This window comes from Streptomyces rhizoryzae, assembly GCF_023155275.1.
Lineage (GTDB): Bacteria > Actinomycetota > Actinomycetes > Streptomycetales > Streptomycetaceae > Streptomyces > Streptomyces rhizoryzae.
In genome coordinates this window covers 1-57,671 of the sequence record NZ_JALMUV010000012.1, presented here as the reverse complement: position 1 = coordinate 57,671, position 57,671 = coordinate 1, and the positions used below count along the sequence as shown (strand labels likewise).

Here is a 57,671-nt window from a genome sequence, read left to right as displayed (position 1 = left end):
GAGGTAGGACAGCTGGCTGGTGATCTTCTGTGCGCTCGCCGGGTCGTCCCACAGGGACGGCGCCGCGGCCTGCTCCTCGAGCACGGCGACATCTGCCCTCATCTTGTCGAGGTCCAGGACGGCCTCGATCGACCCCATGGTCGAGGAGAGGGACTTCAGCTCTTCGGATACATCGACGACTGCCACGCACCCAGCCTAACGGCTGACACCGACAATCTGTCCCGGCGCGTCCCCGGTCCGGCGGGCCCGGGCCGGCCCCGGCGGGTCCGCCGGGGCCCGCGCCGCGCCGTCGGACCCGCGCCCGCCCAGGTCAGGGCGTCATCGGCGGCTGCTCGGAGCGGTGCACACCGGGCGTGGCGTCGCCCGCCTCGCCGTCGCCGCCGGACGCCAGCCAGCCGCCGACCGCCGCCGCCACGACGACCAGGGCGGCGGCCAGCCCCACCTTGATCCGGCGGCGGCGCACCGCCTCCGGGGCGGAGCGGTGCCGGGCCGAGCCCGCCCGGCGCTCGCCCGCGGCCCGCGGGGTGCGGGCGGTGCCGTGCGCGCCGCCGGCCAGTTCGTCGGGGCCGGGGACCCGCATGCTGGTGTGCGTCTCCCGGTTGGAGTCCGGTGTGGCGCCCTGGACCAGGGGGACCGCGCCGCGCGGCGGCCCCTCGGGCTCGGCCGCCGGGTAGCGGGCCTCCTGGCGGGCGCCGGGCGCGCCGCCCTCCGGGTCGTCGGCGGTCGGCTCGTCGTCCGGCTCGTCGATGTCCAGCGGCGGCAGCCCGGCCAGACCGGGCAGCAGCTCGCGCAGCCGGGCGGCCAGCTCCGGGGCGCGCAGCCGGGAGGCGGGCGCCTTGGCCAGGCACTGGAGCAGCAGCTGCCACAGCTCGTCCGGGATGCCGGGCAGCGGCGCCACGCTCTCGGTGACGTGGCGGCGCAGCACCGCGCCGGGGTGGCCACCCCCGAAGGGCGTGAAACCGGCGAGCATCTCGTACAGGACGGTCGCCAGCGCGTAGACGTCCACCGAGGCGCGCGGCGGCAGGCCCTCGATGATCTCCGGGGCGAGGTAGTCGGGGGTGCCGATGACCTTGGTCGCCCGGGTGCGGCGCGGGGAGTCCACCAGGCGCGCGATGCCGAAGTCGGTGAGCAGCGCGGGGTGCGCGCCACCGGGGCCGAGCGGGCCCTGCATGTCCAGCAGGACGTTCTCCGGCTTGACGTCGCGGTGCACGATCCGGGCGGCGTGCGCGGCGGCCAGGCCGTCGGCGACGTCGGCGGCGATCGCCACGGCGGCCTCCGGGGCCAGCCGCCGCTCCCGCTCCAGGCGGGTGCGCAGGTCGGTGCCGCGGACCAGGTCCATCACCAGCGCCAGGTCCGCGCCGTCCACGACGAGGTCGCGGACGCCGACCACCCGCGGGTGGGCCAGGCTCAGCAGCGCCGCCCGCTCCTGGACGAAACGGCCGACGAGCTCCTGGTCGGAGGCGAGATCCTCACGCAACAGCTTGATGGCCACGGCCCCTTCGGGACCCTCGCCCAGCCATACCGTGCCGGCACTGCCGCGCCCCAGGATCTGGTGGGCGGTGTACCGGCTGCCGATCTTCCGTGCCAAGACTGCTCCGACGTGTCGGGCCCCCGAGCGTCCTGCGGGGGCTGAGGTTGGCGTCAAAGCTACGCGGGCGCCACGGGGTTCAGTGCCCCCAATGGCGGCAACCTTCACTTCTGTACCGGAATTCACCGGCAGGAAGTCGACAAAGCCACAATGTCGCGGGCTTCCGTCCGTACGAGCCGTCAGCCGCCGAGCTTCTGTACGAAGTCCCGCACCCCGGTGAAGAGGTCGCCGATCTGCTGGAAGAAGCCCTTGGTCGTCCCGATCCACTCCTGGAGCGGGGTGAACTCCCAGATCAGCCAGGCCGCCACGAACAGCAGCAGCAGCGTGAACAGGCAGCCCTTCAGGCAGCCCAGCCCCGGGATCTTCATCGGGTTGGCGCTGCGCGGCCGCGGCTCGCGCCGGGGGCGGGGCTCCCGGGCGGGCGGCGGCGCCGGCTCGTAGCGCTGCGGCGGCGGCTCCTGGCGGCGCTGCGGGGCCGCCGGCGGACGCTGCGCGTACGGCGCCTGCTGCCCGCCGTACTGCCCCTGCTGCCCGCCGTACTGCGGCGGCTGCGGGGCCGGGGCGGGCGCCGGGCGGCGCTGCGGACGGCGGCGCAGCGGGTCGTCCTGCGGGTCCAGATACTGCAACTGGGTCTGGTCGTTGCGGTCGCGGGCGGCCCGCAGCTGGGACTCCCACGGGTGCGGGCCCTCCGGCTCCGGCGGACCGGCCGGGGGCGCGCCCGCCGGCATCGGGGGCACCGGGGGCATGGCCCGGGTCGGCGCGGGGCCCCGGCCACCGGGGGCCGCGCCCGGCGCACCGGTGGAGGGCAGGACGCTGGTCGGCGCGCCCGGGTCGTAGGACGGCGCGCTCGTCGGCAGCACCTGGGTGGGCGCGGCGGCGTCCGCCCCCGGGGAGCCGTCGGCGCCGGTACCGGGGACGGCGGCCGGGTCCGGGTCGGGGACGAGCAGCGCGGCGACACCGAGCGCGGCCCGGGCCTGCTCGGGGGTGGCGCCGGCGCCGATGCCGGCCGCGACGGTGCGCAGCCCGCGCGCCAGATTCTCGGCGCTGGGGCGCTCCTCGGGGCGCTTGCGCAGGCAGCGCTCGACGACCGTCCACAGCGGCTCGGGCAGCGAGGCGGGGCGCTGCGGCTCCTCGCCGAGGTGCTTGTGCAGCACCTCCAGGGCGGTCGCCCCGGCGAACGGCGGGCGGCCGGTCAGCAGCTCGTAGAGCAGGATGCCGGCCCCGTAGATGTCCACCGCGGAGGTCTGCGGGCGGCCCTCGGCGGACTCCGGCGCCACGTAGGCGGGCGTGCCGACGAACTCGTGCGTACGGGTCAGGCCCGGGGAGTCGGCCAGCCGGGCGATGCCGAAGTCGGTCAGCATCGGGTGCATCTCGCCGCTGCCGTCCGCGCCGGCCAGCAGGACGTTGGCGGGCTTGAGGTCCCGGTGGACGACGCCGTCGGCGTGGCTGGCGGCCAGCGCGTCGGCGATCTGGGCGGTGAGCAGGGCGGCGGCCACCGGGCTGAACGGGCCGTTGTCGCGGAGGTAGCGGTGCAGGTCGGGGCCGTCGACCAGGTCCATCACCAGCGCCAGCAGATCACCCTCGACGACCAGGTCGCGGGTGCGGACGATGTTGGGGTGGGTGAGCCGCAGCAGGACCGAGCGCTCCCGCAGGAAGCGCATCACCACGTCCGCGTCGGACGCCAGCTCCTCCTTGAGGACCTTGATCGCGACCGTTTCGCCGGGCTCCCCCGGGACGGCGGCCTCGGCGCCCGCCGTCTCCCTCTGGCGGGCCCGCCAGACGGTGCCCGTGGCGCCGCGCCCCAGCGGCTCCTCAAGCAGGTACTTGCTGCCAACCGGCCGCACGTCATGCGCTCCCTGGTCGTGGTGGATCTTGCCCGGCCCGCTGGGTCAGCTCGCGGCCCTCCGCCCCACTGTAGTGCCGTCGCACAAACATCTCGGCGCGGCGGACGGGGCGGCTCCTCGGGTAGACGCGGGTGGCGGGCGCTTGGTTGCCCGGGTGGCGGACAGGTGGCGGGAGTGCGGAGGGCATCGGTGGGGGCGGGGGCTGGCGGGGGTCGGCGGGAGGCTCGTGCGGGGCGTCGGCGGGCGGGCTCGTGGCGGGGCGTGGCGGACGGCGGGGGCGGCGGGGGCGGAGCGCGGCCGTCCGGGGCGATCCGGGCGGGAGGGCCGGGCCGGCGGCCCGGGGACCGACCGCAACTGACCGCTTCGGCGGCGAACGGTGAGCGAAATCGTCCGGTTCGCCGCCCGCCAGCAGGCGGTTTTCCGTCGGGGGCCGACCAATCAAGATCATTAATCGCCGGTCGGCGGGCGTGTTGTCAGCGGCAGGTGCGAGGATGCATCCCAGCACGCACGCGGTGGGGGCGCGCGGTCACTGTCGCGACGTGCATGGGACATGTCCGTGCCGACGTGCCCGGGGTGCGGTGGGGGAGCGAGCGGAGCCCCTGCCGGATACCCGGCAGAAGGGACCGTTGACGGCGATGCAGATCCGGCTGACCGTCCTCGGGCCGCGCAGCGGCCACACCACACGGGCCTGCGACGTCCTGGTGACGGCCCCCGCCGGGACCGCCCTGGCGACGGTGGCCGGCTCCCTCGCGGCGGCCGTGGCGGGCTCCGGCGCGGACGTCGGCGCCCCCTCCGGCGGCGCCCCCGTGGTGCTCTACGCCGGCTCCGAACGGCTCGATCCGCAGCGCGCCGCGCTCGGCGAGCCGCCCCTGATCGACGGCGCGGTGCTCTCCCTCCAGGGCCCCGGCCCGGCCCCCGCCCACGGCCTGCCCCGGCACGGCTCCGCCCGGCTGCACGTGGTCTCCGGCCCGGACGCCGGCGGCGTCCACCTGCTGCACGGCGGCCAGATCCGCATCGGCCGCTCCGCCGACGCCGACGTCCCCCTGGACGACCCGGACGTCTCCCGCCTGCACTGCGCGGTCACCGTCGAACCGGACGGCGCCGTCTACGTCGCCGACCTGCGCTCCACCAACGGCACCGCCGTCGACGGCACCGAACTCGCCGACCGGGCCGTCCCGCTGCCGTCCGGCGCCCTGCTGCGCATCGGCGAGTCGGCCCTCCGCTTCCAGTCCCCGCCCCGCACCCCGGACCCGGCCCTGCCCGCCACCCCGGACGGCGAGGGCCACCTCCGCGTCACCGCCGCCCGCCCCTTGGCCGACGCCCCCGCGCCGGCCACCGCCCCGACCACCACCGGCACCCTCTACACGGGCCCCGGCCACTCCCCCGCCGCTTCCCCCACGGCCCCGCAGCCCGCCCCGGGCACCGGCGCTCCCGGTGGCGCGGCCCCGGACGGCCTGTTCACCGGGGGCGGCAGCCGCCGCGACACCCCCGTACGCGGCACGTCCGTCCGGGGAGCGGCAGCCCCCTCGGGGACGACGCCCGACTCCTACGGCGGTACGGCGGACTCCTGGGGCGGTGGGCCGACCTGGGCCACCGGCTCGGGCCCGGCCGAGGGCGCGGCTGCGGGCCCGGTGCACAACTCGGGCCCGGTGCACAGCTCGGAGCCGGTGCATGGCGCGGGGCCGGTACACGGCGACGGAAGCCGTGGAGCGCACGCGCCGGGTGAGCCGAGCCGGGCGGGTGAGCCGAGCCGGGCGGGTGAGCCGAGCCGGGCGGGCGTGGCCCGGGAGGCACCCGCCGCGTTCGGAGCGGGCTCCTCGTACGGGACGCCCGAGGCCGGGCCCGGACCCCGATCGTCGGCCCAGAGCCCGCGCCCCGGTGCCCACGACCCGGCATCCGGACCGGCCTCGCCCGGACCGGCGGCGTCCGGCCATCAGGGCGCCTCCGACCATCGAGGCCCGTCCGGCCACCCGGGCGCGTCCGGGTTCGACGGCGCCTCCTACGGGGCCGCGCCCCTCCCCGTCCCCGGGCAGGCGCCCCGTCACCCGGCCCTGCCCCCACACGAGCCCGTACCGCTGCCGGGCCACGAGCTGCCGCACGGCCGCGAGACGCCACCCATGGGTCGGGAGACGCCCGTCGGCAGGGAAACGCGTCCGGTCCACCGGTCCGCCCCCGGAGACGGCTCTGCCTACGGCTACGGGAACCCCGCCCCGGGGGCCGTCCACGGCAACCCCGTCCACGGAAGCCCGGCGCCCGAGGCCGTCACCGGGCCGGCCGGGTACGAGGCGTTCACCGGTCCGGCCGGGTACGACGCCGTAACGGGGCGCGGCGCGGCCCCCGCGGGCGGGCAGACGCACGGTGGGCAGCAGTCCCTGGCGCCGGCCGACCCGGTGACCCGCAAGGCGGGCCGGCGCGGCGGCATCGGCGCCTGGGCGCGCCGGCTGGCCGGGGCCCGCCCCGCCGTGGAACCGCGCGAGCCGGCCCCGTACACCGCCTACGGCGACGCCGCGGCCCCGGAGGCCGCCCCGTCCCCCGCGGCCACCGGGAGCACCGCCCCCGCCGGCCCGGCCGCGGAGGAACGCTGGCCGGACGCCGCCGCCGTCCTGCTCACCGCGCTCGGCCCCGGCCCCCGGCTCTGGGAGCGCGGCCCGGACCACCCCGACGCGCTCACCGTCCGCCTGGGCACCGCCGACCGGCCCGACGGCCGGACCGTCGCGCCGGTCACCGTCGGACTGCGCCGGGCCGGTGCGCTCGGGCTGGCCGGCCCGCGCGGGCGGCTGGTCGGACTGGCCCGTTCCGCCGTGGCCCAGCTCGCGGCACTGCACTCCCCCGGGGCTCTGGAGATCGTGCTGGTCAGCACGGACCGGGCACGCCCCACCGAGGAACGGGTGGCGGACTGGTCCTGGCTGGGCTGGCTGCCGCACGTCCGCCCGGCCCGCGGCCAGGACTGCCGGCTGCTGCTCGCCTACGACAAGGAGCAGGCCGCGGCCCGTACGGCCGAACTGGTGCGGCGGCTGGACGACGGCCCGCTGGGCCCCGGCTGGCCCAGCGCCGAGCGCGCCGAGGTGGCCTCCGCCGCCGCCCGCCACCAGGGCCCGTACACCCTGCTCATCGTGGACGGCGACCCCGGTTCGTCGGCGCTGCGCGAGACCACCGCGCGGCTGGCGGCGGGCGGCCCGGCCGCCGGCATCCACGTACTCTGCCTGGCCGAGACCCCGGCCGCCTCGCCGGCGTTCCCGCTGGCCGCGACGTACGAGGCGGCGCGGGTGGCGACGCCCGCGTTCGGCGAGTGCGGGGCGGTCGCGGTGCTCAGCGGCGATGTCGCGACGGCCCTGCGGGTCGTCCAGCCGGGCTCGGGGCCCAACGGCACGGTCGCGACGGTGGACGCGGTCTCCGGGGCCTGGGCGGAGCGGTTCGCCCGGGCGCTGGCGCCGCTGCGCGAGGCCGAGGCGGCCGGCGGAGCGGGCGGGTCGGCCCCGCGCGCGGCCGTCCCGCTCCCGGACTCGGCGCGGCTGCTGGACGAGCTGGGGCTGGCGCGCGCCACCCCGGCGTCCCTGCTGGCCCGTTGGGCGGCCGCGCAGGACTCGGACCGGCCCGCCGCCCCGGCGGTGCTCGGCGCCGGGCCGCACGGCCCGGTCTCCGCCGACCTCGCCGCCGACGGCACGCATCTGCTGGTCGAGGGCGCGGCGGCCACCGGCAAGACGGAGTTGCTGCGGTCGCTGGCCGCGTCGCTGGCCGCCGCCGACCGCCCGGACCGGCTGTCGCTGGTACTCGTGGACGGCGGGGGCGCGGAGCGTGGCGAGGGACTGCGGGTCTGCACGGAACTGCCGCACGTGACCAGCTACCTGGCCGCCTCCGACCCGGTGCGGATGCGGGAGTTCGCGCAGGCGCTCTCCTCGGAGCTGAAGCGCCGCGCCGAAGTACTGGCCGGAACCCCCTTCTCCGCATGGCGCGCCGAACACGTCCCGGCCGCCCGCGTCATCGCCCCCCGCCGCTCCACCGAAAGCTCCGTCCCCACCACCCCCTCCACCCCCCTCGCCCCTTCTCCTTCACCCACCTCCCCCACCTCCCCCGCTTCCTCCACCTCACCAACCTCACCCACCCCACCCGCCTCTTTCACACCGAGTAACGAATCCTCGGAACAAATCACTCTCCGTAATCGTTGCCGTAATGAGGAAGAAAGCGGCGGCGCCCCGGCGGACTCCGCGGACCCCTCCCGCACCGGCACCCTGCGCCTCCGCACCCGCCCGAACACCCCGCCACCCTCCAGCTCCGGCCCCGGCTCCGGCTCCGGTCCCGGCTTGAGCCCCGGCTCCGGCCGACCCGACCACCCCCGCCCCGCCCAGCACACCCCATCCGCCACCCCCGCCACCTCCCTCGACGGATCCCGCCCGGGCACCGGGGCGGCGGCGCCCATGCCCCGCCTCTTCGTCCTGGTCGACGACTTCGACGCTCTGGTCTCGCCGGCCCTGGGCAGTACGGGCCGCCCCGCCGCCGGCTCCGTGGTGCGCGCGCTGGAGGCGGTGGCCCGGGACGGCGTGGCGCTGGGCGTCCACCTGATAGCCGCCACCGGCCACCCGGACCGCACGGAAGCCACCGCCACTGCCGAACGGGCCGGGCTGCGCGTGCAGTTGGGCGCCGCAGCGATGAGCCCCGCGGCAGCAGGCACGGGTACGGGTACGGGTACGGGTACGGGCATGGCTCCGGGTGCGGCGGCTGGTGCGGATGCGGGCGGCGCGGGTACGGCCCCGGCGCCGTCCGGCTCCGAGCCGGTACCGCCCGGGCGCGGGCGGCTGCACCGCGCGGCGGACGGCACGGCCACGCCGTTCCAGGCGGGGCGGGTGACCGGGCGGATACCCCGTACGTCGACGCTCCGGCCGACCGTGGTGCCCCTGGAGTGGGCGCGGATGGGCGACCCGCCGGCCCGGCGCCCGCTCCGGGAACTGGGCAACGGACCCACGGACCTGGCGCTGCTGGCCAGTGCGTTGCAACGGGCCGCCCAGTCCTCGGGCACGCCGGCAGGACCGACGCTGGCGTGAGGCGGCCGCTGGTGTGAGGCGGCGGGGGCGGGGGTCGGCGAGGCCCTCGGGGCGCGCGTGACCCCTTGGCGCCGCACCGCCGCACCGCCGCGCCACCGTGACGCCGCGCCACCGTGACGCCGTGACGCCGCACCGCCGTAACAGGGGGATCACAAACGGGAGTTGTGGGGGTTTGCAGTGTTGCGGAGCCGGTAGTGGGGGCGTAGGACTGTCGCAGATGGGGTGACCCATGGGTGGGCGCGCACCGTGCGCGGCCGGGGCGGTGCGGGCAGGCCGGTGGTCGGTGGCCCGCGGAGGCCGCGGCACCGTACAGGCCGGCTTCGCGGCGCGGCCGCCCACCCTCAGGTGCCGGCCCCACCAGGCGCCGGGACCAGCACCACCAGGCACCAGCACCACCGGGCACAGGTACCGCCAGGTACCGGTACCGCCAGGTACCGGCGTCCGGCAACGGCACCACCGCACGGCAACCGCACCACGATGCAACAGCCGCACCACCACCGCACAGCAGCCACAGCACCACCTCGCACCAGCACAACCACCGCACCAGCACCACCGCACCACCGCGCGGCATACCGCGCGAGATGCGCCGTGCGTCGGGCAGGCGCATGCGTACGGCAGACGGGTCGGGCCGGGAGGGCCGGGCCGGTTGGGATGACAGGTGAGACGGGTCAGGGAGGGTTACGGGGATGCGCAGACGGGGCGTTCGCAGGGGGACGGGGCGGAGCGGTGGGCGAGGGGTACGGGCCCTGGCCGTCGCGGCGGTGCTGGCGGTGGGGGTGGCCGGGTGCGGGGGCGGCGGCGGGAGCGGGGCGAAGGGGGAGGACAGGAGCGGGGCGCGGGGCGGACAGGCGCCCGCCACGGTGGCGCTGCCGAAGCTGGCCGGGCAGCGGTTGCAGGTGACGGCGGTGTGGACGGGGGCCGAGCGGGACAACTTCGGCAAGGTGCTGGCGGAGTTCGAGAAGCGCACCGGCGCGAAGGTGGACTTCGTGCCGAGCGGTGACGACATGGCCGGGTTCATCGGGTCGAAGATCGCCGGGGGCGGGCCGCCGGACGTGGCGCTGCTCCAGCAGGTCGGGGTGTTGAACGAGTTCGCGGCGAAGGGGTGGCTCAAGCCGCTCGGGGCGGACGCCAAGGCGCAGCTGGCGAAGAACTACAGCAAGGGGTGGCGGGACCTGGGTGCCCACAAGGGCACCGCGTACGGGGTGTACTTCAAGGCCAGCAACAAGTCGCTGGTCTGGTACAACGCGAAGGTCTTCGAGGATGCCGGGGTGTCCGAGCCGAAGACCTGGCCGGAGTTCCTGAAGACGGCGCGGACGGTGTCCGAGTCGGGTGTGGAGCCGGTGTCGGTGGGCGGGTCGGACGGCTGGACGCTGACCGACTGGTTCGAGAACGTCTACCTGTCGCAGGCCGGTCCGGAGAAGTACGACCGGTTGGCGAAGCACGAGCTGCCGTGGACGGATCCGTCGGTCACGCGGGCGCTGACGACGCTGGGGGAGCTGTTCGGGCACAAGGAGCTGCTGGCGGGCGGGAACGCGGGCGCGCTCCGGACGGACTTCCCGACGTCGGTGACGCAGGCGTTCAGCGGTGGGAACGCGCCGAAGGCGGCGATGGTGTCGTCGGCGGATTTCGCGGCGGCGAACATCGCGCAGACCAAGGCGAAGGTGGGGACGGACGCGAAGGTGTTCCCGTTCCCGGCGGTGGGGGCGAAGCCGCCGGTGGTGACCGGTGGGGACGTGGCGGTGGCGCTGAAGGACGGGAAGGCGGCGCAGGCGCTGCTGACGTTCCTGGCGTCGACGGACGCGGCGCGGATCTGGGCGGGGGCGGGCGGGTTCCTCTCGCCGAACAAGGCGCTGGATCCGTCGGCGTACGGGGACGGGGTGATGCGGAAGATCGCGAAGGCGCTGGTGGCGGCCGGGGACGATTTCCGGTTCGACATGTCGGATCAGGCGCCGGCGTCGTTCGGCGGGAAGCCGGGCCAGGGTGAGTGGAAGGACCTCCAGGACTTCCTGAAGGATCCGCGCGAGGTCGCGGGGATCCAGGCGCGGCTGGAGCGGGACGCCGCGAAGGCGTTCGGGCACTGAGGCCGCCGGGGGCGGCGGCGGTGGCGGGCGGGTGCCGGGGCGGCGGCCGGGTGCGGTCGCGGTGCGGTGCCCGGGGCCGGGGCGGTGTGCGGTGAGCGGGAGCGGGGGGTGCGCGCGGTGAGCGGTGCGGTGGGAGTGCGGGCGGCGGGCGGCGGCGGGCGGCGGCGGGTTTCCGGGACGCGGGCGTGGGTGGCGGCGGTGTTCCTGCTGCCGGCGCTGGTGCTGCTGGGGGCGCTGGTGGTGTATCCCATCGGGTTCTCGGTGTACCGGAGTCTGTTCGACGCGTCGGGCGACGGCTTCGTGGGGCTGGGGAATTACGGGGCGATGTTCTCGGACGAGGGCATCCGGACGGCGTTGAAGAACACTGTGGTGTGGGTGGTGGTGGCGCCGTCGGTGTCGACGGCGCTGGGGCTGGTCTTCGCGGTGCTGACCGAGCGGGTGCGCTGGGGGACGGCGTTCAAGCTGGTGGTCTTCATGCCGATGGCGATTTCGATGCTGGCGGCGGGGATCATCTTCCGGCTGGTGTACGACCAGGATCCGCAGCGCGGGGTGGCGAACGCGGTGTGGGTGGCGGTGCACGACACGTTCGCGGAGCCGGCGCCGTTCCCGGGGGCGAAGCCGCGGCCGAACGGGGAGTTGCGGCCGTCGGGTGGCGGGGCGTTCACCACGCGGTCGGTGGTGCGGGCGGGGGCGGTGGCGGATCTGCCGCTGGTGGCGGTGCAGCCGGGTGAGGTGCGGCGGGCGCGGCCGGCGGTGGTGGCGCGGCCGCGGCCGGGGAAGGTCACCGGGACGGCGTGGCTGGATTTCACCCGGGGTGGTGGCGGGCGTCCCGGGGTGGTCGACCGGGGGGAGAAGGCGCTGGCCGGGCTGCGGGTGGAGGCGGTGCGGGGCGGTCGGGTGGTGGCGTCGGCGGTGACGGCGGCGGACGGGACGTACGTGTTGCCGGCGGAGGCGGCGGGGGCGCGGTTGCGGTTGCCGGCGGCGAATTTCGCGGCGGCGTACCACGGGGTGGACTGGTTGGGTCCGGTGCTGGTCACGCCGGCCATCATCGGGAGTTATGTGTGGATGTGGGCCGGTTTCGCGATGGTGTTGATCGCGGCGGGGCTGGCGGGGGTGCCGCGGGAGCTGCTGGAGGCGGCGCGGGTGGACGGGGCGGGTGAGTGGCAGGTGTTCCGCCGGATCACGGTGCCGCTGCTGGCGCCGGTGCTGGTGGTGGTGCTGGTCACGTTGATGATCAATGTGCTGAAGATCTTCGATCTGGTGTACATCATCGCGCCGGGGTCGAGTCTGCGGTCGGCGAATGTGCTGGCGTTGCAGCTGTTCCAGTCGTCGTTCGGGACGGATGTGGACCAGGGGCTGGGGAGTGCGATCGCGGTGTTCCTGCTGTTGCTGGTGTTGCCGGTGATGTACGTGAATCTGCGCCGGATCCGGAAGGAGCGCCGCCGATGAGGTCGCTTGCCGCTCGGCTCGCGGCGCGCACCGGGGGTGGCGCGGTGCGGGTCTTCCTGGTGCTGGTGGCGCTGTTCTGGCTGATGCCGTCGGTGGGGCTGCTGCTGTCGTCGTTGCGGAGCCCGGCGCAGATCGCGGAGTCGGGCTGGTGGGAGGTGTTCACCCGGCCCGCGCAGCTGACGTTCGACAACTACGCGCAGCTGCTGTCGAACGGGAAGGTGATGGGGTCGCTGGTGACGACGGCGGCGATCACGGTGCCGTCGACGGTGCTGGTGGTGGTGATCGGGTCGCTGGCGGGTTATGCCTTCGCGTGGCTGGACTTCCCGGGCCGGGACGGCTGGTTCATGGTGGTGGTGGGGCTGCTGGTGGTGCCGGTGCAGGTGGCGCTGATTCCGGTGGCGAAGCTGTTCGGGGCGGTGGGGCTGTTCGAGACGACGGCGGGGGTGGTGCTGTTCCACACGGCGTTCGGGCTGCCGTTCGCGGTGTTCCTGCTGCGGAACTTCTTCGCGGAGATCCCGCGGGAGCTGCTGGAGGCGGCGCGGCTGGACGGGGCGGGTGAGCTGCGGCTGTTCACGCGGGTGGTGCTGCCGCTGGGCGGGCCGGCGATCGCGAGCCTGGGGATCTTCCAGTTCCTGTGGGTGTGGAACGACATGCTGATCGCGTTGATCTTCGCGGACAGCGGGCATCCGCCGATCACGGTGGCGCTCCAGCAGGAGGTGCGGCAGTTCGGCAACAACATCGACGTGCTGGCGCCGGGGGCGTTCCTGTCGATGGTGGTGCCGCTGGTGGTCTTCTTCGCGTGCCAGCGGCAGTTCGTGTCCGGGGTGATGGCGGGGGCGGTGAAGTGAGGGCGCGGGGCGGGAGATGACCGGGGCGGGGGGTGGTGCTCACCTTCCGTTCATGTTGCGGGCCCAGGATGGCAGCCGCTCGCGGGGACGGCGGCCGCGCGGGGTCTCCCGCGGCCGTGGTCCGGTGCCGTGCGCGCCGGTGCGCCGTGTCCCGCCCCGATTCCCGACCGTCTGGAGACGGACCGCAGATGACTGCCGTTACCGCAGATCCCCGTGCCGGGCAGCTGCCGCGCCCCGCCCGGCTGTCCGATGTCAAGGGCTGGTTCTACACCGCCGATCAGCTGCTCTTCGACTGGTTCCTGAGCCATCAGCGGGACCGGTCGGTGGCCGGTGACCTGCTCGAACTGGGTGCGTACCTGGGCAAGAGCGCGATCTTCCTGGGGGCGCGGCTGGGGGCGGGTGAGCGGTTCACGGTCTGCGACCTCTTCGACTCACCGGCCGGGGACGCGCCGAACTCCAAGGAGATGGCGAAGTCGTACGCGACGCTGACACGGCGTGCGTTCGAGGCCAACTACCTCGCGTTCCACGAGGAGTTGCCGGTGATCGTGCAGGGTCCGAGTTCGGTGGTGGCGGAGCATGTGGCGGCGGGCAGTGTGCGGTTCGCGCACATCGACGCGTCGCATCTGTACGAGCACGTGCACGGGGACATCCTGGCGGTGCGGGAGCTGCTGACCGGGCCGGGGCTGGTGGTGCTGGACGACTACCGCGCCGAGCACTGCCCGGGGGTGGCGGCGGCGACGTGGCAGGCGGTGACCGGGCACGGGCTGCGGCCGGTGTGCCTCACCGGGACGAAGTTCTACGGGACGTGGGGGGATCCGGCGCCGTACCAGGAGGCGCTGCTGGCGTGGCTGGCCGGGCGCGGGGATCTGTGGCACGAGGTGCAGCAGGTCAACGGCGGGCCGCTGATCCGGCTGAGCGCGAAGGGGGCGAAGGAGCCGGCGCATCCGGTGTCCCGGTACGCGGCGGAGGCGGAGCGGCCGGCGGCGGAGGCCGGGGAGGGGGCGGCCGAGCGGGCCCCGGAGCCGGCCCCGGGCCGGTCCCCGGCCCCGGCGGCGTCCGGTGCGGCCCCCGGTGCGGTGGCCCGTCCGGCCCGTCCCGCCGCGGCGGCGCGCCCGCCGCGCGGGGTGCTGCGCCGGGTCGCGGTGGACGTGTTGCCGCCGGTGCTGACGAGGGCGCTGGTGCGGGCCCGGGCGCGGTCCCGGGCGGCGCGGAGCTGACCGGGCCGCCGGGCCGCTCGCCGCGGCAGGCCGGGCGGCGGCCCGCGGTGCGCCGGACGGCGGGCGGCGAGCGGCGGGCGGTTCAGCCGCGCGGGACCTGCCCGACGAGGACGAAGGCGTTGGACCGCAGGAGCCGCCCGGCGGTGCGCGGCAGCGGGTGGGAGTAGGTGCGCCGGACGGCCAGCCCGGCGGTGGCGGCGAACGCCCGCAGCAGCGGGAAGTCGGTGAAGCGGACGGGTTCCGGGCCGGCCCGGAGCCCGGCTTCCTGGGCGGTGATCAGCAGGACGCCGCCGCCGGGCCGGACGTAGGGCAGGTAGGCGCGCAGCAGCTCCTCGACCTGTTCGTCGTCGAGGTGCTCCAGGACGTGGGCGGTGAGCAGGGCGTCGAAGGCGCCGGGGCGGGCGTGCGGGCCGGCCAGGAAGGCGTCGGCGGTGTAGGCGGTCAGGCCGCGGGCGCGGCAGCGGGCGACGGCCGACGGGTCGTGGTCGATGCCGACGCTGCCGGGGGCGCAGCCGGCCAGGGTGTCGCCGTCGCCGCAGCCGATCTCCAGGACGCGGCCGGTGCCGATCCGGCGCAGCTGCCGGGCGAAGGGGGTGCGGGCGGTCAGCCGCCGGACCGGGCCGGCGGGCCGGCGGTGGGCGGGGGTGCGGGCGGTGGAGGCGGCCGGGGCGGCGGGGGCCGGGTGCGGGGCGCGGGCGGCGGCGCCGGGTGCGGGGGCCGCGGTGTCGGGGCGGTCGGTGGCGGCGGGGCTGTCGGTTCGGCCGGGCATCGCGGGGGCGGTCACCTTCCTGGGCGGCGGGCGGTTGCCGGTGGCCGGGGCGCGGGGCTCCGGTCACGCTGTCCTCGGTCTACGCCATCGCGCGGTCCGGGCCGTACCGCCGCACCTTCGCCTCACCCTTTCAGCGCAGCGCCGGTGACCGGGCCGCCGGTGGACGAGTTGAGGGACGAGTCGGCCGCATCGCCCCGTGTGCGGCCCGGGGTTGCGTCCCGTGGTCCGCCTGTCCGGAAAGGCTCGTCCGCCCATGAAGCCTCGGCTCACCGTCGTCGTCCCCGTTCCGCGCGGCCGGGGGCCGGTGCACGAAGTGGAGGAGTGTCTGGCGTCGGTGGCGGCCCAGACGCTGGCGGAGCTGGACGTGGTGCTGGTGGACGACGGGTTGGCCCAGGTGCCGCCGGACGGGCCGGTGCGGCGCTGGACCGAGCGCGACCCGCGGTTCCGGGTGGTGCACCACCCGGGCGGCGGCCGGGGCGGGGCGTGGAACGCCGGTGCCCGGCACGCGTTCCCGCACACCGCGTACCTGGCGTTCCTGGCGCCGGAGGATGTGCTGCTGCCGCGGGCGTACGCGGACCTGGCGGGCCTGCTGGACAAGTCGGGGGCGGATCTGGCGACCGGGAACGTCTACCGGCTGGGGCCGGGGGGCCGTACCCGGTCGGCGGACCACCGGGCGGACCGGGAGACGGTGCTGCGCACCCATGTCACCGAGGAGCCGGAGCTGCTGGCCGACCACTTCGTGCGGAACAAGGTGTTCCGGCGGGCGTTCTGGGACCGGCACCGGCTGGCGTTCCCCGAGGGCGAGGGGGGTGCGGACGCGGACGCGGCGGTGGCGCTGCCGGCGCACTTCCTGGCGGAGGCGGTGGACGTGCTGCGGGAGCACGTGTGCTACTGGCGGCTGCCGGAGGGGCCGGCCCGGCACCGGCGGCCGACGGCGCAGGGGGTGCGGGACCGGTTCGCGGTGGTGGCGCGGGTGCGGGCGCTGCTGGACGATCCGGCGCACCCGGAGCGGGCCCGGTTCCGGGCGGCGTACGACCGGGGGCAGCTGACCGGGGGGCTGCTGGATCTGGTGGCGGCGGTGCCGGGGGCGGCGCCGGAGGTGCGGACGGCGTTCCTGGACTGCGCGCGGGACTTCCTGGCGCGGACCGATCCGGGGCTGCTGCGGGCGCTGCCGGTGGAGCTGCGGATGCGCTGGTACCTGGTGCGGTCCGGGCGGCTGGCGGACCTGGTGGCGCTGCTGGGGCACGAGGCGCGCAATCCGGGGGGTTTCGCGGTGGCGGGTCCGCCGTTGCGGAAGCGGGCGGTGCTGCCGGTGGAGCCGCCGGTGGCGCTGCCGGCCGGGGTGGTGCGGCTGGGCCGGGCGGACTTCCCCGTGCGGGCGGAGGTCCGGGAGGCGGTGTGGCGGGGCGGGGTGCTGCTGCTGCGCGGCTGGGCGTACCTGCGGAACCTGCCGGCCGGGTCGCGGCACGGGTATGTGCGGACGGCGGTGCTGTCGTGCGGGCGGCGCCGGATCGTGCTGCCGGTGCGGACGGTGCAGATGCCGGAGGCGACCGCGGCGTCCGGGCAGGAGCTGCACTGCTACGACTGGTCGGGGTTCGAGCTGCGGGTGGATCCGGTGCGGCTGCGGCGGGGCGGTCGGCCGGTGCCGGGCGAGTGGCGGCTGGAGATGGTACTGGCGTCGGCGGGGGTGGTGCGGTCCGCCGAGCTGTCCGCGCCGGAGAGCGGGTCGGGGGCGGCACCGGCGGCGTACGAGGGGGTGGACGGGGTGCGGGTGGTGCCGCGGTACGTGGCCGGGGGGCTGCGGATCGCGGTGGCGCGGCGGACGCGGCGGCTGGTGGGGCGGCCGGCGGTGGCCGCGGGGGCGCTGGACCTGGTGGTGTCGGCGCCGGGCCCGGCGCCGGAGGCGCTGCGGCTGACGCACCAGGGGTCGGGGACGGTGGTGTCGTTCCCGGTGGAGGCGGCACCGGAGGGGGCACGGGGGACGGACGGGGCGGACGGGCCGGGCAGGGCGGAGGGGGCGGACGGGGCTGACAGGGCCGGCGGGGCGCCGGAGCGGGGCGGGCCGGGCAGCGCGGACGGCGCGGACGGTGCGCACGGGCCGGACGGGCCGCCCGGGACGGGTCAACGGGCCGCGGGCGGCGGCCGGTTCGCGGTGCGGGTGCGGCTGGACGCGCTGGACGCGGCGCGGCCCGCGCGGGACGGTGCGCCGGCCGCGATCCCGCCGCCGCACACCGAGACCTGGCGGCCCGAGCTGGTGCTGCCCGGCGGCGCCACCGACCCGGTGGCCTGCCCGCCCGGGACGGCACCGGCCGCCCATCCGCTGCCGCACGGCCGGGAGCTGGTGGTGGCGGCGGACCCGGCCGGGGACCTGGTGCTGCACGACCGGATCCCGCAGGCGTACGTGGACCGGGTGGTGTGGCGCTCGGACGGCACGCTGCTGCTGGCGGGGACGCTGCCGGACGCCGCGCCGCCCGCGCCGGAGCTGGTGCTGCGGCACGGCGCGCACGCCACCGAGGCGGTCTTCCCCGCGGTGCACGACGGCGGGCGGTTCCACTGCGCGCTGCCGCTGGCCGCGCTGCCGTCGCTGGCCGGGGAGGTGCCGCTGCGGGAGGGCCGCTGGACGGTGCACCTGCGGGCGCGCGGCGCGGCCGCCTCGCCGCTGGACCCGCCGGTGCGGTGCGCGCCGTCGGTGTTCGACGGGCTGCCGGTGTCCCGTACGGTGCGCGGGAAGCCGTTCACGCTGGACCGGGTGCGGTACGACGAGGTGCTGGTGGCGGCCGGTCCGGCGGTGCCGCCGGTGGACCGGGGCCCGTACCGGCGGCGGGTGCTGCGCGAGCAGCACTACCCGCTGCACCGCTCCCGGCCGCTGCGGGACACCGTCCTCTACAGCAGCTTCGGCGGCCGGGCGTACGGGGACTCGCCGCGGGCGGTGCACGAGGAGCTGGTGCGGCGCGGGGTGGACGTCACGCACCTGTGGGCGGTGCGGGACGCGCAGGCCGCGGTGCCGCCGACGGCCCGGCCGGTGGTGGTGGGCAGCGCGGCGTGGCACGGGGCGCTGGCGCACAGCCACTGGATCGTCACCAACACGCACCTGCCGCGCTGGTTCGTGCGGCGGGCCGGGCAGCGGGTGATCCAGACCTGGCACGGCACGCCGCTGAAGCGGATCGGGGCGGACCTGGCGGGGACGGTGTGCGGGGGGCTGGCGCACCTGGCGCCGCGGCCGCGGCTGGGCCGGCAGTGGAGCGTGCTGCTGTCACCGAACGCGGCGAGCACCCCGGTGCTGCGGTCGGCGCTGGGCTTCCCGGGCCGGCTGCTGGAGACCGGGCTGCCGCGGATCGACGCGCTGCACGCCGCGGACCGGGACGAGGTGGCCGCGGCGGTCCGGGCGCGGCTGGGCATCCGCCCGGACCAGCGGGTGGTGCTCTACGCGCCGACGCCGCGCGACGACGTGAGCTACGACGCCTCGCACCACCGGCTGCACCTGCCGCTGGACCTGGCGGCGGCGCGGGCAGCGCTGGCCGGCGGCCATGTGCTGCTGGTGCGCAGCCATCCGCAGGTGCCGGACCGGCTGCCGGCGCACCACGCGCCGTTCGCGCTGGACGTCTCGGCGTACCCGGACGCCACCGAGCTGCTGCTGGCCGCGGACGTGCTGGTGACCGACTACTCGTCGCTGGCCGTGGACTTCGCGAACACCGGGCGGCCGATGCTGTTCCTCACCCCGGACCTGACGCACTACCGGGACACCCTGCGGGGGTTCAGCGTGGACTTCGAGGCGCTGGTGCCGGGGCCGCTGCTGGCGTCGACGGGGGAGCTGATCGAGGCACTGGGGGACCTGCCGGGGGTGGCGCGGGCGAGTGCGGCGGCGTACGCGGAGTTCCGGCGGGTGTTCTGCCATCTGGACGACGGCGGGGCGGCGGGGCGGGTGGCGGACCTGATCGCCTTGTGAGCGGGCCGGCCGGGCGGTGAGCGCCGGGTCCGCCGGGCGGGGCGGCGGGCCGGGGCGCGGGCGGTGCGGCGCGAAGGCTCCGGGGGCGCGGTGGGTGCGGTGGGTGCGGCATCTCCCGGGGCCCGCGTCGTTACAGCTTGTGCAGGCGTTCTTGCGGGGCGTCCGCACAGGCCGGCGGACGGCCGGGCCCCGGCAGGTTACGAGACGGCCACTATGGCGGAAAAACGCGGGCGGCCGTGCAACCGCCCGGCGGATATCGCACTCTGACCCTGGGAACCGGGTCCGAGCCCGCTCGCGCCGTGCGCCGCTGTCGACACGAAATGTAGATTCAGTGACTGTGAATGACGCCCTTGAGTCACAGCCAGGGCCCGCCGTCACGCCGACCGCACAGGTCAGCGTGGTCGTCATCGCCTTCAACGACGCGGTGCACGTCGCCGACGCGGTGCGTTCGGCGCTCGCCCAGGGGGACGCGGTCGGCGAGGTGATCGCGGTGGACGACGCCTCCACCGACGGCACCGGCGCGGCCCTGGACGCCCTGGCGCTGGCCGAGCCGCGGCTGCGGGTCCTGCACCGGGGGGAGAACAGCGGCGGTTGCGGCTCCCCCCGCAACGACGGCCTGCGGGCCGCCACCGGCCGGTACGTGATGTTCCTCGACAGTGACGACGTGCTGCCGCCGGGCGCGGTGCCGGCCCTGCTGTCCGCGGCGCGGGAGCACGGTGCGCCGGTCGCCGCCGGCGCCTGCGTCCGCCGGGAGCTGCCGGCCCGCCGCGACGTCCCCTGGCAGCCCGCCCTCTTCGGCGCGCCGGCCGTCCACGCCGCCCCCGCCGACGCGCCGCAGCTGGTCCGCGACACCCTCTGCGTCAACAAGCTCTACGCCCGGGACTTCCTCACCGGCCACGGCATCGCGTTCCCCGAAGGCCGGTACCACTACGAGGACTTCGTGTTCACCGCGCGGGTGCTGGCCGCCGCCCCGAAGATCGCGACGGTGCCGGACACCGTCTACGTCTGGCACGTCCGCCGCACCGCCGCCAAGCAGTCGATCTCCCTGGACCGCAAGGACGTCGCCAACTGGCGGCAGCGCATCGAGGCGCACCGCACGGTGCTGCGGACGTTCACCGACGCCGGGCAGGCGGTGCTGGCCCGGGCCGCGGCCACCAAGTTCCTCGACCACGACCTGCGGATGTACGTGCGCGAGCTGCACACCCGCGGCGCCGACTACCGCGCCGAGTGGTGGCGGCTGACCCGCGAGCACCTGGCGTCCTTCGACGAGGAGGCGCTGGCGGGGGCGTACGCGCCGGCCCGCTGGCTGGCCCGGGTGATCCTGGCCTCCCCCGCGCCCCGGGACCTGGACCGGCTGACCCAGCTCGCGGCCCGCCCCGGCCGCCTGCTGCCCCCGTACGCCACCGGCCCGGACGGCGCTCCGGTCTGGTCGGCGGACCTGCCCGGGGTGCGGCTGGACGGGCTGGGTGCCGGGGACGGCGCGGACCCCTGCGACGAGGAGGCGCCGGGCACGGCGGCGCCCGCCCGCCTTCCGGTGGCCATCGACGCCGAGCCGGTGCTGGGCACCGACGGCGGGCTGCTGCGGGTCCGCGTCCACGACCTGTACGGCCGGCTGGCCGAGGCCGGCCCGGTCAGCATCGACCTGGTCCTGCACCGCCGCCGCGACGGCCGGCCCGGCCCGGTGCGCACCGCCGCGCTGACCCCGACCGCCGACGGCACCGCCTGGACGGCCGCCCTGGCGCTGGACCTGGCGCCGCTCACCGACCTGCCCGGGTCGCGGCCCGCCGAGCCCGAGCCGTGGGATCTGGCGGCCCGGCTGACCTGCGCCGACGGCACCACCCTGGGGGCCGCGCTGCGTCCGGCCGGGCCGGGTCTGCGGCGCCGGGTGCTGCCCAGCCGGCAGCGGCTGGTGCTGCTCGCGCAGCCGTACGCCACCACCGGCGGTGCGCTGGCGCTGCGGGTGGCGTCCGGCCCGCGCAGTGTGTGGCGGATCGCCGCCCGGCGCCTGCGCCGCTGACCCGCGCTCCCCCGTCCCTGTGTCCCCTGCCTAGGATTGGCGCTATGTCTTACCTGATCACGGGTGGTGCCGGTTACATCGGCTCCCATGTCGTAAGGGCCCTGCGGCAGGCCGGCGAGACGGTCGTCGTGCTGGACGACCTGACCACGGGCGTCCGCGCACGGGTCCCCGGCGACGTGCCGCTGGTCGTCGGCTCGACGCTGAACCGCGCCCTGCTGGACGAAACGATCGCCGCGCACGGCGTCACCGACGTCGTCCACCTGGCCGCGAAGAAGCAGGTCGGCGAGTCGGTGGAGATGCCGCTGCACTACTACCGCGAGAACGTCCACGGCCTCCAGACGCTCCTGGAGGCGATGGCCGCCGGCGGCGTCCCCCGCTTCGTGTTCTCCTCCTCCGCCGCCGTCTACGGCATGCCGGATGTGGACCTGGTCACGGAGGACACCCCCTGCGCGCCGATCAACCCGTACGGCGAGACCAAGCTCGTCGGCGAGTGGATGGCCCGCGCCGCCGGCCGGGCCCACGGCATCAGCACCGCCTGCCTGCGCTACTTCAACGTCGCCGGCGCGGCCACCCCCGAGCTGGCCGACACCGGTGTCTTCAACATCGTCCCGATGGTCTTCGAGCGGCTCACGCAGGGCGCCGCGCCGCGGATCTTCGGTGACGACTACGACACCCCCGACGGCACCTGCATCCGCGACTACATCCACGTCGCCGACCTCGCCGACGCCCACGTGGCGGCCGCCCGCAAGCTCGCCGAGCCGGGCCCGGTCCGCGACCTGACCCTCAACATCGGCCGCGGCGAAGGCGTGTCGGTCCGCGAGATGGTCAACCTGATCGCCGAGGTCACCGGCCACGAGGGCGTCGTCCCCGAGGTGACGCCGCGCCGCGCCGGCGACCCGGCCCGGGTGGTGGCCGCCGCCGACCGGATCGCCGGGGAACTGGGCTGGAAGGCCCGCCACGACGTCCGCTCCATGATCACCTCGGCGTGGGCGGGCTGGCAGCACCACCACCCCCGAAGCGCGCGGGGCTGAGCCGGGGCGCCCGCCCCCGCGGCGGGGCGGGCGGGCCCTCGGTCAGGGGCCGCCGGGCAGGTCCAGCGCCGATCCCGGGTGCACGGCGATGCGCAGCGGGCCGGCGTCCCGGGCGCCCGGCGGGAGCGCGTAGCGCGGGAAGGCGCCCCCGCTGACCTGCAACCGCACCCGGTGCCCGGCCGCGAACTGGTGCCCCGCGGCGCCCATCGGCACCTCCACCGCCGACGGCTCCCCCGCCGGGCCGGGCGCCGCCACCCGCACCAGTCCGTCGCAGACCTGCACGGACCGGCCGCGCGCGTCCACGTCGCACAGCCGCACGAAGACGTCGAAGGGGCGCGGGGCCCCGTCGGCGGCGGACCCGGGCGGCGGGCCGGCGTCGCCGGCCGCCGTCACCCGCAGGCGGGCCCGGACCTCGCCCAGCACCTCCACCGGTTCCGCCAGTTCCGGCCCGGTGAAGGTCAGCACGTCGGCCCGCGCCTCCAGCGCCCGGTTGTCGCGCCGCCCGGCGCCCCGGGACAGCACCGCCCCGCCGACCGACGGCGTCGGATCGGCCGGGTCGTACCGGAACGCGGCCAGGGGGCCGGGGCCGTCCGGCTCCCGGTGCCGCCCGAGCCGGCCGCCGCGGCCCAGGTGCCAGCGGTCCGGGGCGCCGCCCGCCGCCGGCGGCCAGTCCGCCAGCTCCCGCCACGCACCGCCACCCGTCCCCCCGCCGGGCCGCGTCCCGTCCCCGCCGTCGCCGCCGACGTGCACCCGTACCCGCGCGGGCCGCAGCGCCGCCCGCTCACCGCACAGGTGCGCCCGCAGCCACGCCAGGCTCTCCGCGAACACCTCCGGCCACCCCTCCTGGAGCGCCGAGGTGTGCGTCCACGGCCCGATCAGCAGCGCGGTCGGGGCCCCCGCCCGCCGCAGCCGCCGGTACTGGCCGAGGTTCTGGTCCAGGAACACGTCCTGCCACCCGCCGATCAGGCAGACGGGCACCCCCGCCCGGTCCGCGGCCGCTTCCGCCGACGCCCCCGCCCAGTACGGGTCGCCGGCGTCCGTCCGGGCCAACGCCTCGGCCAGCCACGGCAGTTCGGCCAACGGCCCGGAGGCGGACGATCCGGCGGACGATCCGGAGGCGTCCGGCCCGGAGGCGGACGGCACCGCCGCCCGGTGCGCACCGCGCAGCCACCGCCGGAGCCCCAGCACGCCCCGCAGGAACGGCCGCCACCCCTGGTGCTGGTGGGCCAGGCCGACGCCGGACACCAGCGCGTTCTCCAGGTGGACCGCGCCGCCCGTGTGGAAGTACGCGTACGGGTCGTGCAGTCCGACCTGCACCACCATCGCCCGCAGCTCCGGCGGCGGGTCCAGGGCCAGCGCCCACTGCACGTACCCGAGGTAGCTGGGGCCGATCGTGCCCAGCGCCCCGTTGAACCACGGCTGCTCCCGCAGCCAGGCGACGGTGGCCCGCCCGTCCGCCGCCTCGTTGCGCCACAGGTGGAACGCCCCGCCGGACCCGCCGGTCCCCCGGCAGCTCTGCACCACCACGTGGAACCCGTGCTCGGCGAAGAGCACCCCGTAGAGCGCCGACCAGGGCACCCCGCGCCCGTAGGGCGACCGCACCAGCAGGGTCGGGAACTCCCCGGGGCCGCCCGGGCCCCCCGGCCGCCCGCCGGTGTCCGGGAAGTAGTGGTCCGCCACCAGCGGCACCCCGTCCTCCCCCGGTACGACCAGGCCGGGCTCCCACCCCACCGGGTACGGCCCCGCCGGGAGGTTCCGCCACGACGCCCGCATCCACCGCGCCGCCCGCGGCGGCCGTCCGCCCCGCACCCCCGCTGCCTTCGCCATCGCGCCACCCCTCTTAGTTTTCGTACGTCGTACGAGAATAGCTCGGGCCCAGGGATGCTTGGATGGTCCGGCGGATCTCCCCGGCGGCCGCCGGGCCCGGGGAGCGGACCCCGCCCGGGAGAGAAGAAGGAGCACCGTGCCCGCCGACGACCTGCCCGCCGCCCCGGACGACCCGTCCGCCGGCCCCGACCCGGCCCGGCTCCGGCCGGCGCCCGGCCGCCCCCGCCGCGGGCGCCGCCCCGCCTTCACCCGCGAGGCGATCACCGCGGCCGCCGTGGAACTCGCCGACGCCGAAGGGCTCGACGCGGTCACCATGCGCGCGGTCGCCGCGCGGGTCGGCGCCGGTGTGATGTCGCTCTACAGCTACGCCCCGGACAAGGACACCCTGCTGGAGCTGATGACCGACCACGTCAGCGGCGAACTCCTGCCCCCCGGCCCGCTCACCGGCGACTGGCGCACCGACCTCAAGGCCATCGGCCACCGCCAGCGGGCGCTGATGCTCCGCCACCCCTGGCTGCCGGGTGCCCTCACCGCCCGGCGGACCCCGGGCCCGCACACCCTGGCGTTCCTGGAGCACGCGCTCACCGCGCTGCGCCCCCTCCCCCTGGACGGCGCCGCGAAGCTGGAGGTCTTCAGCCTCCTCACCGGGTTCGTGGCCTCCCACGTCAGCCACGAACTCAGCCGCGCCGCCACCGCGGAGTCCCCCGACCGCGCCGCCGCCGAGGCCCGCTACCTCGCCGCTGTGGCCGCCGACGGCGACCACCCCGAACTCGCCCGCGCGCTCGCCTCCCCCGGCCGCCCGCTGACCCCCGAAGCCACCTTCACCCGCTTCCTGGACCGCCTGGTGAACGGCCTGGACTCGCCCCCGCCCGGCTGAGCGCCCGGGCCGGGCCGCCGGGACGGCCCCGGCGGCCCGGCCGGACGGGACCTCAGCCCGCCGCCCCCGCCCGCCACGGGCGGACGAACGCGTGCAGGGCCCGGCGCGCGGCCGGGGCGATCACCGGGTCGTTGACCGGCGTCCCGGCGGGGTGCAGCAGGTGATCGACGCCGGGCAGCACCCGCAGGCCGGGGCCGGTGGTCCGGGCGGCGGCGAGGGCCGCCAGCAGCGGGGGCGCGGTCCGGCACGGCACGTTGGCGTCCGCCGTCCCGCAGGTGACGAGCGTCCGGGTGCCGGGCGCGACGCCCCGCGCCACCGCCGCCGGGTCGAGTGCGTCGTCGCTGCGCACGAAGTCCGCGTTGACCGGCCCGGCCATCGCGTCGAGGACGGCCGCGACCGAGGGCAGCAGCCCCGCCGTGTCCACCGGGCGCCCGGCCCGGAAGTCCGCGACGGCCCGTGCCACCCCCCGCTTGTTGGACTCCGCTTCCGCCGCGCCCAGGCGGCCCGCCGCCACCGCCCGGTCCAGCGCGTCGGCCAGCTGGAAGCGGACCATGTCCAGCAGCCGCATGTCCTGCGGGGCGAGGAGCGCGAGCCCGGCCGGCTTCGCCGCCACCGCGCGGTCGACGAGCAGCGCCTGGAGGCCGCCCTCGCTGTGCCCGACCACGAGCAGCGCGCGCGGATCGGCCTCCGGCTGCGCGCGCAGGGCCGTGTAGGCGGCCACCGCCTGGCGGGTGTACGCGGCCATGTCGGGCGCGCGGTCCCGGCCGCCCATCCCGGTCCGCCCGGTGCCGTACTTGTCGAACCGCAGGCTCATCACCCCGTCCGCGCCGAGGTCGTCCGCGAGGAGGGCCAGGGTGTGCGGGACGAGCCCGGGCGGCTGGTCGCCGTCGCGGTCGGTCGGGCCGCTGCCGGGGATCAGCAGCGCGGCGGCCAGCTTGCGGCCCGCGCGGTGCGCGGGGACGTGCACCGTGCCGTACGCCGTGGTCCCGTCCACCGTGAACGCGACCTCCCGGTCCACGGCCGGCACCACGGCCGGCCCCCGGGGCGCGGCCACCGCCCCGCCCGCCCCCGGCAGGGGCCCGACGGCCCCCACCACCACGGCCGCCACGACCCCGGCCACCCTGCCTCGCCACGCCTTGCCCGCACGCATGGGCCCTCCCCGCGCGTCGGGGCGGCGGCCACTCCGGCGCGACCGCCGCCACCCGTCTAGTTGTTCTAGCTTTTATAGAACAACTAGCCCGGGTGGGGCCACCGGAATCGCGCACTCGACCCGCGCCGCCGGCCGGCGCACCGTCAGGCCGCCGTGGCGACACCCGCGTTGGTCAGCACCTCGCGGGCCGGGAGGGCGGCGCTCGCGGCGGCGGTCAGGCCGGTGGCGGCCAGGTGGGCGTCGGCGATGCGGAGGCCGACCGCGTAACCGGCGAAGTCCGGCAGGCCGACCGGCTCGTGGCCCATGAGCCGCGCGGTGGCGTCGCCGTGGACGTACGGGGTCAGGTTCGCCATCCCGGCCACGTCGACGGCGGCGGTGATCTTCTCGTAGGCGGCGTCGAGGGCGGCGCCGGTGAGCGAGGTGGCCCACGGGCCCATGGCCCGCTCACCGGCCAGCTCCCGGACGAACGCCTCGGCCAGTCCCTCGGCGACGACCTGTTCGCCGACCGTGACCGCCGCCGGGTCCCAGACCACGTTGGCGTAGCGGACGTTGTGGTGCAGTTCGTGGGCGGCGGCGTGGCCGATCTTCTCCAGGCTGGTGGCGGTGGGCCAGATGTACAGCAGGATCGCGCCGGGGAAGCCGCCGAAGCCGAGGTAGCCGGCGCTGCGGCCGACCAGGTGCGGGTCGTCGGGGTTGCCGAGGACCACCGCGACGTGGACGGTGTCGGCGTGCCGGACACCGGGGGCCGCCGCGCGGATCCGGTCCCGGGCGGCGGTGAGCGCGTCCTCGACGCGCGGAAGGACGTCCGCCTCCGCCAGCTGCCGCAGCGCCGCGTGGAGGCGCGGGTCGTCGCGGTCGAGCGGGAAGCCGCCGCCGGCGCAGTGCATCCGGACGAGGTCCAGGCCGGCCCCCTGGGGCATCACCTGCTGGAGGGGGGCGAGCATCTCCCGGAGGGCGTCGGGCCGTTCGGCGGCCGGGCGGCGGAGCAGGTCGGCCATCGCCGACGCGGTGTCGTGCACAACGATCTTCATGTCCCGGGACGGTAGGGCCTCCTGTTACCGGAGGGTCAAGGGCGGCCGGGCCCCGGGCGGGAGCGCGGTGCCTCAGGCCGTCGCGGTGCCCTGCGGCGCGTCCAGGGCCGGGGCGAGGACCGCGAAGGCGCCGGCGAGCAGGGCGGCGGGGTCCTCGGTGCCGTCGCTGCCGCTCCAGCGGGCCAGGACGGTGTTGAAGGCGGTCAGGGCCATACCGGCGGCGAGCTGCGGGTACAGCGCGGTGCCCGGGTCCAGGTCCAGGCGGCGGGCCAGCTCCGCGGCCAGCTCGTCGCGCCACTCGGCCTGGCGCTCCAGGAAGCGGGCGTGCAGCGCCGGGGTGCCCAGGATCAACTGGACGACGCGCAGGGCGCGGTCCGCGTGGTCGCCGCAGGCGGCGAGGGTGCCGGCGACGGCGTGCCGGAGCGCGGCGGAGGGCCGCTCGGCGGCCGGGCGGGCGGCCAGTGCCGCGCACATGCCCGCGCCGAGGTCGGCGAGGAAGCGGACGACCACGTCCTCCTTGGACGCGAAGTAGCGGAAGAACGTGCGCCGGGAGACGCCCGCGGTGGCGACGATCTCGTCGATGGTGACCGCGTCGTAGCCCTTCCGTGCCAGCAACTGGAGGGCCGCGCCGGTCAGTTCGTCGGAGACGACTTGGCGTTTGCGCTGGGCCAGGGTGGCGGCGGGGCGGGTGCTCACCGGTCCAGGGTACCGAGCACCCCACGGATCGGCCGACACCGAGAGACACCGTTGACACTGAGTGCCAAAGTAGGCATTGTGTGCCGCATGACGGAGAAGCAGGGGTGGAGCGCGGACCGGATACCGGATCTGCGGGAGCGGGTGTACGTGGTGACGGGGGCCGGTGGCGGCCTGGGGCGGGCGACCGCCCGGGCACTCGCGCGCCGGGGCGGGCACGTGGTGCTGGCGGTGCGCGACGAGGAGAAGGGGCGGCGGACCGCCGCGGAGATCACCGCCGGGCAGCCGGACGCCCGCCTGGAGGTGCGCCGGCTCGACCTCGCCGACCTCGACTCGGTCCGCGCCTTCGCCGACCGGCTGTGCGCCGACCACGCCCGGCTGGACGTGCTGGTCAACAACGCGGGCGTGATGGCGCCGCCGCGGACCCTGAGCGCGCAGGGCCACGAGCTCCAGTTCGCCTGCAACCACCTGGGGCACTTCGCGCTCACCGGGCTGCTGCTCGGCCGGCTGACGGCCGGGCACGAGCCGCGGGTGGTGACGGTCACTTCGGTCAACCACCGCAACCGGAACGCGTATCTGCGCTTCGACGACCTCGACGGGGCGCGCGGCTACGCGCCGATGGGCTTCTACAACCAGTCGAAGTTCGCCAACGCCGTCTTCGGGTGGGAGCTCCACCGGCGGCTGACCGCGGCCGGCAGCCCGGTGCGCAGTGTGCTGGCGCACCCCGGCTACACCGCGACCGGCCTCCAGACCAACGGAACGGTGGGCCTGTGGCGGCTGGTGTTCGGGTGGATCGGCAACCCGCTGCTCGCCCAGCGGCCGGAGCAGGGCGCGCTGCCGCAGCTCTACGCGGCGACCGAACCGGGCGTCGCGGGCGGGGAGTTCATCGGGCCGGGCGGCCCGGGTGAGCTGCGGGGCGCGCCGGTGCGGGTGCGGCTGGCCGGGGCGGCGGCCGATCCGGAGACGGGGCGGCGGCTGTGGGAGCTGTCGGAGCGGCTGACGGGCGTGCGGTACGCGGTCCCGGCGGCGGACTGAGCCGCCCCCGCCGGCCCCGGTCAGCCCCCCGTCAGTCCCCGCCGGCCCCCGGGTCCCCGCCGTCTCCGGGGACCGTCAGGCGGAGCGGGTGGCGGCCGTCGGGGGTACGGACCGGGAGTTCGCGGCGGAGGCCGCCGGCGGTGAGGCGGAGGGCGACCTGCCAGCTGCCCGGGGGGCCGCTGCGCAGGTGGGAGCAGGTGCGGTAGCGGTCGCCGGCGCCGCGTTCGACGGTGGTGCGCAGGGCGACGGTGCGGGTGGCGTCGCGCAGGACCAGCTGGAGCGCGGCGTCGGCGGGGCAGCCGGGGAGGGTGAGGCGGGCGTCGACCGTGGCGCGGCCGCCGCGGGTGCAGGTGGCCCGGCCGTGCAGGTCGGCGCCGAGGGGGCGGCGGGCGCCGTCGTGGTCGAGGTCGAGGTGCAGGTGGCCGTGCGGGGAGGAGAGGAAGAGGGCGGCGACGGTGGGGCCCTCGGAGCCGTGGCTGATCACGCGGGGCGCGGTGTCGGTGGCGGCCGCGCCGCCCTCGGGGACGAGCCAGACTTCCCGGCACAGACCGGCCGACGGGTCCGGGTCCGGGCCCCCGGCCGCCGCCGGGGCGTCCCCGTAGGCCGTGACGGCGAGCTTCAGGCCCCAGACGCCGTCCGCGAGGGGGGCGCCCCCGGCCGCGGCGGCCGGGTCGAGGGCGGCGTGCCAGCTGCCGTCGGGGCCGGTCGCGGCGGGGACGCGGAGGCGGGCGCCGCCGCGGTGCAGGACCAGGGCGGCGGTGGCGGCGCCCAGCGGGGGCAGGGCGGCGGTGCCGCGGAGGTGCAGGACGCCGCCGACCCACTGGACGCTGTCGAGGCGCTGGCGGACCGCGAGGCGGTCGGTGAGGTCGTGCAGGCGGTCCGGCAGCGGGTGCGCGGGGGCGCGGAACGTCGGGTAGGCGGCGTAGGCGCGGCCGTCCGCGACGCGGGTGGGGACGGGGGCGGGGCCGGTGTCGGCGCGGACGACGGCGGCCAGGTCGGCGTCCAGGCCGGCGCGGAGGCAGTGCGCGCGCAGGCGGAGGCGGGGCGGGAGGGCGGTGAGCACCCGGTCGGTGAGGTAGCGGTCGACGAGGGGGCGGGCGGCCTCGCGCATCGCGCGCCGGCCGGCCTCGTCGCGGGCGAGGTAGGGGGCCGCGAACGGCATGAGTATCTCGCCGTGGAAGTGCCGGACCATGAGGGTGTCGCGGTCCGGGCCGGGCGGGACCTCGTCGGCGAGGCCGGCCAGCACGGTGCCGATGTAGCGGAGGTACGCGGGCCAGTCCACGTCCTGGCGGGAGGCGTTGCTGTCGTCGGGGCGGCCGTGGAGGTAGTAGCAGTCGTAGTCGGCGACGACGGAGACGGTCCCGGCGCGCAGCAGGGCGGCGATGCCGAACGGCAGGTCCTCGGCGAGCAGGCGGCCCTCCACGAAGCGCAGCCGGTGCCGTTCGAGGAACGCGCGGCGGAAGAGCTTGTAGGCGGCCAGGGTCCAGTAGACGGGTGAGTCGAAGACCGAGACGCGGGGGCTGGTGGTGCGCAGGTCGACCGGGGCGCCGCGGCCGCCGGCGCCGACGATCCGGCCGAGGACGACGTCGGAGCCGTGCTCCTCGGCCATCGCCACCAGACGCTCCAGGGCCTCCGGGCCGAGGCGGTCGTCGGAGTCGAGGAAGAAGACGTAGTCACCGGTGGCCCGGTCCAGGCCGGCGTTGCGGGGCCGGCCGGCGCCGCCGGAGGCGGGCTGGTGGACGACGGTGAGCCGGGGGTGCGCGGCGGCGGCCGCGTCGAGCCAGGCGGCGCTGCCGTCGGTGGACCCGTCGTCCACCGCGATGATCTCGATGCGGTCCGGGTCGAGCGTCTGGGTGAAGACCGAGCCGAGGCTGCGGTCGAGGTAGCGGCGGGTGTCGTGGACCGGCACGATCACGGTGACGGTCGGCGGCGGCCCGCCCCGGCGGTGCGGGGCGGCGGCGTGGTCGGCACGGGTGGAGCCGGCGGCGTTCTCGGACACGGGAAGTGTGGCCTCCGTTCCTTTCCTGCGGGTCCCCGCCCTACCCCGCCCCCTCCGGGGTAAAACGGACTATCAAGACATCAAGCCATCTCATGCGTCAGCGAGACAACTCGGTGGCTGCCTGCTGTGCGCGGGCCGCCGCGCCGATCCGGGAGGAGCGACGGTGGGCCCGACACCTTCCGCACCGCAAGAGGGCGTCCGGGCCCGCGAGGTTGCCCGCCCGCCGTCGCACGCGAGGCGCGCCACACCCGTGGGCCGGTCCTTTCGGCCGGCGGCCGCACCGGCGCTCGCCGCGCTGCTGTCCATGGGCGCGTACTGCCTGGCGCTGGCGGCGTACGGCAGCTACCCCTTCGGACCGCGCTCGCGCGCCGTCAACGACCTGGGCAACCAGTTCGTGCCGTTCCACGCCCACCTGTGGGACCTGCTGCACGGCACCGCCCGCGGCGACCTCTTCCTCAACTGGGGCAGCGGGTACGGCGTCCCGTTCCTGCCGGACTTCGTCACGTACCTGATGAACCCGCTGTCGTGGCTGGTCGGGCTGTTCCCGCGGGAGCTGGTGGACCTGCCGGTGTTCCTGGTGACGCTGGGCTGCATCGGGCTGGGCGCCGCGGCGATGACGGTCTTCCTGGGGCGGCTGCGGCCCGGGTCCGGGGTGCTGCGGGCGCTGCTGGCGGTGGGGTACGGGCTGTGCGCCTGGGTGCTGAACGACGGGTTCGCCGATCCGATGTGGATGTGGGGCCTGGTCTCGCTGCCGCTGCTCGGCATCGCCGCGGACTGGTGCCTGCGGCGGGTGCGCTGGGTGGCCGGGACGCTGCTGGTGGCGCTCGCCTGGGCCGGGAACTTCTACACCGCGGCGATGGCCACCCTGGCCACCGGGCTGGTGCTGGCGGTGCGGCTGCTGACCGGGGACGCCGGGCCGGGCGGCGCGCGGCTGCGGTCGGCGGGCCGGGCGGCGGCCATGGCGGCGGCCGGGATCGCGCTGGCCGCGCCGGTGCTGACGGTGACGTTCCGGGCCAGCCGGGCCGCGCAGCCGGCGCCCGAGGCGGTCTTCGGGGGCCCGCCGCCGCTGCCGGACCAGCTGGCGCAGCTGCTGCCGGGCGGGCACGCCGCGGTGCCGGCCCCGAACCTCGCGGTGGGGGTGGCGGCGCTGCTGCTGGTGGCCGCCTTCCCGTTCGTCCGGGCGGTGCCGGGCCGGGTGCGGGCGGGCTGGACGCTGCTGGCGGCGGGGATCGGCGCGTCGTTCGGCTGGCGTCCGGCCGTGCTGGTGTGGCACGGGCTGGCGCTGCCCAACGGGAGTCCGTTCCGGGCCGCGTTCGTGCTCAGCGGGGTGCTGGTGATGATCGCGTGGCTGGCGCTGGCGCACCGGCCGCGGCGGCGTGAGCTGGCCGCCGGCGCCGGGGTGGTCGCGGTGGCGCTGTGCTGCCTGCGGGACCGGGCGGCGGTGGGGCCGGCGACGTGGACGGTGGTGGCCGGCGGCGGGGCGGTGGTGCTGGGGGCGCTGTGGGTGCGGGCGGCGCCGGCCGGGGGCCGGCCCCGGGTGCGGGCGGCGGCCACCGCGGTGCTGGCCGCCGCGGTCACGGCGACCGCCGCGTACACGGCGTTCGCGGTGACGGCCGTCCGGGACACCATCCCGTGGTTCCGGCCGAAGCTGACGCTGACCGACGGGGCGCTGGCCACCCGGCGGGGGCTGCTGGCCCGCGACGACTGGCCGCGCTCCCGTACGGACCCGGGACCGCACGAGTACGCCGACAACGATCCGCTGCTGCTCGGCGGCGAGGGCGGCGCGTACTACAGCAGCTACGTGCCGGCCGCGACCGCCCGGGCCCTGCACGCGCTGGGCGCCGGCTGGTACATCAGGGGCCGGCACACGCTCAGCTTCGAGGACCCGGTGGGGCGCGCGCTGATGGCCGTGAGCAACTCCCAGCTGCCGCCGCCGGGCGGCGGGCCGCGCGGCCGGTACACCGTGGTGCGCGGCCCCGCGGCGCCGCTGCTGACCGTGCGGCGCGGCCCGCTGCCCCCGCCCGGCCCGGACACCGTCTTCGCCCGCCAGGAGCGGGTACTGGGCGCCCGGGTCTACGAGGTGCCGCGGCTGGTGCCGGCCGGCGGCGCGGCCCCGGCCCGGGCCCCCGGCGGCTGGACGCTGCCGGCCCGGCCGCAGCCCGCCGGCCCGCCCGGCGCGGCGGCCCCCGAGGGCGGCGGCACGGTCTTCACCGCGCGCTGCACCCCGGGCGGCCTGGCGCTCGCGTACCTGCCGTGGTTCGCGGGCGAGGTCGCCGGTCCGGGGACGCCCTGGCAGGCGGTGGGCCGGTGGGACACCACCGCCGATCCGCTGCGGCCGCTGGGGACGGTGCCCGCGGACGGCGTGGTGCGGGTGCGGCTCGCCGGCCCCGGCCTGCCGTACGTGCCGGAGCGGGCGGTGGGCTGCCTGCCGCCGGGCCGGCTCGCCGCGGCGGTGCGGGCGCTGGAAGGGCCGGTACGGCTGACCGCGGGCGGCCACGGGCTGACCGCGCGGCTGCGGCCGGGGCCCGCCGGGACCGCGGTGGCGGCGCTGCCGGCGGTGCCCGGGTGGGGCTGTTCGGTGGACGGCGGGCCGACGCGGGCGCCGGGGGTGTTCGGCGGGCTGGCGGCCGTCCCGCTGCCCGCCGGCGCGACCCGGCTGACCTGCACCTACGTGCCGCCGGGGCTGACCGCCGGGCTGGCGGCGAGCGGGGCGGGGGCGCTGGTGACCGGCGGGGTGGCGGGGGCCGGGGCGCTGCGCCGGAAGCGGCGGCTCACCCCGAGTAGCCGCCCGAATAGTGCACTTCGTCCCGATTCGTAAAATGGCCTTTCAGGGGACGGCCACCTCGGCCGCCCCCTGTCCCCGGCGAAAAGGCCCGCCCATGAAGCTCTCCATCGTCGTGCCCTGCTACAACGAAGAAGCCGTCATAGGCCGTTTCGACGACCAGCTGCGCGCCGTCCTCACCCGCCTCGCGGTCGAGTACGAGCTGTGCTACGTGGACGACGGCAGCCGCGACGGGACGCTCCCGCGGCTGCGCGCCCTCGCCCAGCAGCACCGCGGCACCACCCGCTACCTCTCCTTCAGCCGCAACTTCGGCAAGGAACCGGCGATGCTGGCCGGCCTCAAGGCGGCCACCGGCGACGCGGTGATCCTCATGGACGCCGACCTCCAGCACCCGCCCGGGCTGATCGAGAAGATGCTCGACCTCTACCAGCTCGGCCACGACCAGGTCATCGCCCGGCGCAGCCGGGACGGCGACCGGCGGCTGCGCACCGCCCTGAGCCGCCTGTACTACCGCGCCGTCAACACCTGGGTCGACGTCGAACTGGTCGACGGCGCGGGCGACTTCCGGCTGCTGTCCCGCAAGGCGGTGGACGCGCTGGTGTCGCTGCCCGAGTACAACCGCTTCTCCAAGGGGCTGTTCTCCTGGATCGGCTTCGACACCGTCACCTTCGACTACCGCAACGCCGCCCGCGAGGCCGGCGAGACCAAGTGGCGCTTCGGCTCGCTGGTCAACTACGGCATCGACGGGATGATCTCGTTCAACTGCCGCCCGCTGCGCGCCGCCATCTACGCCGGGCTGGGCCTGGCGACGCTCGCCGCGCTCTACGCCTGCTGGGTCATCGGCGCGGCCGTCGCCGGCGGGGTCACCGCACCCGGCTACGTGACGCTGGTGGCCATCATCGTGGGCCTGGGCGGCCTACAGATGGTGATGCTCGGGCTGATCGGCGAGTACATCGGGCGGATCTACTACGAGACCAAGCGGCGGCCGCACTTCCTGGTCAAGGAGAGCGACGGCGCCGCGCCCGCCCCCGCCCCGGTGCACGCCCCCGCCCCGCCCGGGACCGCGGCGGCCGCCCCGCGGTCCCGCTGATGCGCCGCCCGGCCGTCGCGGTCCCCTGGGGCCAGATGGCCCGGTTCGCGCTGGTCGGCGCCGTCAACACCGCGACGTTCTACGCCTGTTACCTGCCGCTGCACCGGGTGCTGCCGTACTTCGCGGCGTACTCGGCGGCGTTCGCCCTCAGCCTGGTCGGCTCGTTCTTCCTCAACACCTACTTCACCTACCGCACCCGCCCCAGCTGGAAGAAGTTCCTGCTCTTCCCGCTGACCCAGGTCACCAACTACGCGGTGCAGAGCGCCGGGCTGGTGGCGCTGGTGAGCTGGCTGGGGATGGACAGCGCGGCGGCGCCGCTGGCCGCCGCGCTGCTGGCGCTTCCGGTCACCTTCGCGGTCTCCCGGCGGATCCTGCGGCCCCCGGCCCGCCGCGGCGCGCGGGGGGCTCAGCCCGGGGCGCCGCCGGAGCGCTCCGGCGGGGCGGCCTGAACCCGCCAGCCCTGGAACGGCGCGGTCTGCCCGGCCCGGTGCTGCCGGGCCGCGTACAGCCGGCCGTCGTTGCCGAGCGCGACCAGCACCGCCCGGCCGGCCGCGTCGGGCGCCACCCCGGCCGCCGCCGAGTGCGCCAGCCGGCAGCGCTGCCACGGCTTGGGCGCGGTCTGCGCCATCGCCACCCGGACGTCCCCCGCGTCGTCCCGGGCGGCCAGCACCATCCGGTCGCCGCTCCCGGCCGCGGCCAGCGCCACCCGCCCGTAGCCGCCGGCCCGCTCGCACTGCGCGGAGACCCGCCAGCTGCCGATCGCCCGCTGCCGTTCGGCGATCAGCACCCGGGCGGTCTCCGCCTGCCGGTAGGCGATCCGCACCAGGCCCCCGGGCAGCGGCACCACGCTGACCGGGCCGGCCGGCTCCGGCAGCCCGGTGGCCGCGCCCGGCCGCGGCACCTGCCCCGGCTCCTTGGACACCCAGTGCTGCACCGTGCGGGCGCTCGGCGCCACCACGTGGAGCAGCCCCCCGTCGTCCACGCATGCGTCGATCCCGTCGACGATCTGCGGGGACGCCTTGAGGGTGCCGACCCCGGCCGGGCCCTCCAGCCGGCCCCACGGCGTCCACACCCCGCCGCGCGGCCGGCTGCGGTGGCCGATGCCGCCGTCCCAGGCCCGCGCGAAGACGTGCAGGGTGCCGTCCGGGGCCGCCACCGCGGCCGGGAAGCCGGTCTCCAGCGACCGGACCGGCTCCGGGTCCGGCGTCCCCAGCGACTCCCACTCCCCGAACACCGGCACCCCGTCCCGCCGGGTGGCGGTCTGCCGCGCGGTGACCAGCTCCCGGCAGTGGTCGGTGTCCGGCCCCGGCAGCACCGTCCGGGAGGCGAACAGGCAGAACGCGCCGTCCGGCAGCCGCACCGCGTGCAGCTGCCCCTGGAGCATCTCCCCGCCGGCCCGTTCCGGGGCCCCGAACCGCCCGCTGCCCGGCGCGGTCTCCGCCCAGCAGTACGCCGCCCCGCCCAGCACCGCGAACGCCACCAGCCGCCCGTCCCGGGCCGGGCGCACCCAGGCGTTGGAGCCGGGGGCGCGCAGCCGGGTGGAGCGGGTCCAGTTGCGCGGGCCGCCGTTGAGGGCCGAGCCGCCGACCTTGCGGTCGCCGCAGCCCGCCGGGTCGCCGCAGCGCCGGTGGTCGGCCCAGCCGTAGACGTTCAGCGTGCCGGCCTTGCGGCGGGAGGCCGGCAGGTCCAGGTCGTGGGGCAGCGCGCCCATCTCGTAACCGAGGTAGTTCTCCACGATGGCCGGGGCCGGGCGGCCGCGCCCCCAGTAGCGGGCCAGCGCCGCCTGGGTGAAGTGGGCGGAGGCGGTGTGGTCCTGGTGGTCGTAGTAGCGCAGGCCGGCCAGGCGGGGGTCGGGGGCCGGCGGCAGCTCCTTGGGGGAGTGCACCGCGTTGGGGTCCAGGGTGCGGACGACGGTGGGCCGCACCCAGTCCAGCAGCGCGGCCAGGGTGTCGGTGACCTGGTCGCGGGTGTAGCGGAACTCCCGCTGGACCGGGCTGCCCTCGGGGCGCAGCGTGGGGAGCGTACCGGCCGCGCCCAGCCAGAGGGCGCGCAGGCTGACGGCGCGCGGCAGGTACACCGCGCGGGCCTCGACCAGCTCCAGGAAGACCAGCTGGTGCTGGGGGGCGGCGCGCAGCGTCTGCACCTCCACCTGGAAGCCGCGGAGCACGCTGCGGGCCTCGGCGTCCCAGACGGCGCCCGGGTCGCCGGTGGCCATCCGGGCGTGCGCGGCGAGCAGCCCGTTGACCCGGGCCCGGGCGAACGCGGCCCGGTCGGGGACCACCGTGCCGTGCCGGGCGCTGCCGCGCGGCGCGTTCCGCCCGTCGGACTCGCCGCCGGTCAGGCACACCGTGACGGTCCGGGCGCCGCTGCGGATGGCCTGCTCCAGATTGGGGTTCATGAAGAACAGCCCGTCGTCCGGATGCGCGATGACGTGCAGGAACACCTGGTCGTCCGGTTCCTCGGCGGACTCCTGCTCGCGGGCCGGCGGGGCCGGGCGGGTCACGTCCGGGGAGAGCCAGGCCCAGACGCCGGCGCCCGCGGTGGCCGTGAGGACGGCGCCGCCGGCGACCTGGAGCAGCCGACGGCGCGCGATCGGGGGTCCTGGCGGTCCTGACCGGGGCACCTCCCCAGTATTTGCGGGCGGCCCCGATACCGCGCGCCCGAAATGCCGTAAGAGCCCGACAACCTGACGGCGTGTGGCCGGCCCCGCCCAAGCGGCCCGTCCGGGGCGCCGGGCCGCCGCGTCCCGGACCACCGCCCGGCACCGCCGAGTTGGGGCCTGCGCACCCCGCTCCCGTACGGCCGTGCGGATACCATCCCCCCGGTAGGTTTCGATCGGGGGAGGCGCGGCATCAGTACGCACGGCACCTACGGCACCGGCACGGGCCCCGGCGGTCCGCCGGACGGCGGCGAGGTCTTCCGCCCGCTGCGCGCCGACGACCCGCGGGAGGTGGCCGGCTACCGGCTGCTGGCGCGGCTCGGCGAGGGCGGGATGGGGTCGGTGTACCTCACCCGCACCCGCGGCAACCAGCCCGCCGCCCTGAAGGTCATCCGCCGCGAGTTCGGCCAGGACCCGGACTTCCGCGACCGCTTCGAGCAGGAGGTGCGGGCGGCCCGGCGGGTGCAGGGCTACCACATCGTGCCGGTGCTCGACCACGACACCAGCGGTGAACTCCCCTGGCTGGCCACCGCGTTCATCCCCGGCCTGCCGCTCGACGAGGCGCTGCGGGCCGGCCCGCTGCCGCTGCCGGCGGTCTTCCGGCTGGTCGGCGCGGCGGCCGGGGCACTGGGCTCGGTGCACGCCGCCGGGGTCGTCCACCGCGACCTCAAGCCCAGCAACGTCCTGCTCGGCCCGCAGGGCCCCTACCTCATCGACTTCGGCATCGCCCGCGCCGCCGACGCCACCCAGCTCACCCGCAGCGGCGGCTTCATCGGCACCCCGCAGTACATGTCCCCGGAGCACGCCGGCGGCGAGCAGGTCACCGCGGCCGCCGACGTCTTCTCGCTGGGCCTGGTCGCGGCGGTCGCGGCCACCGGGCGGCACCCGTACGGGGACGGCGCCGCCATCACCGTGGCGGCCCGGATCGCCAACACCGCGCTGCGGCCCCCGGACCTGTCCGGCTACCCGGACGCGCTGCGGCCGCTGCTGACCCGGTGCCTGGCCGCCGACCCCGGGGAGCGGCCCGCGCCGGCCGACCTGGCGGCGCTGTGCCAGGAGGCGTCCGGCCACGGGCCGCGCGACGTCGGCGGCTGGCTGCCGGACGCCCTGGCCACCGAGATCGCCCGCCGCGAGCGCGCCGCCCGGCAGCTGCCGGAACCGCCCCCGGCCGCGGCCCCGCCGCCGCCCGGCCACGCCCCCGCCCAGGGCCCCGGCTACACCCCCACCGAGGTCGCCGGCCCCCACCGGGCCGCGACCCGCACCGGCACCGCGCCCCCGCCGCCCGGCGGGCCGCAGGCGGCGCCGGCCACGGGCACCGGCACCCCGCCGCCCGCCGCCACCCGGACCGGCGGGCGCGCGCTGCGGGTGGTGCTCGGCGCGGCCGCGCTGGTCGCGGTGGCCGCCGCCACCTGGACGGTGGCCCGCGCCGGCGGCACCGCCGCACACCCGCCCGCCACCGGCCCCACCAAGGGCTCCACCCCGCCGGAGCACTCCGCCACGCCCGACGGCGACGCCGGCTACCAGGTCGTCTTCAAGGACCGGCCGTTCGCCCTGCACTCCCCCGCCGCGGCCGGCACCACCTCCGTCGACCTCGACGTCCCCCGGGCCGAGACCCAGGTCCAGCTCGACGACTCCCCCTACGAGATCCTCTACGAGGGCGTCTCCGGGATCGGCCTGGAGTTCAAGACCCCGATGGGCCGCAGCACCGGCCGCACCGCCCGGGCGTGCCAGGAGGGCGCCCGGGCCGACGTGCTGCCCGGCCAGGTGCGCCGCGAGGAGCTGAACAAGGGCCGGACGATCCACGTCGGCACGCTGCTGTGCACCCGGACCACCGACGGCGACCTGGCGATGATGGAGATCACCGGCATGACCCCGAACGCGGAGAGCGGCATGCCGGACTTCACCACCAAGGTGACGCTCTGGAAGAAGGCGTGAGTCCCGCCGGCCCCCGGGCGGCGCCGGGCGCCCGCTAGCTAGAGGGTCTCCGCGCCCAGCGCCGCCGCCACCGACCCCGCCAGCGCGTCGAGGTACCCCGCGGGCACCTCGTCGCGCACCACCAGCAGCCGCCAGTACAGCGGCCCGGTCAGCAGGTCGAGCGCCAGCCGGGAGTCCACGTCCGCGGGCAGTTCCCCGCGCTCCACCGCCCGCGCCACCATCGCCGCCGCCACGCCCTCCTGGCTGTCGTGCAGCGCGGTCTTCAGCGCCGCGGCCAGCTCCGGGCTGCGCGCCGCCTCGGCCAGCAGGTCCGGGATGATCTGCGAGGCCATCGGGTGCCGCAGCGCCCGGGCGGCGACCTCCAGCAGCATCCGCACGTCGCCGCGCAGCGTCCCGGTGTCGGGGGCCGGCAGCCCGGCCGCGGCGACCGCCGAGACCACGTCCAGGACCAGGTGCAGTTTGGAGCGCCAGCGGCGGTAGACGGCGGTCTTGCCGACGCCGGCCCGCCGGGCGATGCCCTCGATGGACATCCGGGCGAAGCCGACCGCGGCCAGTTCCTCGAAGACCGCCGCGCGGATCGCGGCGGTCTTGTCCTCCCGCAGCACGGCGGCGCCGGCCGGGGCCCGCCGCGCCCCGGACGCCGGGCGGGCGTGCTCGCTCCCGTTGCCGTCTAGTGCCATGCCGTGATCCTAACCGCACGTCGCAACGGTTGCGTTCCGACGTCGGATCGCTCTACTGTCTCGACGACACGACGATACGGACCCGTCCCGACGTGACGCGCCCGTCCCGCCGTCGTCCGGACCGTGCCGTCCCCGCGACCGCACGCCGATGCCCCGTAGACCGCGCGCCCCTGCACGAAAGCGAATGGCCGCATGCCCCAGACCCTCGCGCCCCCGGCACCCGCCCCCGACCCGGCGTCCGCCCGGCCGTCCGGCTCCGGCACCGCACCCGACCCGGAGCTGCGCGCCCTCGCCGAACGCCACGGCCTCACGGTGAGCGGCGCCCGCCCGTCCCTGCCCGAGTACACCCGCCAGCTGTGGCAGCGGCGGCACTTCATCACCTCGTTCGCCACCGCCAAGCTCACCGCGATGTACACCACCGCCAAGCTCGGCCAGCTGTGGCAGGTGATCACCCCGCTGCTCAACGCCGGCGTCTACTACTTGATCTTCGGTGTGCTGATCGGCACCCGCCGGGGCGTTCCGGACTACATCCCGTACCTGGTGACCGGCGTCTTCGTCTTCACCTTCCTCCAGAACTCGGTGATGGCCGGCACCCGGGCGATCTCCGGCAGCCTCGGCCTGGTGCGCGCACTGCACTTCCCGCGGGCCTGCCTGCCGATCTCGTTCTGCCTGGCGCAGCTCCAGCAGCTGCTGTACTCGATGGCCGTCCTGGTGGTCATCCTGCTCGCCTTCGGCCAGGTGCCCACCTGGTCGTGGCTGCTGGTGCTGCCCGCCCTGACCCTCCAGTTCGTCTTCAACACCGGACTGGCGATGGTCATGGCCCGGCTCGGCGCCCGGACCCCGGACCTGGCGCAGCTGATGCCCTTCATCATGCGGACCTGGATGTACGCGTCCGGCGTGATGTTCAGCATCAGCGTGATCACCCAGGGCAAGCACCTGCCGAAGATCGTGCTGATGCTGCTGAACGGCAACCCCGCCGCGGTCTACATCGACCTGATGCGCTTCGCCCTGATCGACAGCTTCACCCGGCACCAGCTCCCGCCGCACGTCTGGGCGTTCGCGGGCGGCTGGGCCCTGCTGGCCGGCGTCGCCGGCTATGTGTACTTCTGGAAGGCCGAGGAGCGGTACGGACGTGGCTGACATCACCGACCCGACTGACCCGACCGGCGCGGCGCGCCCCGGCGCACCCCGCCCGGCGGCACCCGAGGACGCCCGCGTCCCCACCGTGATCGCCGACGGTCTGCACATCGTCTACCGCGTCTACGGCACCGGCGCCGGCAAGGGCAGCGCCACCGCGGCGCTCAACCGCATCCTCCGCCGCGGACCGGCCACCGGCGTCCGCGAGGTGCACGCCGTCAAGGGCGTCTCCTTCACCGCCTACCGGGGCGAGTCCATCGGACTGATCGGCTCCAACGGCTCCGGCAAGTCCACCCTGCTCCAGGCCATCGCCGGTCTGCTGCCCGCCGAGCGCGGCACCGTCCACACCCACGGCCAGCCGTCCCTGCTGGGCGTCAACGCGGCCCTGATGAACGACCTCACCGGCGAGAAGAACGTCCTCCTGGGCGGTCTGGCGATGGGCATGAGCCGCGAGCAGGTCCGCTCCCGCTACGACGAGATCGTCGACTTCTCCGGCATCAACGAGAAGGGCGACTTCATCTCCCTGCCGATGCGCACCTATTCGTCCGGTATGGCGGCCCGGCTGCGGTTCTCCATCGCGGCCGCCAAGGACCACGACGTGCTCCTGATCGACGAGGCGCTGGCCACCGGCGACCGCGCGTTCCAGAAGCGCTCCGAGGCCCGCATCCGCGAACTGCGCGAGGAAGCCGGCACCGTCTTCCTCGTCAGCCACAACAACAACTCGATCCGCGACACCTGCGACCGCGTCCTGTGGCTCGAACGGGGCACCCTCCGCATGGACGGCCCCACCGACCAGGTCCTCCAGGCATACGAGGACTTCACCCGCACCTGACGCCACCTCGAACCGCCGCGGCACCCCACCCGGCCCGCCCGGCAACATCAAGCCCGTCCGGCGTCTGAGGACACAGTCAAGCCCGTCCGGCGCCTGAGGACGAGCGAAGCGACACCCCGCCCGCACGGGCCCCCACCCCCAGCCCCCACCACCGCCCACGCACAAGCGCCGGACAGGCACCCGGCCCGTCCGGCGCTTGCGGGCACAGGGGCGGCGCACCGGGCGCCGCCCCCGACCTCAGCTGTGCGTCCGCAGCAGCGTCCGCATGGTCCGCATGGCCACCGAGAGGTTCGCCAGGTCGAACCCCTCCGACCCGTGGATCTCCTCCAGCGTCGCCCGCGCCCGCGTCAGGATCGCCGCGTTCGCCTCCTCCCAGGCCGCGAACCGCTCGCCCGGCGACGCCGAACCGTCGCCCATCGCCAGCACGTCCGAGGTGAGCGCCGCGTGCGCCGCGAAGAGGTCCTCGCGGATCGAGGCCCGGGCCATCGACTGCCACCGGTCGTTGCGCGGCAGCTCCAGGATCCGGTCCAGCAGCTGGTTGATCCGCAGCCGGTCGCCGAGGTCGTAGTAGACCTCCGCGACGGCCAGCGGCTCCTTGCCCGTACGGTCCGCGATGGCGACGATGTCCAGCGCCGGGAAGACCGAGGAGAAGCCGGACACCTGGACCGCCAGCGGCTCCGGCACCCCGGCGTCGGTCAGCTCCTCCAGGATCGTCTGGTACCACTCCAGGTCGCTGCCCTGGAGCAGCTTCGGCAGCTCGGACCAGACCTGCGCCACCCGCTCCGCGAAGAAGTCGATGGTGCCGGACAGCTCCAGCGGCTGCGGGCGGTTGTTGAGCAGCCAGCGGGTGCCGCGCTCGACCAGCCGCCGCGAGTGCAGCCGGATCCGGGTCTGGACATCGGCCGCCACGACGTTGTCGAGCGCCTCGACGTCGTCCCAGACCTGGTTGAGCCGGAAGATCGCGCGGGCCGCGGTGTGCGCCCGGACGACCTCTTCCAGGGACGCCCCGGTCTCCTCCCGCATCCGGTGCAGGAAGCTCGTCCCGCCGGTGTTGACGGTGTCGTTGACCAGCACCGTGGTGACGATCTCGCGGCGCAGCGCGTGCCCGTCGACCTGGTCGGTGAAGTTCTCCCGCAGCTGGGTGGGGAAGTAGGCGTGCAGCAGGTGCTGGAGGTAGGGGTCGTCCGGCAGCCCCGTCCGGATCAGCTCGTCGGCCACCGTGATCTTGGTGTAGGCGAGCAGGACCGCGGTCTCCGGCTGGGTCAGACCGCGCCCGGCGGTCAGCCGCTCGCGGATCTGCCGGTCGCTGGGCAGGAACTCCAGCGCCCGGTCCAGGTGCCCGTCGCGCACCAGGCGGCGCATGAAGCGCTGCTGGGCGTGGAGCATGCTGGAGGACTGCGCGAGGGCCAGGGCCAGCGCGGTGTTCTGCGCGTAGTTGTTGCGCAGCACCAGCGAGCCGACCTCGTCGGTCATCTCCGCCAGCAGCTTGTTGCGCTGCTTGACCGTCATGTCGCCGTCGGCGACGACGGAGTTCAGCAGGATCTTGATGTTGACCTCGTGGTCGGAGGTGTCCACCCCGGCGCTGTTGTCGATCGCGTCGGTGTTGATCTTCCCGCCGGCCGTGGCGAACTCGATCCGGCCCAGCTGGGTCAGGCCGAGGTTGCCGCCCTCGCCGACCACCTTGACCCGCAGGTCCTCGCCGTTGACCCGGATCGCGTCGTTGGACTTGTCGCCCACGTCGGCGTGCGTCTCGGCCGACGCCTTGACGTACGTGCCGATGCCGCCGTTCCACAGCAGGTCCACCGGGGCCTTGAGGATGGCCTGCATCAGCTCGGCCGGGGTCATCTTCTTCACCCCGGACTCGATGCCGAGGGCGGCCCGCACCTGGGCGTTGATCGGGATGGACTTGGCCGACCGCGGGTGGATGCCGCCGCCCTGCGACAGCAGCGCGGTGTCGTACTCCGCCCACGAGGAGCGCGGCAGCTCGAACAGCCGGCGGCGCTCGGCGTACGAGGTCGCCGCGTCCGGCTTGGGGTCGAGGAAGATGTGCCGGTGGTCGAAGGCGGCCACCAGCCGGATGTGCTCGCTGAGCAGCATGCCGTTGCCGAACACGTCACCGGACATGTCGCCGACGCCGACGACGGTGAAGTCCTGGGTCTGGGTGTCGTGGCCCAGCTCGCGGAAGTGCCGCTTGACCGACTCCCAGGCGCCGCGGGCGGTGATGCCCATGCCCTTGTGGTCGTAGCCGGCGCTGCCGCCGGAGGCGAACGCGTCACCCAGCCAGAAGCCGTAGGACTCGGCGACCTCGTTGGCGATGTCGGAGAACGTCGCGGTGCCCTTGTCGGCGGCGACGACGAGGTAGGTGTCGTCGCCGTCGTGCCGGACGACGCCCCGCGGCGGGACGACCTCGCCGCCGACGAGGTTGTCGGTGATGTCCAGCAGACCGGAGATGAAGGTCTTGTAGCAGGCGATGCCCTCGGCCAGCCAGGCGTCGCGGTCCAGCGCCGGGTCCGGCAGCTGCTTGCCGACGAAGCCGCCCTTGGCGCCGACCGGCACGATGACGGTGTTCTTCACCATCTGCGCCTTGACCAGGCCGAGGATCTCGGTGCGGAAGTCCTCCCGCCGGTCCGACCAGCGCAGACCACCGCGCGCGACCTTGCCGAACCGCAGGTGGACGCCCTCGACGCGGGGCGAGTACACCCAGATCTCGTACGCCGGGCGGGGGGCCGGCAGGTCGGGGATGGCCTGCGGGTCCAGCTTGAGGGAGAGGTAGGAGTGCGGCCGGCCGTCGGCGGCGCGCTGGTAGTGGTTGGTGCGCAGGGTCGCCTTGATGACGGTGAGGAAGGAGCGCAGGATGCGGTCCTCGTCCAGCGAGGCGACCTGGTCCAGCGCGCCGTCCAGCTCCTCCAGCAGCCCGTCGGTCAGCTCGGTGCCGGCGCTCTGCCGCTCCGGCGACATCCGCGCCTCGAAGAGCGAGACCAGCAGCCGGGTGGTGTGGACGTTGTTGGAGAGGGTGTCCTCCATGTACGTCTGGCTGAACGTCGAACCGGCCTGCCGCAGGTACTTGGCGTAGGCCCGCAGCACCATCGCCTGGCGCCAGTCCAGCCCGGCGCACAGCACCAGCTTGTTGAAGTTGTCGCTCTCGGCGGCGCCCGTCCACACGGCGGTGAACGCGTCCTGGAAGCGCTCGCGGGCGTCGTCGCCCGAGACGTGCTCGGGCATCCGCAGGCCGAAGTCGTAGATCCAGGCGACCGTGCCGTCGGCGCGGCGCAGCTCGTGCGGGCGCTCGTCGATGACCTCGACGCCCAGGCGGTTCAGGCCCGGCAGCACCTTCGACAGCGAGACCGGCTCGCCCTGGCTGTAGATCTTGAAGCGGCGCTCGCCCGGGCCGGCGTTGACCGGCTCGTAGAGGCTGACCGAGAAGTCCCGGTCCGGCGCCTCGGCGACCTTCTCCAGGTGGGTGAGGTCGGCGACCGCGGCCCGCGGGCTGTTGTCGGCCTTGTAGCCCTCGGGGAAGGCGTGGGCGTAGCGGCGCAGCAGCTCGGCGGCACGCTCCTCGCCGACCTCGGCGGTCAGCGCCTCGGCGAAGCCGTCGGCCCACGAGCGGGCGGCCTCCACCAGGCGGGCCTCGATGCGGTCCACGTCCGCGTCGGTCAGCTCGGGCAGCCGGGTGCCGGGCTCGACCCGGATGAGGAAGTGCAGCCGGGACAGCACCGACTCGGTGTTCCAGGCGGTGAAGTCGACGCTGGTGCCGCCCAGCTCCTCCTTGAGGATGTCGATCAGCCGCAGCCGGACGGCGGTGGTGTAGCGGTCCCGGGGGAGGTAGACGAGGGCGGAGTAGTAGCGGCCGTACTCGTCCTGGCGGAGGTAGAGCCGCAGCCGGCGGCGCTCCTGGAGGTAGAGCACGCTGGTGGCGATGGACCGCAGCTGGTCGACCGGGGTCTGGAACAGCTCGTCGCGCGGGTAGGTCTCCAGGATCTGGAGCAGGTCGCGGCCGTCGTGGCTGTGCGGCGAGAAGCCGGCGCCGTCGAGGACCTCGGCGACCTTGCGGCGGATCACCGGCACCCGGCGCACCGACTCGGTGTACGCGGCCGAGGAGAACAGGCCCAGGAAGCGCCGCTCCCCGGTGACGTTGCCCTCCTTGTCGAACTTCTTCACCCCGACGTAGTCGAGGTAGGAGGGGCGGTGGACGGTGGCGCGGCTGTTGGCCTTGGTGAGGATGAGCAGCTTGGGCTCACGGGCCTTGGCGCGGGCGTCGGCGGGGAGCCGGTTGAAGGACGGCGAGACGGGGTGGCCGGCGTCGCTCTCGCGGTGCGGCGGGTCGGAGCGCAGGATGCCCAGGCCGGTGCCGGGCACGGCGGTCAGCACGTCCTCCTCGGTGCCGTCCTCGCCGGGCGCGGAGGCCAGCTCGTACTCGCGGTAGCCGAGGAAGGTGAAGTGGTCGTCGGAGAGCCAGCGCAGCAGCTCCCGGGCCTCCTCGGTGTCCTCCTCGCGGATGTCGTCGGCGATCGGCTCGGCGGGCAGGTCCTCGGCGATCCGCAGCGCGGCGGAGCGCATCTTGTCCCAGTCCTCGACGGCCTCGCGGACGTCGGAGAGCACCCGCAGCAGATCCGCGGTGATCTGCTTGAGGTCCTCCTTGTCGGTCTCCCGGTCGGTCTCCACGTGGATCCAGGACTCGACGACCGCGTCGTGCGGCAGCTCGGCGGTCCGGGCGCCGCCGTTGCGGCCGGCCAGCTCGCCGTTGGTGTCGAGCACCTCGATCAGCTTGCCGGTGACGTCCCGGCGGACGGTCAGCTGCGGGTGGATCACGACGTGGATGCCGCGGCCCTGCCGGGACAGCTCGTTGGTGACCGAGTCGACCAGGAACGGCATGTCGTCGGTGACCACCTCGACGACGGAGTGGCTGCAGGTCCAGCCGTTCTCCTCGACGGTCGGGGTGTGCACCCGCACATTCGCGGTGCCCTGGGGCCGGGTCTCGGCCAGGCGGTAGTGGGAGAGCGCGGCACCGAAGACGTCGACCGGGTCGCGGTCGGCGAGGTCCTCGGGGGCGGTGTGCAGGTAGTAGCGCTGGAGGTATCCCGTGAGGGTGTCCGGGTCGAGCCCGCGTACCGGGGCGCACCCGGCCGGGCTGTTCTCACCTACCCGGGCGGCCCTCGCGAGCAGCTCGTTCCTGGCTTCGTCCAGCTTGGTCTGCATGTCCTCTGGCTCCTGTCGCGCGCCGTTGCGTGACGTTGTGGAAAAACGTGGGTAGGGCTGCGGAAGCCGCACAACGCCACCACGACGCGGGGTGTCCTGTCGCTGTCGACGCTATGCCGCGATGGGGGGAGGCCGTGCCGTCGTCGACGAGATTTGACGAAGTCGACATCGATTGGCGGCCGCAACGGTCAGCGGTCGCCCGGTCACTGTCGTGTCCCGGGCGCTCGGCGGGGGCCTTGCCGCCCCCGCGGACTATCGCGCTGATCACGGTGCAAGGCTATCGCTCCCGGCAAGAGCCCCGTTATGCGCCGTGCACGTAAAACCACACCCCTAACTTAGACCTTCTGGACAAGGAGTGTCCGGGGTGGCGTGTGCGTAGGGCGGCGGACCGCGGCCCTAGGCCGCGAGCTCCTCCGCGACCTGCACGGCCTCGGCGAGGCTGTCCACCACCGGCGCCCCGGTGGCCGCCAGCGCGCCGCGGCTGTGCGAGCCGCCGGTGTAGAGCACCGCGTGGGCGCCCGCGTCCCGCGCCGCCACCGCGTCGTCCGCGGCGTCCCCGATCACCACCGTACGCGCCGGGTCGACGCCTTCCAGGGCCGCCAGGTGGCGCACCATGTGAGCGCTCTTGGACCCGCCGGACGGGCCCGTACGGCCCTCGACCCGGACGAACCGCGGGGCGATGCCCAGGCCGCGGACCAGGGGTATCAGCTCGTCGTGGCCGAACATGCTGAGGATCGACTGGCTCCGCCCGGCCTCCTGCCAGGTCTCCAGCAGCGTCTCGGCGCCCTCGGCCAGCCCGCACCCGGCGCGGTGCGTGGTGTAGTGCCGCTGGAAGGCGGCGTCCATCAGCAGCCACTCGGCCTCGGTCGGCCGCCGGCCCATCAGCCGCTCGTAGAACAGCGGCACGGGGACGCAGTACAGCTCGCGGTACCGCTCCAAAGTGAGCGGGGGCAGGCCGATCTCGGCGAAGGCGGAGTTGGTCGCCGCGATGACGGCGTCGGTGTCGTGGAACAGCGTGCCGTTCCAGTCCCACACCAGGTGTGCGGCGGTCTTCCTCATCCTGTCCCCCCGGTCCTTCCGCCGAGCGCGTGCCATGGAAGAAACCGTACCCGCCGCCACTGACAATGCCGCCGGACGGGCAGCGGACCGCCGCACCGGGCCGTCACTGGAGCAACTGCGGGATCTCCTGCACCCCGAACCACATCAGGTCGTGGTCCTCGGCGCCGCCCACGGTGAACTGCGCGTCGTCGTCGCCGAGGTCCGCCGCGCCCAGCGCCGCCGCGGCCGCCGCCACGTCCGCCACCGCGTCCGGGGAGTCCACGTGCACCGCGGCCGCCTTCGACAGCGGCACCGGCCCGGCCACCCGCACCTCGCCCAGCGACGAGGGGTCCAGGCCCCGGTCGGGATCCACCGCGGCGTTGCGGTCCGGGACGTCCAGCGCCACCACGACGCGCCGACGGGGCACCTCGGGGTGGCCGGCCAGCAGCCGCAGGGACGCCTGCGCCGCGCGGTTCAGGGCCGCGTACTCCAGCTCCTCGATGTCGTCCGAGACGTACCACTCCCGCAGCGCGGGGGTCACGGCGTACGCGAGCAGCGGGCCGGTCCCCAGCTCACCGCTCGCGTGCGCGTCGGCGAGCCCGGAAAGCGTCAGGGGGACGTAGACACGCATGGCAGCCGCTCTCGCTAGATCCAGAAGAATGCCCCGCCAGCATACGGCCGTGCGTCCCCCTTCGTGCCGCGCCCGCGGCGCCCGCCCCGCCGGCCCCCCGGACCGGGACCGGGCGGGAGTCGCCCCGTGATCCCGGGCCGGCGCCACGGACGGGTGAAATTTGCCCGCCGCACCGCGGACCGCCCCGCGCCTTGCCGCCGCCGCGGCCCGCCGACAGGATCCCCGACCAGAAGCTACCGCCCGGTAATGACTCCGGGCCCGGCACGAGGGGGCACCGCGATGACCGACACCACCAGCGCACACACCGCGACCACCGGCGCCACGGCGGACGCCCGACCGGCCCCGGCGGACACCGCCCCGGCCGTCCCGCGACCCCGCACACCCGCCGACCGCGCCCCCGCCGCCCCCGGCACCCCGCCCGCACCCGCGCCCCGGCCCGCGCCCCGGCCCGCGCCCCGCCCCGCACGGCGCACCCCGCCCGCGCCCCGCCGCGGCACCCGCCGCCCCACCGGCCCCGCCGGCCCGGCCGGCCGCGGCCCGTCCGGCAACCGCGGCCCCACCCGCACCCCATACCTCACCCGCCCCGCCGACGCCCCGGTCCCGGCGCCCCGCGCCCCGCTGCCCACCCCGGAAGCCCGGCGGCGCGCCCAGGAGAACCGGCCCCACCTCTGGTTCGCCCGCCAGCTGCTGCTCACCCTGAGCGGCCAGCGCCCCGTCCACGTCCTCCTCGGCCACGCCCTGCCCGCCGCCTACGACCGGCTCGCCGAACTCGCCCCGCGCACGCCGCTGCGCCCCTACCTGGCGCCGGGCCTGCGCGCCCCCGTCCCGGCCCTGCGCGAGTGCGGCCTGTACCGCCCGCGCGACGGCGTCATCGAGGCGTTCGCCCGCATCGCCACCGGCGCCCGGCTGCGCGCCCTGGCGTTCCGCCTGGAGCTGGGCGCCGACGCCCGCTGGCGCTGCGCCGCCCTGGACCTCGGCCCGCTCCCCGCGGACGCGCCCGGCACCCCGGGCTGAAGGGGCCGGCGCCGCCGGACCGCCCACCGCGGACCCCGCACAGCGCGGAGGGCGCCCCGGCCACCACGGCCGGAGCGCCCTCCGCGTCACTGCCCGCTGCGGGCGCCGCTCACTTCTTGCGGCGGCGGCCCCCGCCCTTCTGCGCCTTGCGGCGCTCGGCGCGCGTCAGCCCGTCGGCCTCCGAACGGGCCGGGCCGTCGCCCTCCGCGTCGCTGACGAAGTCACCCTCGATGACGCTTCCCTCGCCGTCCACCTTGGGCGCGGTGAAGTGCAGCCGGTCGGGCCGCTGCGGCGCCTCCAGCCCCTTGGCGTGGATCTCCGGACGCCCGGCGCCGGCCGCCGCCGGAACGGCCTCGCCGCCGTCCTGCGCCACCGGGACCTGCTCCGCCGCCTCGGCCACCGGGACCTCCTCGACCTGCTGCTCCACCTGGACCTCCAGGTTGAACAGGTAGCCGACGGACTCCTCCTTGATGCCCTCCATCATCGCGGTGAACATGTCGAAGCCCTCGCGCTGGTACTCCACCAGCGGGTCCTTCTGGGCCATCGCCCGCAGGCCGATGCCCTCCTGGAGGTAGTCCATCTCGTAGAGGTGCTCGCGCCACTTGCGGTCCAGGACGGACAGCACCACCCGGCGCTCCAGCTCGCGCATGATCTCCGAGCCGAGCTGCTCCTCGCGGGCGGCGTACTGCTCGTGGATGTCCTCCTTGACCGCCTCGGCGATGAACTCGGAGGTCAGGCCGGCCCGGTCGCCGACCTCCTCCTCCAGCTCCTCGATGGTCACCTTGACCGGGTAGAGCTGCTTGAACGCGCCCCACAGCCGGTCCAGGTCCCACTCCTCGGCGAAGCCCTCGACGGTCTCCGCCTGGATGTAGGCGTCGATCGTGTCGTCCATGAAGTGCTTGATCTGCTCCTGGAGGTCCTCGCCCTCCAGGACGCGGCGGCGCTCCCCGTAGATGACCTCGCGCTGGCGGTTGAGGACCTCGTCGTACTTCAGGACGTTCTTGCGGGTCTCGAAGTTCTGCTGCTCGACCTGCGACTGGGCGGAGGCGATCGCCCGCGTCACCATCTTGTTCTCGATCGGCACGTCGTCGGGGACGTTGGCCATCGCCATGACCCGCTCGACCATCTGCGCCTTGAACAGCCGCATCAGGTCATCGCCCAGGGAGAGGTAGAACCGCGACTCGCCCGGGTCGCCCTGACGGCCGGAACGGCCGCGCAGCTGGTTGTCGATCCGCCGCGACTCGTGCCGCTCGGTACCCAGGACGTAGAGCCCGCCGAGCTCCTTGACCTCCTCGAACTCCGCCTTGACGGCCGCCTCGGCGCGCTCCAGGGCGGCGGGCAGCGCGGCCGCCCACTCCTCCACGTGCTCGACCGGGTCCAGCCCCATCTGGCGCAGCTCGGCCTCGGCGAGGGTGTCGGGGTTGCCGCCCAGCTTGATGTCCGTACCGCGGCCGGCCATGTTGGTGGCGACCGTCACCGCGCCCTTGCGGCCCGCCTGGGCGACGATCGTCGCCTCCCGGTCGTGCTGCTTGGCGTTGAGGACCTCGTGGGCGATGCCGCGCTTCTTCAGCTGCTGCGAGAGGTACTCGGACTTCTCCACCGAGGTCGTGCCGACCAGGATCGGCTGGCCCTTGCCGTGCTTCTCGGCGATGTCCTCGACGACCGCGTCGAACTTCGCCGGCTCGGTGCGGTAGATCAGGTCCGCCTGGTCCTTGCGGATCATCGGCCGGTTCGTCGGGATCGGGACCACGCCGAGCTTGTAGATCTGGTGGAACTCGGCGGCCTCGGTCATGGCCGTACCGGTCATGCCGGAGAGCTTGTCGTAGAGGCGGAAGAAGTTCTGGAGGGTGATCGTGGCGAGCGTCTGGTTCTCGTCCTTGATCTCCACACCTTCCTTGGCCTCGATGGCCTGGTGCATGCCCTCGTTGTAGCGGCGGCCGGCCAGGATGCGGCCGGTGTGCTCGTCGACGATCATGACCTCGCCGTCGATGACGACGTAGTCCTTGTCGCGCTTGAACAGCTCCTTGGCCTTGATCGCGTTGTTGAGGTACCCGACCAGGGGCGTATTGACCGACTCGTACAGATTGTCGATGCCCAGCCAGTCCTCGACCTTGGTGACCCCGGACTCGTGGATGCCGACGGTGCGCTTCTTCTCGTCGACGTCGTAGTCCCCGGTCTCCTCCACACCGCGCTGCGGGTTGGCCGGCTCGCCCCGCTTGAGGCGCTGCACCAACTTGGCGAAGTCCCCGTACCACTTGGTGGCCGAGTCCGCCGGACCGGAGATGATCAGCGGCGTACGGGCCTCGTCCACCAGGATCGAGTCGACCTCGTCGACGATCGCGAAATTGTGGCCGCGCTGGACCAGTTCGTCCTTCGACCACGCCATGTTGTCGCGCAGGTAGTCGAAACCGAACTCGTTGTTGGTGCCGTACGTGATGTCGCAGTGGTACTGCTCACGGCGCTGAGCCGGCGTCATGTCCGCCAGGATGCAGCCGACCGACAGGCCCAGGAATTTGTGCACCCGGCCCATGAGTTCGGAGTCGCGCTCGGCGAGGTAGTCGTTGACCGTGATCAGGTGGACGCCCTTGCCGGACAGCGCGTTCAGATACGCCGGGAGGGTACCCACCAGGGTCTTGCCCTCACCGGTCTTCATCTCCGCGACATAGCCGAGGTGCAGCGCCGCGCCGCCCATCAGCTGGACGTCGTAGTGCCGCTGGCCGAGCACCCGCTTGGCGGCCTCGCGGACCGTGGCGAACGCCTCGGGCAGCAGGTCGTCCAGGCTCTCGCCGTCGGCGTAGCGCTGCTTGTACTCGTCGGTGAGCGCCCGCAGCTCGGCGTCGGAGAGGGCCGCGAAGTCCTCCTCGATGGAGTTCACCTGGCCCGCGATGCGGTGCAGCTTGCGCAGGATCTTTCCTTCGCCTGCACGCATGATCTTCGTCAAGACGGACACTTGGGCTGGTCTCCTTGCCGGTCGGGCCTGCACGGTCGAGTGCGCGGGCGCGGCATGTTTCCAAGGGGGCAGGCCCCGCCGCAACGGCCATCGTAAAGGAGGACGCTGTCCGGCCGGGAGGTCCGCCGCAGCCGAGCCCGCAGACCCCTCGCCACGTCAACGCACGAGCCCGCGAGAAGGTGCCGGAAAAGTTTTCCACCGGGCCGCGCGGCGGCCACCCCGCGCCGCCCCGCGAACGTGCCCGGAATCACCGCGAAAACGGTTCGCCGCCGGCCCCGCGGCACCGCAGACTCACCCCATGGAGCCCGTCACCCTCACCACCGGCCGCCTGCTGCTGCGCCCCTTCGGGCCCGCCGACGCCCCCGCCGTACACTCCGCCTGCCAGGACCCCGCCATCCCCCGCTGGACCCCCGTCCCCTCGCCCTACGGCCGCGAGGACGCCGAACGCTACGTCGGCACCACCGCCCCCGAGGGCTGGCGCGACGACACCCTCTACACCTTCGCCGTCGTCACCCGGGACGGCGGCACCCTCGTCGGCGCCATGAGCCTGGTCCGGCTCGCCCAGCTGCGCACCCCCGAGCGCCAGGCCGAGCTCGGCTACTGGACCGCGAGGGAGCAGCGCGGCAAGGGCTACACCTCCGAAGCGGCCCGCGCGGTGGTCCGCTGGGCCTTCCGCGACCTGGGCGTGGAGCGCCTGGAGTGGCACGCCGAGGCCGGCAACGACGCCTCCTGGGCGGTCGCCCGCGCCGCCGGCTTCCACCGCGAGGGCACCCTGCGCGCCAAACTGGTCCGCGGCGGCATCCGCCGGGACATCTGGATCGGTTCCCTGCTCCCCTCCGACCTCCCCCCGGACACCGCCCCCGACGGATCCGCCTCCCTCCCCGCGCCCGAACCGACGCCGTACCTCCCCTACCCCCGCTGACCCCGGCCCCCGGGCATTGTCAGTGCCCGCCCCTACCCTGTGCGACATGACCGCAGCGACGCAGCGAGAGCCCGCACCACGCCCCGTGACCACCCTCTCCGCCGGCGACGCCCGGCGGATCGCGCTGCGCGCCCAGGGCCTGCTCGGCGCCCCGGACCGCCGGCGTGTCACAGCAGCGCGAAGCACTTCCGCCCGGGGCGGTGCCGGGCGACGGGACGGCGTTCGCGGCGTGCTGCGGCGGCTGGGCGCGGTGCAGCTCGACACGATCTCCGTGCTCGCCCGCTCCCACGAGCTGGTCCCCTACGCCCGCCTCGGCCCGGTCGGCCGCACCGCCGTCGAGACCGCCTACTGGTCCCCGGGCCGGCGGGACGGCGCCCCCGCCCGCCCGCACACCTTCGAGTACTGGTCGCACGCGGCGTGCATCCTGCCCATCGAGGAGTGGCCGCTCTTCGCCTTCCGCCGCCGCGCCCGCCGCGCCAAGGGCCACCGGTGGCACCACCTCCAGGACTCCGCCCGCTCCTGCGCCGCGGTCCTGGACCGCCTCCGCTCCGAGGGCCCGCTGACCACCACCGAGCTGGGCGGCGGCCGCAAGGGCGGCGAGTGGTGGGACTGGTCCGAGACCAAGATCGCCGTGGAGTGGCTGCTGGACACCGGCGAGGTGGTCTGCACCGAGCGCCGCGCCTGGAAGCGGGTCTACGACCTCGCCGAGCGCGCCGTCCCCGCACCGCTGCTCCACGACGACCTCGACGACACCGCCTGCATACGGCGCCTGGTCGCCCAGGCCGGCGCCGCCCTGGGCGTGGCCACCCGCGCCGACCTCGCCGACTACCACCGCCTCCGGCGCGAACAGGTCGACGCCGTCCTCCCGGACACCGGGCTGGTGCCGGTGGCGGTCGAGGGCTGGACCGGGCCCGCCTGGGCCGACCCGGCGGCGCTCGACACCCCGCCCCGCGGCCGGCACCGCACGACGCTGCTCTCGCCCTTCGACTCCCTCATCTGGGACCGCCCGCGGACGGAGCGGATCTTCGGCTTCACCCACCGCCTGGAGGCATACGTCCCCAAGCCCCAGCGGATACACGGCTACTTCGCGATGCCCCTGCTGGCCGGCGGCAAGCTGGTCGGCCGCGTCGACCCGGCCCGCGAGGGCCGCACCCTGGTCGCCCGCCAGCTCTCCCTCCAAGGCCCCAAGGCCGTACGCCCCATGGCCGAGGCGCTGCGCGAGGCCGCGTCCTGGGTCGGCTGCGACGACATCCGCGTCGAGCGCTGCGACGACCCGCACCTGGCCGCCGCCCTGCGCACCGAACTCACCCGCACCGGTGACCCGGCCCCCGCCGCGGACCACGCGAGCGGCCAGGGCTCTCCGGCCTGATCTCACCCCGCCCGGCGCGCGGCCGGCGGCGGATCCGGGGCACCCGGCCCCGGATTCCCCGGCCGCACGTCACCGGATTTCGAGAATCTTCTCCCGCATCGCATAGACCACCGCTTCCATCCGGGAATGCAGCTGGAGCTTCTCCAGGATGTTCCGCACATGGTTCTTGACGGTGTTCTCGGAGATGAACAACTCCTTGGCGATATCGCGGTTGTTCATCCCCGTGGCGACGAGTTTGAGGACCTCCAGCTCCCGGTCGGTGAGCCGCGGCGCGGGCACCAGCCGGCGCTCGTCGGTGCGCTGGATCATCGACTTGAACTCCGTCAGAAGCTTGGACGCCATCGACGGGCTGATCTGCGACTGCCCGTCCGCGACCGCCCGGATCGCGGTGGCCACCTCGTCGGTGGAGATCTCCTTGAGGAGGTAGCCGGTGGCACCGGCCTTGATCGCGTCGTAGAGGTCGGCCTCCTCATCGCTGATCGTCAGCATGATGATCTTCGCGCTGGGGGCCACCTCCTTGATCGAGGTACACGCCTCGATTCCGCCGCGCCGGGGCATCCGCACGTCCATCAGCACGATGTCGGGCAGCAGGTCGGCGGCCTTGTCCACCGCCTCCGCGCCGTCCCCGGCCTCGCCGACGACCTGGATGTCCTCCTCCTGCGCCAGCACGATCTCCAGACCGCGGCGGAAGAGCGCGTGATCGTCCACGACGAGGACCCGGATCGGTTCCTTGCGCGGCACCCGCGCGGCCCCGTCCCCCTCGCCGGCCACCGCCGCGCAGACGTCGTCCCCCCCGGCGCCCCGTACGGGCCCGAAACTCTCCCCCATGGTTCCTCCCCGTCAACTACTCGGCCGAAGGGCCAGAGCTTGGATATAAGGCTGGTTGACAACAGCCCATTGCGGCCGGCCCGATCAATCCCATACGACCGTCTCCCCGGCATGTCGCCGTTTCGCGCCCACATACTCCCCGGCTGACACAAACACTATACGGCTTCAACTCCAGCCTTCCGCAGGCACGATGGTGCCCCCGGGCGTACGCCGGGGGCACCGAACGGGTGGGGGTCAGCCGCCCAGTGCGCCGCCTGCGCCACCGGGCGATTCCTCTCCGAACGCGTCGGAATTCAAGTGGATGACGCCGTAGTCATATGCGTGCCGCCGGTAGACGACACTTGGCTGCTTGGTCTCGGCGTCGACGAAGAGATAGAAGTCGTGTCCGACCAACTCCATCTCGTAGAGCGCCTGGTCGAGCGTCATCGGCGCGGCCGAGTGGGTCTTCTCCCGGACGACGACGGGCCCTTCGCCCAGGATCTCCAGCGACCCCATCCGGGTGGTCGGCACCTTGCCCTGCTCGGCGGCCTCCTCCGCGGCCGTCAGGCCGTGGCCGTTCAGCCGTGCCGCGTCGGGCACGGTGACCGCCACCGCGCTCGCCGGGATGCGGCCGTTGCCGCGGCGGGAGTGACGCTTGTCGTTCTGTTTCCGCAGGCGCGCCTCCAGCTTGGCCGTCGCCAGGTCCAGCGCTGCGTACGGGTCGGCTGCGGCCGCCTCGGCCCGGACCACCGGGCCACGGGAGCGGAGGGTGATCTCCACTCGGTCGGAACGGTCGGCCTGCCGCGGGTTGGGCTCCTTGGACACCTCGACGTCCAGGCTGATCGCCTTGCCATCGAGCTTCTGGACCTTGTCCAGCTTCAGCTTCTCGGCCACGTGCTTGCGGAACCGCTCGGGCACCTCGGTCTTGCGGCCCTTGACGACGATGTCCACGCAGAACTCCGTTCCCGGATCGCCCCGCTCAGCAAGCGGAGCAGCTCCTTCTTGCACCAGGCCCCGGTGAGTGCCGGAGCCTCGGACTGGCGACTTTCACCTCCTCCTCCCCCACGGACAACAACTCCACTCCCGCGTTTTCAGGATCGCCGAAAGACCCCGAAACGCATGCATCACGACATCCGAGGCAAAGCGTCCGCCAAGTCCTCACAACCGAACATAGCTCTACTGGACGGGTGTCGGCACCCCCTCGTCCCCACCAGCTCCGTTTGGGTGAAAATCGCCGCTCACTACCAGCAACGAAGGGCACCCCCACCGAGTTCCAGTTGAACCACACCCCACGGAGCCCCTTCGCGGGGGCGTCGGAGGGGGCTGTCGGGGGGTGGGACGAGGGGGCTGAAGAGGAGGTGAGAAGGGGATGGGTCAGGGCGGGCCCAGGATGGGTGCAGGGGGCATGGGGCTGGTCACGGGCTGACCGAGTGAGAACGGGGCTGATCAGGGCGGGAGCCGCGGGTCAGGGAGGGGACAGGGCTGGTGGGTGGTGCCGGTGCGGCGCGTACGGGCCCTGGCAGGCTCTTCCGTCTGGTCGGCGCTCCCCGCGGTCCTGCTTCCCGGTGGCCGTCCTTCCCGGTGGCCGTCGCTTGATCATCGCTCCCCTCGCTTGATCATCGCTCCCCGTAGGCATCGCTGCTCTCCTCGCTGCCGTCCGGCCCCGGCGGACGCCGTCATCTGAACGGTGCGTCCCTCTGCCGCTGGTGCCCGCCGTTTGAACGGCACGCCACCCGTTCACCATCCGTTGTCGTTGAACAGGAAAGAACTGCGCGGCGCCGCCACCACCGCGGCCCCGGCCACCCGGCCCCCGGCCGCCCGGACCGCCCGCGCCGCCTCGGCGAGCGTGGCCCCCGTCGTCACCAGATCGTCCACCAGCACCACCCGCGCCCCGGCCAGCAGCCGCCGCGCGGGCCCCGGCACCTCCAGGGCGCCGGCGACGTTCACCAGCCGCTGCCGGGCGTCCAGCCCCGCCTGGTCGACCACGGCCCGGCACTGCCGCAGCACGGCCGGCGTCCACACCCCGGCACCCGCCCGCCGCAGCTCGGCCGCGGCCGAGCGAGCGATCCGACGCACCGGATCATGCCCCCGCCCGGCCACCGCAGCCCGCGCCGAGGGAACGGGGACCAGAAGGAAGGGGGTATCGGCCAGGAGGGGGGCACCCCCACCCCCTCCCCCCACCCCCCGC

General features: G+C 75.6%; 37 protein-coding genes (1 of these 37 running past the window's edge). 19 read left to right on the top strand and 18 right to left on the bottom strand.

The window, feature by feature from the left end:
- The 3 genes from prfB to MUU72_RS12495 form a co-directional block, all read right to left on the bottom strand.
- Positions 1 to 186: the 5' portion of a peptide chain release factor 2 gene (prfB, locus tag MUU72_RS12505; protein WP_248013271.1), read on the bottom strand. The gene continues 930 nt to the left of window position 1, outside the view; only the first 186 of its 1,116 coding nucleotides appear in the window; it begins with the start codon at positions 184 to 186; its stop codon lies beyond the left edge, outside the window.
- A gap of 124 nt (positions 187 to 310) precedes the next feature.
- The gene (locus MUU72_RS12500) at positions 311 to 1,588 is read right to left on the bottom strand and encodes a serine/threonine-protein kinase (protein ID WP_248013270.1); all 1,278 of its coding nucleotides are present in this window, start codon (positions 1,586 to 1,588) and stop codon (positions 311 to 313) included.
- A gap of 179 nt (positions 1,589 to 1,767) precedes the next feature.
- Entirely contained in the window at positions 1,768 to 3,432 is a 1,665-nt protein-coding gene (locus MUU72_RS12495; RefSeq protein WP_248013269.1) for a serine/threonine-protein kinase, read from the bottom strand.
- Positions 3,433 to 4,067: 635 nt separating this feature from the next.
- Here MUU72_RS12495 and MUU72_RS12490 point away from each other — a divergent pair.
- The 5 genes from MUU72_RS12490 to MUU72_RS12470 all read left to right on the top strand — a co-directional run bounded on the left by MUU72_RS12490 (position 4,068) and on the right by MUU72_RS12470 (position 14,066).
- A complete protein-coding gene (locus MUU72_RS12490) occupies positions 4,068 to 8,471 on the top strand; it encodes an FtsK/SpoIIIE domain-containing protein (protein ID WP_248013350.1) in 4,404 nt (1,467 codons plus the stop codon).
- 686 nt (positions 8,472 to 9,157) lie between these two features.
- On the top strand, positions 9,158 to 10,552 hold the full coding sequence (locus tag MUU72_RS12485; RefSeq protein ID WP_248013268.1) for an ABC transporter substrate-binding protein: 1,395 nt from the start codon (positions 9,158 to 9,160) through the stop codon (positions 10,550 to 10,552).
- A gap of 117 nt (positions 10,553 to 10,669) precedes the next feature.
- A complete protein-coding gene (locus MUU72_RS12480; RefSeq protein WP_248013267.1) occupies positions 10,670 to 12,001 on the top strand; it encodes a carbohydrate ABC transporter permease in 1,332 nt (443 codons plus the stop codon).
- Positions 11,998 to 12,849 (top strand): carbohydrate ABC transporter permease, encoded by an 852-nt coding sequence (locus MUU72_RS12475; RefSeq protein ID WP_248013266.1) that lies wholly within the window; start codon positions 11,998 to 12,000, stop codon positions 12,847 to 12,849. The genes MUU72_RS12480 and MUU72_RS12475 overlap by 4 nt, the downstream gene beginning before the upstream one ends.
- Before the next feature lie 188 nt (positions 12,850 to 13,037).
- The gene (locus MUU72_RS12470; RefSeq protein WP_248013265.1) at positions 13,038 to 14,066 is read left to right on the top strand and encodes a class I SAM-dependent methyltransferase; all 1,029 of its coding nucleotides are present in this window, start codon (positions 13,038 to 13,040) and stop codon (positions 14,064 to 14,066) included.
- Between the two features lie 82 nt (positions 14,067 to 14,148).
- Here the strand turns inward: MUU72_RS12470 and MUU72_RS12465 are convergent, their stop codons facing one another.
- Complete coding sequence (locus MUU72_RS12465; protein ID WP_248013264.1) at positions 14,149 to 14,835, bottom strand: class I SAM-dependent methyltransferase; 687 nt, start codon at positions 14,833 to 14,835, stop codon at positions 14,149 to 14,151.
- Positions 14,836 to 15,088: 253 nt separating this feature from the next.
- On the opposite strand from MUU72_RS12465, the gene MUU72_RS12460 reads away from it, so the two are divergent.
- The 3 genes from MUU72_RS12460 (at position 15,089) to galE (ending at position 21,829) form a co-directional block, all read left to right on the top strand.
- Positions 15,089 to 18,781 carry a bifunctional glycosyltransferase/CDP-glycerol:glycerophosphate glycerophosphotransferase gene (locus MUU72_RS12460; RefSeq protein WP_248013263.1) on the top strand — a complete coding sequence of 1,231 codons (3,693 nt, stop codon included), beginning with the start codon at positions 15,089 to 15,091 and terminating at the stop codon, positions 18,779 to 18,781.
- A 337-nt stretch (positions 18,782 to 19,118) separates the two neighbouring features.
- Entirely contained in the window at positions 19,119 to 20,798 is a 1,680-nt protein-coding gene (locus MUU72_RS12455; protein WP_248013262.1) for a glycosyltransferase, read from the top strand.
- A gap of 44 nt (positions 20,799 to 20,842) precedes the next feature.
- Complete coding sequence (galE, locus tag MUU72_RS12450; RefSeq protein WP_248013261.1) at positions 20,843 to 21,829, top strand: UDP-glucose 4-epimerase GalE; 987 nt, start codon at positions 20,843 to 20,845, stop codon at positions 21,827 to 21,829.
- Positions 21,830 to 21,871: 42 nt separating this feature from the next.
- Here galE and MUU72_RS12445 read toward each other — a convergent pair whose 3' ends face one another.
- The gene (locus MUU72_RS12445; RefSeq protein ID WP_248013260.1) at positions 21,872 to 23,656 is read right to left on the bottom strand and encodes a CocE/NonD family hydrolase; all 1,785 of its coding nucleotides are present in this window, start codon (positions 23,654 to 23,656) and stop codon (positions 21,872 to 21,874) included.
- A gap of 136 nt (positions 23,657 to 23,792) precedes the next feature.
- On the opposite strand from MUU72_RS12445, the gene MUU72_RS12440 reads away from it, so the two are divergent.
- Positions 23,793 to 24,533 (top strand): TetR/AcrR family transcriptional regulator, encoded by a 741-nt coding sequence (locus MUU72_RS12440; protein ID WP_248013259.1) that lies wholly within the window; start codon positions 23,793 to 23,795, stop codon positions 24,531 to 24,533.
- A gap of 52 nt (positions 24,534 to 24,585) precedes the next feature.
- On the opposite strand, the gene MUU72_RS12435 is transcribed toward MUU72_RS12440, so the two are convergent.
- From MUU72_RS12435 to MUU72_RS12425, 3 genes are all read right to left on the bottom strand, one after another.
- Positions 24,586 to 25,683, bottom strand: coding sequence for an alpha/beta fold hydrolase (locus MUU72_RS12435; protein WP_282504000.1), 1,098 nt, complete (start codon positions 25,681 to 25,683; stop codon positions 24,586 to 24,588).
- A gap of 143 nt (positions 25,684 to 25,826) precedes the next feature.
- Complete coding sequence (locus MUU72_RS12430; RefSeq protein ID WP_248013258.1) at positions 25,827 to 26,714, bottom strand: DUF2268 domain-containing putative Zn-dependent protease; 888 nt, start codon at positions 26,712 to 26,714, stop codon at positions 25,827 to 25,829.
- Positions 26,715 to 26,786: 72 nt separating this feature from the next.
- Entirely contained in the window at positions 26,787 to 27,410 is a 624-nt protein-coding gene (locus tag MUU72_RS12425) for a TetR family transcriptional regulator (RefSeq protein ID WP_248013257.1), read from the bottom strand.
- An 87-nt stretch (positions 27,411 to 27,497) separates the two neighbouring features.
- Between MUU72_RS12425 and MUU72_RS12420 the strand changes: the two genes are divergently transcribed.
- Complete coding sequence (locus MUU72_RS12420; protein ID WP_248013256.1) at positions 27,498 to 28,442, top strand: oxidoreductase; 945 nt, start codon at positions 27,498 to 27,500, stop codon at positions 28,440 to 28,442.
- A gap of 31 nt (positions 28,443 to 28,473) precedes the next feature.
- On the opposite strand, the gene MUU72_RS12415 is transcribed toward MUU72_RS12420, so the two are convergent.
- On the bottom strand, positions 28,474 to 30,441 hold the full coding sequence (locus MUU72_RS12415; RefSeq protein ID WP_248013255.1) for a glycosyltransferase family 2 protein: 1,968 nt from the start codon (positions 30,439 to 30,441) through the stop codon (positions 28,474 to 28,476).
- 250 nt (positions 30,442 to 30,691) lie between these two features.
- Here MUU72_RS12415 and MUU72_RS12410 point away from each other — a divergent pair, with 250 nt between their 5' ends.
- The 3 genes from MUU72_RS12410 (at position 30,692) to MUU72_RS12400 (ending at position 34,762) form a co-directional block, all read left to right on the top strand.
- Entirely contained in the window at positions 30,692 to 33,259 is a 2,568-nt protein-coding gene (locus MUU72_RS12410) for a YfhO family protein (protein WP_248013254.1), read from the top strand.
- 61 nt (positions 33,260 to 33,320) lie between these two features.
- Positions 33,321 to 34,313, top strand: a complete 993-nt coding sequence (locus tag MUU72_RS12405) for a glycosyltransferase family 2 protein (protein WP_248013253.1) — start codon at positions 33,321 to 33,323, stop codon at positions 34,311 to 34,313.
- Positions 34,313 to 34,762: a GtrA family protein gene (locus tag MUU72_RS12400; protein WP_248013252.1), complete on the top strand. Its 450-nt coding sequence runs from the start codon at positions 34,313 to 34,315 to the stop codon at positions 34,760 to 34,762. The genes MUU72_RS12405 and MUU72_RS12400 overlap by 1 nt, the downstream gene beginning before the upstream one ends.
- On the opposite strand, the gene MUU72_RS12395 is transcribed toward MUU72_RS12400, so the two are convergent.
- Complete coding sequence (locus MUU72_RS12395; RefSeq protein WP_248013251.1) at positions 34,720 to 36,936, bottom strand: PIG-L family deacetylase; 2,217 nt, start codon at positions 36,934 to 36,936, stop codon at positions 34,720 to 34,722. The two genes, MUU72_RS12400 and MUU72_RS12395, sit on opposite strands and share 43 nt — an antisense overlap.
- Positions 36,937 to 37,263: 327 nt before the next feature.
- On the opposite strand from MUU72_RS12395, the gene MUU72_RS12390 reads away from it, so the two are divergent.
- The gene (locus MUU72_RS12390; protein WP_308403810.1) at positions 37,264 to 38,907 is read left to right on the top strand and encodes a serine/threonine-protein kinase; all 1,644 of its coding nucleotides are present in this window, start codon (positions 37,264 to 37,266) and stop codon (positions 38,905 to 38,907) included.
- A 38-nt stretch (positions 38,908 to 38,945) separates the two neighbouring features.
- Here MUU72_RS12390 and MUU72_RS12385 read toward each other — a convergent pair whose 3' ends face one another.
- Positions 38,946 to 39,587, bottom strand: a complete 642-nt coding sequence (locus tag MUU72_RS12385; protein WP_248013250.1) for a TetR/AcrR family transcriptional regulator — start codon at positions 39,585 to 39,587, stop codon at positions 38,946 to 38,948.
- A gap of 192 nt (positions 39,588 to 39,779) precedes the next feature.
- Here MUU72_RS12385 and MUU72_RS12380 point away from each other — a divergent pair, with 192 nt between their 5' ends.
- Together MUU72_RS12380 and MUU72_RS12375 are read left to right on the top strand one after the other, a co-directional pair.
- The gene (locus MUU72_RS12380; protein WP_248013249.1) at positions 39,780 to 40,727 is read left to right on the top strand and encodes an ABC transporter permease; all 948 of its coding nucleotides are present in this window, start codon (positions 39,780 to 39,782) and stop codon (positions 40,725 to 40,727) included.
- A gap of 85 nt (positions 40,728 to 40,812) precedes the next feature.
- Entirely contained in the window at positions 40,813 to 41,556 is a 744-nt protein-coding gene (locus MUU72_RS12375) for an ABC transporter ATP-binding protein (protein WP_248013347.1), read from the top strand.
- Positions 41,557 to 41,793: 237 nt separating this feature from the next.
- On the opposite strand, the gene MUU72_RS12370 is transcribed toward MUU72_RS12375, so the two are convergent.
- The 3 genes from MUU72_RS12370 to MUU72_RS12360 all read right to left on the bottom strand — a co-directional run bounded on the left by MUU72_RS12370 (position 41,794) and on the right by MUU72_RS12360 (position 48,421).
- On the bottom strand, positions 41,794 to 46,752 hold the full coding sequence (locus MUU72_RS12370; protein WP_248013248.1) for an NAD-glutamate dehydrogenase: 4,959 nt from the start codon (positions 46,750 to 46,752) through the stop codon (positions 41,794 to 41,796).
- Positions 46,753 to 47,148: 396 nt separating this feature from the next.
- A complete protein-coding gene (locus MUU72_RS12365; protein ID WP_248013247.1) occupies positions 47,149 to 47,811 on the bottom strand; it encodes an HAD family hydrolase in 663 nt (220 codons plus the stop codon).
- Between the two features lie 103 nt (positions 47,812 to 47,914).
- Positions 47,915 to 48,421, bottom strand: a complete 507-nt coding sequence (locus MUU72_RS12360; protein ID WP_248013246.1) for a DUF6912 family protein — start codon at positions 48,419 to 48,421, stop codon at positions 47,915 to 47,917.
- Between the two features lie 279 nt (positions 48,422 to 48,700).
- Here MUU72_RS12360 and MUU72_RS12355 point away from each other — a divergent pair, with 279 nt between their 5' ends.
- Positions 48,701 to 49,435 (top strand): Rv3235 family protein, encoded by a 735-nt coding sequence (locus MUU72_RS12355; protein ID WP_248013245.1) that lies wholly within the window; start codon positions 48,701 to 48,703, stop codon positions 49,433 to 49,435.
- A 109-nt stretch (positions 49,436 to 49,544) separates the two neighbouring features.
- Here MUU72_RS12355 and secA read toward each other — a convergent pair whose 3' ends face one another.
- Positions 49,545 to 52,385: a preprotein translocase subunit SecA gene (gene secA, locus MUU72_RS12350; protein ID WP_248013244.1), complete on the bottom strand. Its 2,841-nt coding sequence runs from the start codon at positions 52,383 to 52,385 to the stop codon at positions 49,545 to 49,547.
- 298 nt (positions 52,386 to 52,683) lie between these two features.
- On the opposite strand from secA, the gene MUU72_RS12345 reads away from it, so the two are divergent.
- Together MUU72_RS12345 and MUU72_RS12340 are read left to right on the top strand one after the other, a co-directional pair.
- A complete protein-coding gene (locus MUU72_RS12345; protein WP_248013243.1) occupies positions 52,684 to 53,307 on the top strand; it encodes a GNAT family N-acetyltransferase in 624 nt (207 codons plus the stop codon).
- A 46-nt stretch (positions 53,308 to 53,353) separates the two neighbouring features.
- Positions 53,354 to 54,676, top strand: coding sequence for a winged helix-turn-helix domain-containing protein (locus MUU72_RS12340; RefSeq protein WP_248013242.1), 1,323 nt, complete (start codon positions 53,354 to 53,356; stop codon positions 54,674 to 54,676).
- 69 nt (positions 54,677 to 54,745) lie between these two features.
- Here the strand turns inward: MUU72_RS12340 and MUU72_RS12335 are convergent, their stop codons facing one another.
- From MUU72_RS12335 to MUU72_RS12325, 3 genes are all read right to left on the bottom strand, one after another.
- Complete coding sequence (locus MUU72_RS12335; RefSeq protein ID WP_248013241.1) at positions 54,746 to 55,504, bottom strand: response regulator; 759 nt, start codon at positions 55,502 to 55,504, stop codon at positions 54,746 to 54,748.
- A 234-nt stretch (positions 55,505 to 55,738) separates the two neighbouring features.
- Positions 55,739 to 56,434, bottom strand: a complete 696-nt coding sequence (gene hpf, locus MUU72_RS12330) for a ribosome hibernation-promoting factor, HPF/YfiA family (protein ID WP_248013240.1) — start codon at positions 56,432 to 56,434, stop codon at positions 55,739 to 55,741.
- Between the two features lie 786 nt (positions 56,435 to 57,220).
- Positions 57,221 to 57,671, bottom strand: a 451-nt coding sequence (locus MUU72_RS12325) for a ComF family protein (RefSeq protein ID WP_248013239.1), incomplete at its 5' end; no start/stop codon positions are given.

Bases quoted from the DNA above. Each gene is read 5' to 3' on its own strand.
- MUU72_RS12490 (WP_248013350.1), top strand. From the start codon at position 4,068: ATGCAGATCCGGCTGACCGTCCTCGGGCCGCGCAGCGGCCACACCACA.
- MUU72_RS12485 (WP_248013268.1), top strand. From the start codon at position 9,158: ATGCGCAGACGGGGCGTTCGCAGGGGGACGGGGCGGAGCGGTGGGCGA.
- MUU72_RS12475 (WP_248013266.1), top strand. From the start codon at position 11,998: ATGAGGTCGCTTGCCGCTCGGCTCGCGGCGCGCACCGGGGGTGGCGCG.
- MUU72_RS12470 (WP_248013265.1), top strand. From the start codon at position 13,038: ATGACTGCCGTTACCGCAGATCCCCGTGCCGGGCAGCTGCCGCGCCCC.
- MUU72_RS12465 (WP_248013264.1), bottom strand. From the start codon at position 14,835: ATGCCCGGCCGAACCGACAGCCCCGCCGCCACCGACCGCCCCGACACC.
- MUU72_RS12460 (WP_248013263.1), top strand. From the start codon at position 15,089: ATGAAGCCTCGGCTCACCGTCGTCGTCCCCGTTCCGCGCGGCCGGGGG.
- galE (WP_248013261.1), top strand. From the start codon at position 20,843: ATGTCTTACCTGATCACGGGTGGTGCCGGTTACATCGGCTCCCATGTC.
- MUU72_RS12445 (WP_248013260.1), bottom strand. From the start codon at position 23,656: ATGGCGAAGGCAGCGGGGGTGCGGGGCGGACGGCCGCCGCGGGCGGCG.
- MUU72_RS12435 (WP_282504000.1), bottom strand. From the start codon at position 25,683: ATGCGTGCGGGCAAGGCGTGGCGAGGCAGGGTGGCCGGGGTCGTGGCG.
- MUU72_RS12430 (WP_248013258.1), bottom strand. From the start codon at position 26,714: ATGAAGATCGTTGTGCACGACACCGCGTCGGCGATGGCCGACCTGCTC.
- MUU72_RS12420 (WP_248013256.1), top strand. From the start codon at position 27,498: ATGACGGAGAAGCAGGGGTGGAGCGCGGACCGGATACCGGATCTGCGG.
- MUU72_RS12405 (WP_248013253.1), top strand. From the start codon at position 33,321: ATGAAGCTCTCCATCGTCGTGCCCTGCTACAACGAAGAAGCCGTCATA.
- MUU72_RS12400 (WP_248013252.1), top strand. From the start codon at position 34,313: ATGCGCCGCCCGGCCGTCGCGGTCCCCTGGGGCCAGATGGCCCGGTTC.
- MUU72_RS12385 (WP_248013250.1), bottom strand. From the start codon at position 39,587: ATGGCACTAGACGGCAACGGGAGCGAGCACGCCCGCCCGGCGTCCGGG.
- MUU72_RS12380 (WP_248013249.1), top strand. From the start codon at position 39,780: ATGCCCCAGACCCTCGCGCCCCCGGCACCCGCCCCCGACCCGGCGTCC.
- MUU72_RS12370 (WP_248013248.1), bottom strand. From the start codon at position 46,752: ATGCAGACCAAGCTGGACGAAGCCAGGAACGAGCTGCTCGCGAGGGCC.
- MUU72_RS12365 (WP_248013247.1), bottom strand. From the start codon at position 47,811: ATGAGGAAGACCGCCGCACACCTGGTGTGGGACTGGAACGGCACGCTG.
- MUU72_RS12360 (WP_248013246.1), bottom strand. From the start codon at position 48,421: ATGCGTGTCTACGTCCCCCTGACGCTTTCCGGGCTCGCCGACGCGCAC.
- MUU72_RS12355 (WP_248013245.1), top strand. From the start codon at position 48,701: ATGACCGACACCACCAGCGCACACACCGCGACCACCGGCGCCACGGCG.
- MUU72_RS12345 (WP_248013243.1), top strand. From the start codon at position 52,684: ATGGAGCCCGTCACCCTCACCACCGGCCGCCTGCTGCTGCGCCCCTTC.
- MUU72_RS12340 (WP_248013242.1), top strand. From the start codon at position 53,354: ATGACCGCAGCGACGCAGCGAGAGCCCGCACCACGCCCCGTGACCACC.
- MUU72_RS12335 (WP_248013241.1), bottom strand. From the start codon at position 55,504: ATGGGGGAGAGTTTCGGGCCCGTACGGGGCGCCGGGGGGGACGACGTC.